At 64.6% G+C, this 54174-nt stretch carries 59 protein-coding genes and 1 tRNA gene (2 of these 60 only partly in view); 41 read left to right on the forward strand and 19 right to left on the reverse strand.

Going from position 1 to position 54174, the window contains the following annotated elements; all coding sequences use genetic code 11:
• The 9 genes from dxs to AC6CIE_RS12515 all read left to right on the forward strand — a co-directional run.
• On the forward strand, positions 1-1108 hold the 3' portion of the coding sequence (gene dxs, locus AC6CIE_RS12475; RefSeq protein ID WP_218345111.1) for a 1-deoxy-D-xylulose-5-phosphate synthase. The gene continues 755 nt to the left of window position 1, outside the view; 1108 of the gene's 1863 nt are visible here — the last part of the coding sequence; its start codon lies off the left edge, out of view; the stop codon is at positions 1106-1108.
• A 209-nt stretch (positions 1109-1317) separates the two neighbouring features.
• Positions 1318-2115, forward strand: a complete 798-nt coding sequence (gene folE2 / locus AC6CIE_RS12480; protein ID WP_175124663.1) for a GTP cyclohydrolase FolE2 — start codon at positions 1318-1320, stop codon at positions 2113-2115.
• 6 nt (positions 2116-2121) lie between these two features.
• Positions 2122-3045 (forward strand): DUF817 domain-containing protein, encoded by a 924-nt coding sequence (locus AC6CIE_RS12485; protein WP_498092320.1) that lies wholly within the window; start codon positions 2122-2124, stop codon positions 3043-3045.
• 186 nt (positions 3046-3231) lie between these two features.
• Complete coding sequence (gene rpsF, locus AC6CIE_RS12490; RefSeq protein WP_056322467.1) at positions 3232-3606, forward strand: 30S ribosomal protein S6; 375 nt, start codon at positions 3232-3234, stop codon at positions 3604-3606.
• A 50-nt stretch (positions 3607-3656) separates the two neighbouring features.
• A complete protein-coding gene (gene priB / locus AC6CIE_RS12495; RefSeq protein ID WP_175124661.1) occupies positions 3657-3980 on the forward strand; it encodes a primosomal replication protein N in 324 nt (107 codons plus the stop codon).
• A gap of 99 nt (positions 3981-4079) precedes the next feature.
• Positions 4080-4352, forward strand: coding sequence for a 30S ribosomal protein S18 (gene rpsR / locus AC6CIE_RS12500; RefSeq protein WP_006218308.1), 273 nt, complete (start codon positions 4080-4082; stop codon positions 4350-4352).
• 14 nt (positions 4353-4366) lie between these two features.
• The gene (gene rplI / locus AC6CIE_RS12505) at positions 4367-4822 is read left to right on the forward strand and encodes a 50S ribosomal protein L9 (protein WP_175124660.1); all 456 of its coding nucleotides are present in this window, start codon (positions 4367-4369) and stop codon (positions 4820-4822) included.
• Positions 4823-4953: 131 nt separating this feature from the next.
• Entirely contained in the window at positions 4954-5793 is an 840-nt protein-coding gene (locus AC6CIE_RS12510) for an RIO1 family regulatory kinase/ATPase domain-containing protein (RefSeq protein WP_175124659.1), read from the forward strand.
• Positions 5790-7172 (forward strand): replicative DNA helicase, encoded by a 1383-nt coding sequence (locus AC6CIE_RS12515; protein ID WP_056322477.1) that lies wholly within the window; start codon positions 5790-5792, stop codon positions 7170-7172. Before AC6CIE_RS12510 ends, AC6CIE_RS12515 begins: the two co-directional genes overlap by 4 nt.
• A gap of 65 nt (positions 7173-7237) precedes the next feature.
• Here AC6CIE_RS12515 and AC6CIE_RS12520 read toward each other — a convergent pair whose 3' ends face one another.
• The 5 genes from AC6CIE_RS12520 to AC6CIE_RS12540 all read right to left on the reverse strand — a co-directional run bounded on the left by AC6CIE_RS12520 (position 7238) and on the right by AC6CIE_RS12540 (position 10887).
• Positions 7238-8215 (reverse strand): bile acid:sodium symporter family protein, encoded by a 978-nt coding sequence (locus AC6CIE_RS12520; protein ID WP_175124658.1) that lies wholly within the window; start codon positions 8213-8215, stop codon positions 7238-7240.
• Between the two features lie 138 nt (positions 8216-8353).
• Positions 8354-9334 (reverse strand): 4-hydroxythreonine-4-phosphate dehydrogenase PdxA, encoded by a 981-nt coding sequence (gene pdxA, locus AC6CIE_RS12525; RefSeq protein ID WP_498092321.1) that lies wholly within the window; start codon positions 9332-9334, stop codon positions 8354-8356.
• Between the two features lie 18 nt (positions 9335-9352).
• Positions 9353-9661 carry a hypothetical protein gene (locus AC6CIE_RS12530; RefSeq protein ID WP_175138789.1) on the reverse strand — a complete coding sequence of 103 codons (309 nt, stop codon included), beginning with the start codon at positions 9659-9661 and terminating at the stop codon, positions 9353-9355.
• An 82-nt stretch (positions 9662-9743) separates the two neighbouring features.
• Entirely contained in the window at positions 9744-10202 is a 459-nt protein-coding gene (locus AC6CIE_RS12535; RefSeq protein ID WP_498092322.1) for an Lrp/AsnC family transcriptional regulator, read from the reverse strand.
• 79 nt (positions 10203-10281) lie between these two features.
• On the reverse strand, positions 10282-10887 hold the full coding sequence (locus AC6CIE_RS12540; RefSeq protein ID WP_498092323.1) for a hypothetical protein: 606 nt from the start codon (positions 10885-10887) through the stop codon (positions 10282-10284).
• Between the two features lie 205 nt (positions 10888-11092).
• Here AC6CIE_RS12540 and AC6CIE_RS12545 point away from each other — a divergent pair, with 205 nt between their 5' ends.
• Positions 11093-11338: a hypothetical protein gene (locus tag AC6CIE_RS12545; RefSeq protein WP_056567399.1), complete on the forward strand. Its 246-nt coding sequence runs from the start codon at positions 11093-11095 to the stop codon at positions 11336-11338.
• A 226-nt stretch (positions 11339-11564) separates the two neighbouring features.
• Complete coding sequence (locus AC6CIE_RS12550; protein WP_498092324.1) at positions 11565-11795, forward strand: hypothetical protein; 231 nt, start codon at positions 11565-11567, stop codon at positions 11793-11795.
• A 12-nt stretch (positions 11796-11807) separates the two neighbouring features.
• Here AC6CIE_RS12550 and AC6CIE_RS12555 read toward each other — a convergent pair whose 3' ends face one another.
• Both AC6CIE_RS12555 and AC6CIE_RS12560 read right to left on the reverse strand, forming a co-directional pair.
• Positions 11808-12371 (reverse strand): DedA family protein, encoded by a 564-nt coding sequence (locus AC6CIE_RS12555; protein ID WP_175138786.1) that lies wholly within the window; start codon positions 12369-12371, stop codon positions 11808-11810.
• Positions 12368-13807, reverse strand: a complete 1440-nt coding sequence (locus tag AC6CIE_RS12560; protein ID WP_175124650.1) for an aminotransferase-like domain-containing protein — start codon at positions 13805-13807, stop codon at positions 12368-12370. The genes AC6CIE_RS12555 and AC6CIE_RS12560 overlap by 4 nt, the downstream gene beginning before the upstream one ends.
• Positions 13808-13964: 157 nt before the next feature.
• Here AC6CIE_RS12560 and AC6CIE_RS12565 point away from each other — a divergent pair, with 157 nt between their 5' ends.
• The 4 genes from AC6CIE_RS12565 to AC6CIE_RS12580 all read left to right on the forward strand — a co-directional run bounded on the left by AC6CIE_RS12565 (position 13965) and on the right by AC6CIE_RS12580 (position 16565).
• Positions 13965-14357 carry a hypothetical protein gene (locus AC6CIE_RS12565; RefSeq protein ID WP_498092325.1) on the forward strand — a complete coding sequence of 131 codons (393 nt, stop codon included), beginning with the start codon at positions 13965-13967 and terminating at the stop codon, positions 14355-14357.
• Between the two features lie 20 nt (positions 14358-14377).
• Positions 14378-14454 (forward strand) — tRNA-Met (locus AC6CIE_RS12570).
• 225 nt (positions 14455-14679) lie between these two features.
• Positions 14680-15024: a hypothetical protein gene (locus AC6CIE_RS12575; RefSeq protein WP_175124648.1), complete on the forward strand. Its 345-nt coding sequence runs from the start codon at positions 14680-14682 to the stop codon at positions 15022-15024.
• A gap of 305 nt (positions 15025-15329) precedes the next feature.
• Positions 15330-16565, forward strand: coding sequence for a TIGR03862 family flavoprotein (locus AC6CIE_RS12580; protein ID WP_498092326.1), 1236 nt, complete (start codon positions 15330-15332; stop codon positions 16563-16565).
• 50 nt (positions 16566-16615) lie between these two features.
• Here the strand turns inward: AC6CIE_RS12580 and AC6CIE_RS12585 are convergent, their stop codons facing one another.
• On the reverse strand, positions 16616-17020 hold the full coding sequence (locus AC6CIE_RS12585) for a hypothetical protein (protein WP_175124646.1): 405 nt from the start codon (positions 17018-17020) through the stop codon (positions 16616-16618).
• A gap of 64 nt (positions 17021-17084) precedes the next feature.
• Positions 17085-17444, reverse strand: coding sequence for a hypothetical protein (locus tag AC6CIE_RS12590; protein WP_175124645.1), 360 nt, complete (start codon positions 17442-17444; stop codon positions 17085-17087).
• Positions 17445-17628: 184 nt separating this feature from the next.
• Here AC6CIE_RS12590 and AC6CIE_RS12595 point away from each other — a divergent pair, with 184 nt between their 5' ends.
• From AC6CIE_RS12595 to AC6CIE_RS12615, 5 genes are all read left to right on the forward strand, one after another.
• Positions 17629-17763, forward strand: coding sequence for an entericidin A/B family lipoprotein (locus AC6CIE_RS12595; RefSeq protein WP_105241420.1), 135 nt, complete (start codon positions 17629-17631; stop codon positions 17761-17763).
• Positions 17764-17895: 132 nt separating this feature from the next.
• The gene (locus AC6CIE_RS12600; protein WP_175124644.1) at positions 17896-18327 is read left to right on the forward strand and encodes a BPTD_2524 family lipoprotein; all 432 of its coding nucleotides are present in this window, start codon (positions 17896-17898) and stop codon (positions 18325-18327) included.
• Positions 18328-18330: 3 nt separating this feature from the next.
• On the forward strand, positions 18331-18741 hold the full coding sequence (locus AC6CIE_RS12605; protein ID WP_175124643.1) for a hypothetical protein: 411 nt from the start codon (positions 18331-18333) through the stop codon (positions 18739-18741).
• Positions 18742-18840: 99 nt separating this feature from the next.
• Positions 18841-20133, forward strand: a complete 1293-nt coding sequence (locus AC6CIE_RS12610) for an aspartate carbamoyltransferase (RefSeq protein ID WP_056322519.1) — start codon at positions 18841-18843, stop codon at positions 20131-20133.
• A gap of 125 nt (positions 20134-20258) precedes the next feature.
• Positions 20259-21704, forward strand: coding sequence for a diguanylate cyclase (locus tag AC6CIE_RS12615; protein WP_343737687.1), 1446 nt, complete (start codon positions 20259-20261; stop codon positions 21702-21704).
• Positions 21705-21755: 51 nt separating this feature from the next.
• Here the strand turns inward: AC6CIE_RS12615 and AC6CIE_RS12620 are convergent, their stop codons facing one another.
• Positions 21756-22655 (reverse strand): recombination-associated protein RdgC, encoded by a 900-nt coding sequence (locus AC6CIE_RS12620; protein WP_056567374.1) that lies wholly within the window; start codon positions 22653-22655, stop codon positions 21756-21758.
• Positions 22656-22805: 150 nt separating this feature from the next.
• Here AC6CIE_RS12620 and AC6CIE_RS12625 point away from each other — a divergent pair, with 150 nt between their 5' ends.
• Positions 22806-23015 (forward strand): hypothetical protein, encoded by a 210-nt coding sequence (locus AC6CIE_RS12625; protein WP_056322527.1) that lies wholly within the window; start codon positions 22806-22808, stop codon positions 23013-23015.
• A 399-nt stretch (positions 23016-23414) separates the two neighbouring features.
• On the opposite strand, the gene AC6CIE_RS12630 is transcribed toward AC6CIE_RS12625, so the two are convergent.
• From AC6CIE_RS12630 to AC6CIE_RS12640, 3 genes are all read right to left on the reverse strand, one after another.
• On the reverse strand, positions 23415-25076 hold the full coding sequence (locus AC6CIE_RS12630; protein ID WP_370633080.1) for an MFS transporter: 1662 nt from the start codon (positions 25074-25076) through the stop codon (positions 23415-23417).
• Between the two features lie 195 nt (positions 25077-25271).
• Positions 25272-26648: a sensor histidine kinase gene (locus AC6CIE_RS12635; RefSeq protein WP_498092409.1), complete on the reverse strand. Its 1377-nt coding sequence runs from the start codon at positions 26646-26648 to the stop codon at positions 25272-25274.
• A 112-nt stretch (positions 26649-26760) separates the two neighbouring features.
• Positions 26761-27450: a response regulator transcription factor gene (locus AC6CIE_RS12640; RefSeq protein WP_175124640.1), complete on the reverse strand. Its 690-nt coding sequence runs from the start codon at positions 27448-27450 to the stop codon at positions 26761-26763.
• 225 nt (positions 27451-27675) lie between these two features.
• Here AC6CIE_RS12640 and recA point away from each other — a divergent pair, with 225 nt between their 5' ends.
• Positions 27676-28737, forward strand: coding sequence for a recombinase RecA (recA, locus tag AC6CIE_RS12645; RefSeq protein ID WP_175124639.1), 1062 nt, complete (start codon positions 27676-27678; stop codon positions 28735-28737).
• Positions 28738-28898: 161 nt separating this feature from the next.
• Positions 28899-29627, forward strand: a complete 729-nt coding sequence (gene recX / locus AC6CIE_RS12650; RefSeq protein ID WP_286939025.1) for a recombination regulator RecX — start codon at positions 28899-28901, stop codon at positions 29625-29627.
• A 78-nt stretch (positions 29628-29705) separates the two neighbouring features.
• On the opposite strand, the gene AC6CIE_RS12655 is transcribed toward recX, so the two are convergent.
• Complete coding sequence (locus AC6CIE_RS12655; RefSeq protein ID WP_175138779.1) at positions 29706-30623, reverse strand: LysR family transcriptional regulator; 918 nt, start codon at positions 30621-30623, stop codon at positions 29706-29708.
• A gap of 184 nt (positions 30624-30807) precedes the next feature.
• Here AC6CIE_RS12655 and metE point away from each other — a divergent pair, with 184 nt between their 5' ends.
• The 14 genes from metE (at position 30808) to AC6CIE_RS12725 (ending at position 44329) form a co-directional block, all read left to right on the forward strand.
• Positions 30808-33105, forward strand: a complete 2298-nt coding sequence (gene metE / locus AC6CIE_RS12660) for a 5-methyltetrahydropteroyltriglutamate--homocysteine S-methyltransferase (RefSeq protein ID WP_498092327.1) — start codon at positions 30808-30810, stop codon at positions 33103-33105.
• 286 nt (positions 33106-33391) lie between these two features.
• The gene (locus AC6CIE_RS12665; RefSeq protein ID WP_175124635.1) at positions 33392-33994 is read left to right on the forward strand and encodes a DUF2889 domain-containing protein; all 603 of its coding nucleotides are present in this window, start codon (positions 33392-33394) and stop codon (positions 33992-33994) included.
• Between the two features lie 10 nt (positions 33995-34004).
• On the forward strand, positions 34005-35165 hold the full coding sequence (gene sucC, locus AC6CIE_RS12670; protein WP_056567354.1) for an ADP-forming succinate--CoA ligase subunit beta: 1161 nt from the start codon (positions 34005-34007) through the stop codon (positions 35163-35165).
• Positions 35166-35186: 21 nt separating this feature from the next.
• Complete coding sequence (gene sucD, locus AC6CIE_RS12675; RefSeq protein WP_056567350.1) at positions 35187-36068, forward strand: succinate--CoA ligase subunit alpha; 882 nt, start codon at positions 35187-35189, stop codon at positions 36066-36068.
• A gap of 264 nt (positions 36069-36332) precedes the next feature.
• Complete coding sequence (locus tag AC6CIE_RS12680; RefSeq protein ID WP_498092328.1) at positions 36333-37031, forward strand: TerC family protein; 699 nt, start codon at positions 36333-36335, stop codon at positions 37029-37031.
• A 114-nt stretch (positions 37032-37145) separates the two neighbouring features.
• Complete coding sequence (locus AC6CIE_RS12685) at positions 37146-37865, forward strand: TerC family protein (protein ID WP_056322555.1); 720 nt, start codon at positions 37146-37148, stop codon at positions 37863-37865.
• The gene (locus AC6CIE_RS12690; RefSeq protein ID WP_255357201.1) at positions 37852-37974 is read left to right on the forward strand and encodes a hypothetical protein; all 123 of its coding nucleotides are present in this window, start codon (positions 37852-37854) and stop codon (positions 37972-37974) included. Before AC6CIE_RS12685 ends, AC6CIE_RS12690 begins: the two co-directional genes overlap by 14 nt.
• A 9-nt stretch (positions 37975-37983) precedes the next feature.
• The gene (gene hemC / locus AC6CIE_RS12695; RefSeq protein WP_239212383.1) at positions 37984-38925 is read left to right on the forward strand and encodes a hydroxymethylbilane synthase; all 942 of its coding nucleotides are present in this window, start codon (positions 37984-37986) and stop codon (positions 38923-38925) included.
• Positions 38925-39743 (forward strand): uroporphyrinogen-III synthase, encoded by an 819-nt coding sequence (locus AC6CIE_RS12700; protein WP_175124633.1) that lies wholly within the window; start codon positions 38925-38927, stop codon positions 39741-39743. The genes hemC and AC6CIE_RS12700 overlap by 1 nt, the downstream gene beginning before the upstream one ends.
• A 37-nt stretch (positions 39744-39780) precedes the next feature.
• Complete coding sequence (locus AC6CIE_RS12705; RefSeq protein WP_175124632.1) at positions 39781-40971, forward strand: uroporphyrinogen-III C-methyltransferase; 1191 nt, start codon at positions 39781-39783, stop codon at positions 40969-40971.
• Positions 40972-40975: 4 nt separating this feature from the next.
• Positions 40976-42613: a heme biosynthesis HemY N-terminal domain-containing protein gene (locus AC6CIE_RS12710; protein WP_175124631.1), complete on the forward strand. Its 1638-nt coding sequence runs from the start codon at positions 40976-40978 to the stop codon at positions 42611-42613.
• Between the two features lie 29 nt (positions 42614-42642).
• Positions 42643-43173: an inorganic diphosphatase gene (gene ppa, locus AC6CIE_RS12715; protein WP_175124630.1), complete on the forward strand. Its 531-nt coding sequence runs from the start codon at positions 42643-42645 to the stop codon at positions 43171-43173.
• A 290-nt stretch (positions 43174-43463) separates the two neighbouring features.
• Complete coding sequence (locus AC6CIE_RS12720) at positions 43464-44159, forward strand: fumarylacetoacetate hydrolase family protein (protein ID WP_128827800.1); 696 nt, start codon at positions 43464-43466, stop codon at positions 44157-44159.
• 38 nt (positions 44160-44197) lie between these two features.
• The gene (locus AC6CIE_RS12725; protein WP_056567326.1) at positions 44198-44329 is read left to right on the forward strand and encodes an entericidin A/B family lipoprotein; all 132 of its coding nucleotides are present in this window, start codon (positions 44198-44200) and stop codon (positions 44327-44329) included.
• Between the two features lie 68 nt (positions 44330-44397).
• Here AC6CIE_RS12725 and AC6CIE_RS12730 read toward each other — a convergent pair whose 3' ends face one another.
• The 3 genes from AC6CIE_RS12730 to AC6CIE_RS12740 are packed head-to-tail and all read right to left on the reverse strand — an operon-like array spanning position 44398 to position 47079.
• Positions 44398-46101, reverse strand: a complete 1704-nt coding sequence (locus AC6CIE_RS12730) for a PhoH family protein (protein WP_175124629.1) — start codon at positions 46099-46101, stop codon at positions 44398-44400.
• 55 nt (positions 46102-46156) lie between these two features.
• Positions 46157-46621, reverse strand: coding sequence for a peroxiredoxin (locus AC6CIE_RS12735; protein WP_056567320.1), 465 nt, complete (start codon positions 46619-46621; stop codon positions 46157-46159).
• The gene (locus AC6CIE_RS12740; protein ID WP_218345095.1) at positions 46618-47079 is read right to left on the reverse strand and encodes an Mth938-like domain-containing protein; all 462 of its coding nucleotides are present in this window, start codon (positions 47077-47079) and stop codon (positions 46618-46620) included. Before AC6CIE_RS12740 ends, AC6CIE_RS12735 begins: the two co-directional genes overlap by 4 nt.
• A gap of 235 nt (positions 47080-47314) precedes the next feature.
• On the opposite strand from AC6CIE_RS12740, the gene alaC reads away from it, so the two are divergent.
• The 4 genes from alaC (at position 47315) to AC6CIE_RS12760 (ending at position 51836) form a co-directional block, all read left to right on the forward strand.
• The gene (alaC, locus tag AC6CIE_RS12745) at positions 47315-48502 is read left to right on the forward strand and encodes an alanine transaminase (RefSeq protein ID WP_056567313.1); all 1188 of its coding nucleotides are present in this window, start codon (positions 47315-47317) and stop codon (positions 48500-48502) included.
• Positions 48503-48671: 169 nt separating this feature from the next.
• Positions 48672-49976: a homoserine dehydrogenase gene (locus tag AC6CIE_RS12750; protein ID WP_175138809.1), complete on the forward strand. Its 1305-nt coding sequence runs from the start codon at positions 48672-48674 to the stop codon at positions 49974-49976.
• Positions 49977-50027: 51 nt separating this feature from the next.
• The gene (thrC, locus tag AC6CIE_RS12755) at positions 50028-51437 is read left to right on the forward strand and encodes a threonine synthase (RefSeq protein ID WP_218345094.1); all 1410 of its coding nucleotides are present in this window, start codon (positions 50028-50030) and stop codon (positions 51435-51437) included.
• 177 nt (positions 51438-51614) lie between these two features.
• Positions 51615-51836, forward strand: a complete 222-nt coding sequence (locus tag AC6CIE_RS12760) for a YgdI/YgdR family lipoprotein (RefSeq protein WP_056567306.1) — start codon at positions 51615-51617, stop codon at positions 51834-51836.
• Positions 51837-51927: 91 nt separating this feature from the next.
• On the opposite strand, the gene AC6CIE_RS12765 is transcribed toward AC6CIE_RS12760, so the two are convergent.
• Positions 51928-52947: a class 1 fructose-bisphosphatase gene (locus AC6CIE_RS12765; protein WP_175124626.1), complete on the reverse strand. Its 1020-nt coding sequence runs from the start codon at positions 52945-52947 to the stop codon at positions 51928-51930.
• A gap of 10 nt (positions 52948-52957) precedes the next feature.
• Positions 52958-54174, reverse strand: partial view of an aminopeptidase N gene (pepN, locus tag AC6CIE_RS12770; protein ID WP_498092329.1) — the end only. The gene runs 1489 nt beyond the window's last position; the window shows 1217 of its 2706 coding nt (coding positions 1490-2706); its start codon lies beyond the right edge, outside the window; its stop codon occupies positions 52958-52960.

Below are 54174 nucleotides of genomic sequence, written 5' to 3' on the forward strand. Positions count from 1 at the left end.
CCATGACCTGGACGCGCTGGTTCCCACGCTGCAGAACCTGAAAGCCCTCGAAGGCCTGCAGTTCCTGCACGTCGTCACGCGCAAGGGCCAGGGCTACAAGCTGGCCGAAGCCGATCCCGTGCTTTATCACGGTCCCGGCAAGTTCGATCCGGCGGTCGGCATCCAGCAATCGAAGGCGCCGGGCAAGCGCACCTTCACGCAGGTGTTCGGCACGTGGCTGTGCGACACGGCGCAGCAGGATGCGCGCCTTGTGGCCGTCACGCCCGCCATGCGCGAAGGCAGCGGCCTGGTCGAATTCGAACAGCGCTTCCCGCAGCGGTATTTCGACGTGGGCATTGCCGAACAGCATGCCGTCACGTTCGCCGCGGGCGTGGCCTGCGAAGGCCAGAAGCCGGTCGTCGCCATCTATTCCACCTTCATGCAACGCGGCTACGATCAGTTCATCCATGACGTCGCCCTGCAGAACCTGGACGTCACGTTTGCGCTGGACCGCGCCGGCATCGTGGGCGCCGACGGCGCCACGCACGCCGGCAATTACGACATCGCCTTCCTGCGCTGCGTGCCGAACATGGTGGTGGCCACGCCTTCCGACGAAAACGAAACCCGCCTGCTTCTGTCGACCTGTTATCAGCACCCCGGGCCGGCATCGGTGCGTTACCCGCGCGGCGCGGGCTGCGGCGCGGCTGAAAGTCAGAGCCTCGATACCGTTGAACTGGGCAAGGGCGTCGTCCGCCGCGAAGGCAAGAAGATCGCCATCCTGGGCTTTGGCACGCTGGTGCAGGCTGCGCTGGGCGCCGCCGGCAAGCTGGATGCCACCGTCGCCGACATGCGCTTTGCCAAGCCGATCGACCGCGACCTGATCCTGGATCTGGCCAGCCGCCACGACGCGCTCGTCACCCTGGAAGACGCCTGCATCATGGGCGGCGCAGGCAGCGCGGTACTCGAGGTGCTGAGCGCCGCCGGCGTCCTGATTCCGGTGCTGCAGCTTGGCCTGCCGGATGAATTCATCGACCACGGCGAGCAATCGGCCCTGCTGGTGGGGCTGGGTCTGGATGCCGCGGGCATCGAGCAGTCGATCCGCACGCGCTACGCCGACCTGTTGAAGTGATCCGGCCGACCTGATTCCGGCTGGTCCTTGCGGCCGAGGACATGCGTCTTCGGACGCAAGGATGAAACACACTGTTCCGGCCCCGCCCGCATGGCGCCGTGGGGTTACCCCTTCTCATTGCGCGTGGCTGGGCGATAATTAGCCCCTTCTCAAGACAACTGGGCCAGCACGTTGCGCCATGGCGGGCCGGCCCGGACAGGTAAGCCGAAATGAATTCTCCGATCGACCCCGCCATCGTGATGCCCGACGTCCAGAGCGCCACCGACACGCGGCATATTCCGATCCAGCGCGTTGGCATCCGCGGCGTGCGTCATCCCATGCTGGTCCAGAGCGGCGACGGCTCGGCGCAAGGCACGGTGGCCAGCTGGACGCTGACCGTGGCCCTGCCGCCCGAAGAAAAGGGCACGCACATGTCCCGTTTCGTGGCCCTGCTCGAAAAATACCGCACTACGGCCATGACGCCGGCGCTGTTCCGCACCATGGCAGCCGACATGCTGCCGCTGCTGCATGCCGAGCGCGGCGACATCACGGCATCGTTCCCGTACTTCATCAACAAGTCCGCGCCGATCTCCGGCGTGCAGAGCCTGCTGGATTACGAGGTCCAGTGGATCGCGCGCGCGCAGGCCGACCGCGTCGAATTCGAGCTCGTGGTCCAGGTGCCGGTCACCAGCCTGTGCCCGTGTTCGAAGGCCATCTCCGAATACGGCGCGCACAACCAGCGTTCGCACGTCACGGTGTCGGCCATCCTGAATGAAGACATCTCGATGGACGGCGTGATCCGTCTGATCGAAGACGAAGGCTCTTGCGAACTGTGGGGCCTGCTCAAGCGCCCCGACGAAAAGTTCGTCACTGAACGCGCCTACGACAATCCCAAGTTCGTCGAGGACCTGGTGCGCGACGTGGCGGCCCGCCTGAACGCGCATCCCGGCATCGCGCGCTATCGCGTCGAGGCCGAAAACTTCGAGTCCATTCACAACCACTCGGCCTACGCCGTCGTCGAAGGCTGAACGCCCGTGCGCCACCCGGCGGCCAGCGACTGGCCGCTCATCGCCGATCTGCAGCAATGGGAAGCGCGGCTGGCCAGCAATCTGGCGAGCCGCGGCCGCTTTGGCGTGGCGCTTTACGAGTTCTTCCGCTTCGGCGTGAAGCAGGCGTGGGCGTGCCTGTTCGGCGGCCTGATGTGCGCGCTGCTGCTGGGCACGCACTGGTGGTATCCCAAGGATGCCGCGCTGGCGCGCTACGACTTCCTGACGCTCGCCGCGCTCGGCATCCAGGCCGCGCTGCTCGCGCTGCGCATGGAAACCTGGAGCGAAGCGCGCGTGATCCTGATGTTTCATGTGGTCGGCACCTGCATGGAAATCTTCAAGACCGCCGCCGGCTCGTGGATCTATCCCGAAGCCAGCGTGCTGCGCATCGGCGGTGTGCCGCTTTTCACGGGCTTCATGTACGCCGCGGTGGGCAGCTACCTGGCACGCGTGTGGCGGCTATTCGATTTCCGCTTTCGTGCGCATCCGCCGCTGGCCGCGACCGCCGTGTTGTCGGTGCTGATCTACGTGAACTTCTTCGCGCACCATTACGTGATGGACTTCCGATGGGCGCTGTTCGCCATGACCGCCGTCCTGTTCGCGCGCACGTGGGTGTATTTCCGGATCTGGCGGGTCTACCGGCGCATGCCGCTGCTGCTGGGCTTCGTGCTGGTGGCGCTGTTCATCTGGTTTGCCGAAAACATCGGCACCTTCGCCAATGCGTGGCGCTATCCCAACCAGGCGCAGGTCTGGCAGGCCGTTTCCATCGCCAAGCTGGGTTCCTGGTTCCTGCTCATGATCATCAGCTACGTCATGGTCAGCGCCGTGAACCGGCCGCGGGCGATCACCGCCGCCGACCTGCCTGCAACTGGCGGGCAGGAACCTGCCCGAAACGCGTCCCTTATTTCTTAAGCCTACGCCGGCTTGCAAGCGACCGCCCAATCGGTGATAATCGAGAGCTTTCTTGCTCGACCACCCATGGTTTTTGGGTAGCGGGCTGCCCCTTGCGGCGAAACGTCAACGATGTTGATCCACCCATGATGGAAAGCGCGGGTGCAAGACGTTTGGCCAGCAAGACATCCTCAAGGAGTTTTACTCATGCGTCACTACGAAGTAGTGTTTATTGTTCACCCCGACCAAAGCGAGCAAGTGCCCGCCATGGTCGAGCGTTACCAAGCGCTGGTCACGGGCCAAGGCGGCTCGATCCATCGCCTGGAAGACTGGGGCCGCCGTCAACTGGCCTACCCGATCCAGAAGCTCGTCAAGGCTCACTACGTCTGCCTGAACATCGAGTGCGGCCAAGCCACGCTGGATGAGCTGGAACACTCGTTCCGCTACAACGACGCCGTGCTGCGCCACCTGGTCATCAAGACCAAGAAGGCCCAGACCACCCCGTCGATCATGATGAAGTCGGTCGAGCGCGAAGAAGCCCGCAAGGCTTCGGCGGAAGCTGCTCCGGCTCAGGCCGAGTAAGCAGGCTCACGCAGAGCTCATTGCATCAAGTCCCCTCGGTACCAGGCAGGATGAACAAGCTGGAACTCAGCGCCCGCGTTCTCGAATGCGAGCCTTTGCGCCACACACCCGCCGGTTTGCCAGCGCTGGAAATGCTGCTGGCGCACGAGTCGGAAGTCATCGAAGCCGGCCACCCGCGCCGTGTCGAACTGACGATTTCCGCCGTGGCACTGGGAGATCTGGCGCTGCTCTTGAGAAACACCGCTTTAGGGTCTGAATTGCTGGTGCAGGGGTTTTTGGCTCCCGCCCGCAAGGACTCGGTGAAGATCAAGCTGCATCTGCAGCAGGCGCGCAAGATCAGCGGAAGCGCTGGACGCGATCCGCAGGTGGCCTGAAGGCAATGAGACACAGGGTGCGAGAGCGCCTTCTGAATTCGGATAGGTTATGGGGAAGTGGGCATTGACCCCGTCCCCTCAAACATAAAGGCACATATCATGGCTTTCTTCGGAAAACGCAAAGAAAAACGCAAATTCACGCAGCAGAACCCGCTCTTCAAGCGTCGTAAGTTCTGCCGCTTCACCGCAGCCGGCGTCGAAGAGATCGACTACAAGGATCTGGACACCCTGCGCGACTTCGTGCAAGAAAACGGCAAGATCATCCCGGCTCGCCTGACCGGCACCAAGGCAATCTACCAGCGCCAGCTGGACACCGCCATCAAGCGCGCGCGCTTCCTGGCTCTGTTGCCTTACACCGACAACCACAACTAATCCGGGGCACTGAAATGCAAGTTATTCTGCTCGAAAAAGTCGTCAACCTGGGCAACCTGGGTGAAGTCGTGCGTGTGCGTGATGGCTACGCCCGCAACTTCCTGATTCCCCAGAAGAAGGCCCGTCGCGCAACCGACGCCGCCCTGAAGGAATTCGAAGCCCGCCGCGCCGAGCTGGAAAAGGTCCAGGCTGAAAAGCTGGCCGCTTCCCAAGCCCTGGGCGAGCGCCTGAACGGCTACCAGCTCAAGATCGTTCAGAAGGCCGGCGTTGACGGTCGTCTGTTCGGTTCGGTCACCAACGCCGACATCGCCGAAGGTCTGAAGAAGGCTTCGTTCGAAGCCGTCGAAAAGGCCCAAGTGCGTCTGCCCAATGGCCAACTGAAGGCCATCGGCGAGTACCCGGTCCAGGTCGCCCTGCACGCCGACGTCGTGGTCGACATCACGGTTCTGGTCGAAGGCGAACTGTCCTGATCCGGCAGTCGCGGTAAAAAGAAGCCGGCCCGCGTGCCGGCTTTTTTTCTTTTTTCAGCCATGTGCCGATGTCGTGCTGAATGGTGCGCGGCGACGCACCCTCGTTTTACGCTGTCATTCCAGAGGACCTCTTGACTCATCCGCCTGTCCATCACAACGCGCCGCCCGGCCTGCGAGCCTGGCTCGACAGCGTGGATGCGTCGCGTGAACCTTCGGTGCGGGATGTGACGATAGATGGCGTGCGCTGCATCATCAAGCGGCGCCGGCCCGGCATCCTGCAGAGCGTGAGCTATGTGCTGCGCTACGTGCGCGCCTTGTTCCTCGCCGTGGGCTGCAAGGTCTTCCTGGGCGAGTTTCCGCGTCCCAGCGTGCTGTTGCGCAACGGTCTGGCCCACGAAGGGCAGCGCCTGGCGCAGTTGCTGGAAGCAGGGTCGCGCGTCCCCGAGGTGTGGTGGCGGGAGCAGAACCTGCTGGTGCTGGAGTTCGTGGGCGAAGACCTGGCGGACCTCATCCGCAACGAAGACTCCACCTCGCGCATGTGGCTCGCGCGCGCCGCGGCGGCCGATCTGGCCGCTTTCCATGCCCGCGGCATGTGGCATGGCGGGGCGCAGATCCGCAACGTTACGCTGCGCGATGGCGAGATCTGGCGCATCGACTTCGAGGAAAACATCGGCGCGACGCTGTCGCGGCCGCTGGCGCAGGCCTATGACCTGTTCCAGATGCTGGCCTCGCTGGTGTCGCTGCGCAAGTTGGGCGATGCAGATGCGCGCACGCTGGGCAAGCTGGCGCTCGATGTCTACCTGGACTGCAATCCCGACCCCGAGGTCAGGGCCCGCTTGAAGCGCCTGGCGCGCGTGCTGTGCGGCATCGCCATGCCGCTGCGCCCCATCCTTGCCCGATTCCCCTCGCGCGACATCCAAGGGTTTTTCCGCGTCGCGGATATCCTGCAGCCGTTACTATTGAAGCCATGAACACACCCGCCGATTCCCAGCTCGAGTACCTGCGCGTCCCCCCGCATTCCATCGAGGCGGAGCAGTCAGTCCTGGGCGGACTGCTGCTGGACAACGCTGCCTGGGACCGTATCGCGGATGTGCTTCTCGAAGAAGACTTCTACCGTCACGACCACCGGCTGATCTGGCACCACATTGCGCGCCTGATTGGTCTGGCGCGCCCGGCCGACGTCATCACCGTGCACGAGTCCCTCGTCAGCGCGGGCAAGGCCGAAGAGTCCGGCGGGCTGGCTTACCTGAATGCCCTGGCGCACAACACGCCGTCGGCCGCCAACATCCGCCGGTACGGCGAGATCGTGCGCGAGCGCGCGATGCTGCGCAAGCTGGTGTCGATCGCGGACGAAATCTCGTCGGCCGCCATGAACCCGCAGGGCAAGGAAGCGCGCCAGCTGCTGGACGAGGCCGAATCCAAGGTGTTCAAGATCGCCCAGGAAGGCGCGCGCGGCGCGGCCGGCTTCCAGGAGATCCAACCGCTTCTGACGCAGGTGGTCGAGCGCATTGACGAGCTCTACCACCGCGAGAGCACGTCCGACGTGACGGGCGTGCCCACGGGCTTCACCGATCTGGACAAGATGACGTCGGGCATGCAGGGTGGCGACCTGATCATCGTGGCCGGCCGCCCGTCCATGGGCAAGACGTCGTTCTCCATGAACATCGGAGAGCACGTCGCCATCGAAGAGGGCCTGCCCGTGGCGGTGTTCTCCATGGAAATGGGCGCGGTGCAGCTCGCCATGCGTATGCTGGGTTCCGTGGGACTCCTGGACCAGCACCGCATGCGTACGGGCAAGCTGATCGCCGAAGACTGGCCGCGCGTCACGCACGCCGTGCAGCTCATGCAGGATGCGCAGGTCTACATCGACGAATCGCCGGCGCTCAGTCCCATGGAAGTGCGCGCCCGCGCGCGTCGTCTGGCGCGCCAGTGCGGCCAGCTTGGCCTCATCATCATCGACTACCTGCAGCTCATGTCCGGCAACGGTTCCGGCGAAAACCGGGCCACCGAAGTGTCGGAAATCAGCCGCTCGCTCAAGGGTCTGGCCAAAGAACTGAATTGCCCGCTGATCGCACTGTCGCAGCTCAACCGAAGCCTGGAACAGCGTCCCAACAAGCGCCCCGTCATGAGCGACCTGCGCGAATCGGGCGCAATTGAACAGGACGCGGACGTGATCCTGTTCATCTACCGCGACGAGGTCTACAACCCCGATTCGCCGGACAAGGGCACGGCCGAGATCATCATCGGCAAGCAGCGTAACGGCCCGATCGGCACGGTGCGTCTGACGTTCCAGGGTTCCAGCACGCGCTTTTTGAACTTCTCCGGCGCGCAGCCGCGGGACATGTACTGATTCCGCACATCGCCACATCAAAAAAAACCGCGCAGCCGCGCGGTTTTTTTTGTACGAGACGGCGATCAGTGCGTGGCGTCGGGGCGCTTGCCGTAGCGCGCCGCCAGTACGCCGCAGACCATGAGCTGGATCTGGTGGAACAGCATCAGCGGCAGCACCACAGCACCCACGGCGTGACCGGCGAACAGCACCTGGGCCATCGGAATACCGCTGGCCAGGCTTTTCTTCGAGCCGCAGAAGAGCAGCGTGATGCGGTCTTCGATGCTGAAGCCGAACATCCGGCCGGCCAGTGCGGACAGGCCCAGCGCCAGCGCCAGAATCACGCCGCAGCTCACGACCAGGCCGACCAGCGCGGGAATCGGGGTGCTGCTCCACAGGCCTTCATTGATGGCCTCGGAGAACGCCGTGTAGACCACCAGCAGGATCGAGCCCTGGTCCACGAACTTCAGCATGGCCTTGCGCTTGTGCACCCACGCGCCGATCCAGCGCCGCGCGAACTGGCCCAGCACGAACGGCAGGAGCAGTTGCAGCATGATCTTGCCGACGGCGTCGAACGAGATCGGCGCGCTGCCGGCGTTGGCGACGACCGTGCCGACCAGCAGGGGCGTGAGGAAGATGCCCAGCAGACTGGAGGCCGACGCGCTGCACACCGCGGCGGGCACGTTGCCGCGCGCCATGGAGGTGAACGCGATGGCCGATTGCACGGTGGCAGGCAGGCAGCACAGGAACAGGATGCCCAGGTAAAGCTCCGGGGTGACCAGCGGCTCCAGCACGGGCTGCAGCGCCAGCCCCAGCAGCGGGAACATCAGGAACGTGGCCGAGAAGATGGTCAGGTGCAGCTTCCAGTGCGTGAGGCCGGCGATGATGGCCTCGCGCGAAAGGCGCGCCCCGTGCAGGAAGAACAGCAGGCCGACGGCCACGTTGGTGATCCAGCCGAACACCACCACGCCTTGCCCATGGGCGGGCAGGAAGCTGGCGATGATGACGGTGCAGATCAGGTAGAGGGTGAAGCGGTCGGGCAGAAGTCGAACGAGGCGGGACATGGGAAGGGAGGAAGAACGGAAAAGCGGCGGCGCGGGGCGCCGGAAACGGGGCGTATTGTAGACCCGCACCGTCGCGGACCCGTCGCGAGAAGGCCGCAAGCGTCCGCGCGCTGAGGCAGTCTGCGGATCTTTACGCGCTCAAGGCGTCATCGCCAGCGCCAGATCGAACGCTTCCACCAGCGACGCGTGGTCGGCCACGCCCTGGCCGGCGATGTCGAATGCGGTGCCGTGGTCCACGCTGGTGCGCACGAACGGCAGGCCGACGGTGACGTTCACGCCGTGGTCCAGGCCCAGATACTTCACCGGGATGAGGCCCTGGTCATGGTACTGCGCCACCACGATGTCGAACTCTCCGCGGCGGGCGCGCATGAAGACGGTATCGCCCGGCCAGGGGCCGCTGGCATCGATGCCTTCCGCGCGGGCGGCAGCGATGGCCGGTTCGATGATGTCCATGTCTTCGCGGCCGAACTTGCCGCCTTCGCCCGCATGCGGATTCAGACCCGCGACGGCGACGCGCGGCTGCGCGATGCCCATCTGGCGGCAGGCGCGATCCGCAAGCCGCATCGCGGTCAATTCGGCCTGCGGCGTGATGCGCGCCATGACGTCGGCCAATGCGACGTGGATGGTCACGAGCAGCACGCGCAGCTCATTGTTGGCCAGCATCATCGCAAAGTCCTGCGTGCCGGAGCGGTCCGCCAGGATTTCGGTGTGGCCCGGATAGTCGATGCCGGCCTCGTGCATGGACTTCTTGTTCAACGGGGCGGTCACGACGGCGCGGATGTGTCCGGCAAGCGCATCGTCGATGGCCGCGCACACATAATCGTAGGCGCCGCGGCCCGCCAGGGCGCTGACCTTACCCAGCGGCAGGTCGGCGGGCAGGGTGGGGCTGCAAGCCACCACCTGGATTCCAGCGGCGTCCGGCCGGGCCTGGCTGATGTCCGCGATCTCGGTGATATCCAGGCGGGCGCCCAATTGCGTCGCCGCGCGGCGCAGCGCGCCAGCATCGCCATACACCACACAGGGCGCGCCCAATCCCTGCGCACAGGCCTTGACGACGATTTCGGGACCGATGCCGGCGGCATCGCCCATGGTGATGCCCACAGGCAGGAGAGTGTTCACAATGGTGGCCGTGGGCGCTTACTGAGCGGTGTTCTTGGGAGGATCGATGGGCGCGCATTCGAACGTGACCGTGGCGCGCTTGGAACCCAGGCCGGTGGCGTGGTTGGACGTCACGCTGGGCTTGACCAGCTTGCGGCCGAGCGACTGGCAGTGCTGGTCGGCACGCTGCAATGCCTGGTTCTTGATCTCGACCCAGCTCAGCAGTTGCGTGCCGGAACTATAGGTGACGCTGTATTGGTCCTTGTTGACGGACGTGACCTCGCTCATGCTGGAACACGCGGTCAACAGGACGAGGAGGGCGGCGGCAGGGGCAAGGCGAGCAAGCATGAAAAATCCAGGATTCGCGACAGGCCCCATTACACCACCATGTGGCGCCCGCCGGAAAGACGCGCGAGGGGCGCGAGGCGGCTCAGGGAGCGGCAACCGCGCTGCGCCGATCAATCTTGCGGCTGAGCACGATCGAGGTCTGCGTCTGATTCACGCCGTCGATGAGCCCGATACGGTCCAGCAGCGCGTCCAGTTGTTCGTGGGTCTCGCAGCGCAGGAAGATCAGGTAGTCGTAGGGACCGCTGACCGAGGACACTTCCTCGACCTCCGGCATCCGCTCCAGTTCACGGATCACGGCGGCCGGCGTCTTGGGCTGCACGCTGATGAAGCAATAGGCGCGCACCGCCGCCTCTTCGAGCAGCCGGCCCAGGCGCACGCCGTAGCCGGAAACGATGCTTTCACGTTCCAGCCGCGCGATGCGCGCCACCACGGTGGTGCGCGCCAGCCCGAGCTTGCGCGCGAGGATGGCGGCGGGTTCGCGCGCATTGGCCTGCAGAAGGCTCAGCAGTTGCCGGTCGATGGCGTCAAGTCGTTCGTTCATGCGATGAGCGATGGCGTTGAGCGGGAAGGCGAAGTGGCGACGGTACAGGCGCCTGCCTGCCCGCGTCAATGCGTTGCCGCTAGCCGTCGGACTCGGGCGGAATGCCGCCGTGATAGATGCGGCCGTCGAACTCGAAGCGCGTGATGGTCTTGTGCGCGGCATCGAAGATGCGGTCCCGGCTGGCGGCGTCCAGGCCGTCGTGGTCCGCAAAGCTGAAACGGCACAGGTCGATGTCGCTGTCATAGAACGCGCTGTGCACGAAGCGGCTGACATCCGATTCGTGCGCAAAATGGGCGAACTCGCGCAGTTGCTCCATTTCGTGGAACGAGCCGTTGCGGCTGACCAGCAGCATGCCGAACTTGCGCTCTTCGTCCGCCATCGGTTCGGGCGGCGGCGCCGCGCCATCGCCGTGCGGATCCTGGCAATCGAAATGCGCGCCGGCCTCACGCATGGCGGCCAGCACGCGTTGCCATTCCGGTTCTTCCAGCGTCAGACGGGCCATCATGTAGAACAGCCGCTGCCGGCCCAGCGTGCGAGGTTCCGGCCCGCCCACATAACTGGGCCATGGCGTCGAAGCGTCCAGTCCGGCCAGCTCGGCCATTCTGCTGTCAGAATAGCCCAGCCTGTCTTGCAGCCGTTGCAGCGACTGGGCGCTTGGCGGGACATAGTTCTGGATCGTTTTCATGTGCGCGCTCCGGTTGAGCCGGGCGCCCGGAGACAGCGCCGGCGGCGTGCGCCGCGGTGCCTCTTGCGGCTACGCTTCATGCTAGCGCCGCGTCCGGTGCTTGCCTAGCCGCGGCAGGGGAGGCGCGCCGCTTGCTGTCAGCCCTGGCGCGCCCGGCCGCCATGCTAGGATTCGCGCCAGATTTCATCGCCAGGAGGCTTACATCATGGACATCCAGGAACAGATCGCCGTTGTCGTGCACACCATCTCGCATCAGGGTGGGCGCATCGACGCGCTCAATACCACGCTGCTCTCGATGCTGCATCTGGCGAAGAATTCGCCGGGCCTGCGCGAGGCCATCGAGGCGCAACTGGAGCAGAATTACTCCGGCCTGCTGGCGCGTTCCGAGAATCCGCAATACGTCGCGGGTTTCGAAAGCGTGCGTGACATGGTCCTGACCGCCCTGAAGTGATGCGCCCGGCGGCAGTTACCCACAGGTTCTGTGGACAAGCCTTGGGATAGCGCGGGCATAGATTCACAAACTCCTTCAATTACAACGGCTTGCGCGAGGCGGTCAAAAGCGGCGCCATTGCGCCGAAGCAACGCGCAACCGGCCCGCCGCCACGGCAGGCCAAGCCCGGGTAATATGCGGCCCCATGCGGAATCAGTATTCATTGGAAGGCCGGAACCGCGCCCTCGTGGCGCGCGTTTCGGAAGCGGCAAAGCTGGCGGCATTTGACCCCGGCAAGCTTTCCCCCCAGGCGAGGGAGAGCTGGGAGCGCATGGGCCATGGCTTCAAGGCCTGGCACGACTTCGACCAGCGTCACCCGATCCTGCGCCGCCTTGCAAAGCTGCCCATCATCGGCATGCTGTACCGCAATGCGCGCCGCCGCCATGTGCAGCGCGCAAACGGCAAACTGGTGTTCTGAACGCGCCCGCCGCTATTTGCGGCGGCGTGCGTAGACCTGATAGGCCAGCCACACCAGCACGCCGAGCGCCACTGCCACGGCCAGCTTGGTTTCCACGCCGTGCAGGCGTCCCAGCAGCGCTTCGATAGTCCGGCCGAAGACAAAACCCAGCAGGCTGAAGCAGAGCGCCCAGATCATGGCGGCGATGGCGTTCAGCACCAGGTAACGCAAGGCCGGCACTTTGGACACGCCCACGGCAACCGGCCCCACCGTACGCAACCCATACAGAAAGCGCAGCGCCAGTATGAATCCGTTGGGATATCGGTCGATGGCCGCCAGCGCCTTGCCGAACGCCGGCTTGGCGCGGATGCGCTGCACGTAGCGATGGTCGCGGTAGCGGCGGCCCAGCAGGAACAGCAGTTGATCCGCCATGAACGAGCCGGCAAACGCGCAGAGCATGACGTAGGGCAGATGGAACAATCCCTGGTGCGCCAGAAATCCCGCAAACACCACCACGCTTTCGCCTTCCAGGAAGGTCCCGCCCAGCACGGCCCACAGGCCATAGTCCGCGATGAATTGATGCAGTTCCGCGTTCATGCTGTCCTTTCTTCCACGATGCGCGCGAGCGTCACCAGTGCGTGCGAGATCTCCGGCGTGATGCGTTGTCCGCAACTGATGCGCAGGAAGTGGTTGTAGCGGGCGCCATTGGAGAACATCGCGCCGGGCGCCACGCGTATCCCTTGCCGTAGCCCGGCCTCGAAGACGTCCATGCCCGACACGCCCTCGGGCATTTCCACCCAGAGCAGCATCCCGCCTTGCGGCACGCTCAGCCGCGTGCCCCGCGGAAAATGCGCGGCGATCGCCTCGGCGGTCAGGTCGCGCTGCGTCTTCAGTTCTCGCCGCAGCCGGGCCAGATGTCGATCGTAGGCGCGCGAGCCCATGTACTCCGCCACGGCGATCTGCGCCAGTGGTTCGTTGGGCCGGCTTTGCGCGAACTTCAGCATGGCGATCCGGGCTTTCCACCGGCCGCCCAGCAGCCAGCCCAGCCGCATGCCGGGGGCCAGCGTCTTGTGCATCGACGAACAATAGATGACGTTGCCCGTGGCGTCCCAGGATTTCGCCGCGGCCAGCGGGGTGTCGTCGTCGGTCAGTGCGCCGTATGTGTCGTCTTCAATGAGCGGCACCTGCTGGCGCTCGCACAGCGCCACCAGCCGCGCCTTGTGCGCGTCGGGCATGACGCAACCGAGCGGATTCTGGAAATTCGGCACAACGACGACCGCGCGGATATTGCCGTGCGTCTGGAAGGCCAGGTCCAGCGCTTCGATCGACAGCCCGTGCTGGGGGCTGGTGGGAATCTCGAGCGCGCGCATGCCGAGGCTTTCCAGGATCTGCAGCAGACCGAAGTAGGCGGGCGATTCCACGGCGATGGTGTCGCCCGGCCGGGCTACGGCACGCAGCGCCAGATTCAGGGCCTCGATACAGCCATGCGTGACGATGACGTCGTCCGGCGTGGCATTGATGCCGTTGGCCAGCGCGCGACGGGCCAGCACGCCGCGCAGGTCAGGATGCCCTTGCGGCGGCACCGGGCTGACCAGCACCTCGGGCGACTGCCGCAGCGCGCGCGTCATCGCCTGCTTGAGCGCCTCCATGGGATAGGCCTGGGGCACCGCCGCGGCCAGCGCAAAGTTGGCGCTGACCCGGTGCGCTTCACATTTGGCGATGAAGTCCGAAACCCGGTCGTGGATGCCGACATACTGCGCCGCGCCCAGGGTCTGGCGGATGTCCGGCTCGGCCACGGGCGGAATGCTGTTGCGGCGAGGTTTCAGCACGAAGTAGCCGGAGCGGGGACGGGCCTCGATCAGGCCATCGTCCTCGAGCTGGCGGCAGGCCTGCAGCGCCGTGGACAGGCTGACGTGATGGGTGCGCACCAGCGTGCGAACCGAGGGCATGCGCTGGGCGGGGGCCAGCACGCCCGTCTGGATGGCGCGCCGGTAGTGATTGGCCAGGCGTAGGTACAGCGGTTGAGGTTCCATGCGCCGATCTTGCTCCCCGGGGTTGGACGGTGGGTAGGCACAGATGCAGGCAAAGTACACCATAACAGCCACAAAATCGACCCTCTGCATCGGTACAGAAAGCCGATTTTTGTGGCTGTTGCGCAAAGCAGGGCGCGCGTAGCCTGTGATGGTCCATTTGGAGATCATCATGACCCCGCATTCCGACCCCGCCTCGCCAGGCCTTCGCCTGGAACTACCCGCCGGCGCCAGCCGGAGTTTCGTCCTGCGCGCAGGCGCTGCCGTTGTCTGCGTCGAAGGCAGCGTGCGCGTCGAGGAAGCGGCAAGCGGCCTGGAAGCCGCAGGCGGCCTGCATCGCGTCGTACCGGCCCGGCTCAACGCGGGCGAGGTTCACGGGGTGTCCTACGGCGGCGCGGTGCGCCTCACCGCGCTGGATAGTGCGCAGGTGATCTGCCTGAATTGCACCGGGCGCCTTGGCACTGTCCTGCGCCACGTCGCCAACGTTTTTCGCGGTTTTCTGTCGAAAAGCGGAAACATTCGCGTGGGTGCGCTGCACAAGATTTCAAAATGATGTATGATTCACACATCAGACGCGGGGTGGAGCAGTCTGGCAGCTCGTCGGGCTCATAACCCGAAGGTCGTAGGTTCAAATCCTGCCCCCGCAACCAGTTTCAAGCAGTACCCGGTCTCCCGGCGGCGCATTTCAAGTGCACCCGCCAAGACCGCAGTAAAAAAGGCCGCGACATTGTCGCGGCTTTTTTTTCGCCTGGCGATTGCGCTGGGTCATGCCCGGTTCGCGTCCGGAGTTTCCCGGGTGTCCGCGGCCGCACACGGCCGCAACCCTGCGCTACCATGGGCCACGCGCGCTACATTGCCGCACAGAAGGAGTGTCCATGGGAACCGCAAAATACGATCATCCCGGCTACGTTGCTGATACGGGCGCTGAGGGCAAGTACCACGTGGGCATCTGGTGCCCGCACGGGTATCCCGCCCACATCCATATCGGCCGTCCGGCCGACCGCGGCGATCCCTCTGCCTTGCTGAGGCTGCGCATCCCCGACGGCGTGTTCCAGTCGCTGCCGGACGATCCCGAAACTCTGTGCCGCCGCGCACTGGGTCAGGCGCTAGATGCCGGCCTGCTGCGCAGCGTCGCGGTCGACGGCGAGTACCAGGAACTGCGTTTTCAGCTCGATGCCGAGCCCTGGTCCGGCCCCATGCATGCGGCCGAGCGCGCCTGACACGATCCCCAGAACGCGGCAGTTACCCACAGGGATTGTGGAAAACCCTTGGGATAGCTGCTGCGTATATCGGATTTTTCCAGCAAAAACATAGGCTTGGCGCCTGCGGTCAAGAAATGGCCGCTGCGAGCCATTCGGGATAATGGAACGCGCAGATGCGACGCGCGCTCGTGGGAAGCGCCCTGACGCCGTGAGACAATCTGCGTCCCGTGGCTGCACCGTCCTTTCGTCCCTTTTCCTTCCGACTTCTCCCGCATGCTTTCCGCCTTTTCCCGCTCGCGTCCCGTCATGAAGGCGACGACGCCATGAGCCTGTCCGCCAAACGCGTTGCCGTCATCGGGGGCGGCCCCGCCGGTCTCATGACGGCGGAAAGGCTGAGCGAAGCCGGGGCGCAGGTGGACGTCTTCGACGCCATGCCCTCGGTGGGACGCAAATTCCTGATGGCGGGACGGGGCGGCCTGAACTTGACGCACAGCGAGCCCGCCGAGCCTTTCCTTGCCCGCTTTGGCGACGGCGCCCCGTTCGTGCAGCCATGGCTGCAGACGATGGACGGCGCCGGTCTGCGCGATTGGGCGCATGCGTTGGGCATCCAGACATTCGTGGGCTCGTCGGGGCGGGTGTTTCCGCAGGAGATGAAGGCGGCGCCGCTGTTGCGGGCCTGGCTTGCCCGGCTGCGCGGACAGGGCGTGCGCTTTCATATGCGGCATCGCTGGCTTGGCTGGCGTGGCGACAATCCCGGTGTGGACTTGCTGCGCTTTGCGACGCCCGACGGTGAAGCGCGCCATTCAGCGGATGCGGTCGTGCTGGCGCTGGGCGGCGGCAGTTGGGCCAAACTGGGATCCGATGGCGCCTGGGTGCCGGATCTGCAGGCGCACGGCGTGCCGGTTGCGCCATTGCGGCCCGCCAACTGCGGGTTCGACGTTGACTGGTCCGATCATTTTCGCAGCCGCTTTGCCGGCCAGCCGGTCAAGTCTGTGGCCATGTCCTGCGGCGGGCCTGGCCGTCAGGGCGAATTCGTCGTGTCCGAGACAGGCATAGAAGGCAGTCTCGTCTATGCACTGTCCGCAAGCCTGCGCGACCGGATCGAGGCCGATGGCAGCGCCGTGGCCATGCTGGATCTTGCACCGGACTGGCCGCACGCAAAGGTGATGGCGGCGGTGACGCATCCGCGCGGCGCCCGCTCGATGTCAAGCCATCTGCAAAGCCGGCTGGGACTGACGGGGGTGAAGGCGGGCTTGCTGCGGGAATGCGCCAGCGCCGAAGACTTCAAGGACCCCGAGCGCCTCGGTCAGCGGATCAAGGCCTTGCCGTTGACGCTGCGGCGAGCTCGCCCGATCGACGAAGCGATCAGCACGGCGGGCGGGGTGGCGTTCCAGGGACTGACGGCCGGGCTGATGCTCAAAGCCGTGCCCGGCGTTTTCTGTGTGGGGGAAATGCTGGATTGGGAGGCGCCGACGGGCGGCTACCTGCTGACCGCCTGCATGGCCAGCGGCGCATGCGGCGCGGCCGGCGTGATTGATTTTTTGAAGGGACAGGCTTGAAAGGTCTGTCCTGAACTCGCAGCGCTGAGTGGGCTGCGAGCCCCGGAAGATCAGGAACCCGTCGGGTGCGGCGCCATGCTCATCGGGGCGCGGGGCGCCAGATCGCTGACGACGTGACCAACCACCGGCGGCTCGCCTTCGGGCTGCGAGATGATGCCGATCACACGGGTGATGGCGCTGGCGGGAATGGTGGTGCCGTGGGCGGGATCCTGCACCAGCTGCCAGATCGTGGCGTTCGCCATGCCCGTGTCGCCCTCGGTCAGGTCGAGGTTGTCCAGGCAGTTGCGTGCAAAGGAAGACCAATCCGAAGCGTTGCACGGCAGACCGTGTGAGGTTGCCAAGCGGGCCAGGGCCAGCGGCGCGTCTGCCTGGCTTGCGGCGTGCTGGGCAGCGGTGCCCAGCGTGACGTCCAGGGACAGCAGGCGGAGAAACTCAACAACGTTGTCCGTGCTCATCTTGTAGTCTCCTTCCTTTGGGGGCTGTACTCTGCGATCGCCAGCCGGGCCGCTTGCCGGGGCGTCATCCCGGACCTTGTCCCAGCATCGACACCAGCGACTGTTTCAGGCGCGGCGAAAAAATCGGCACCGTATGCGCTACGCCGCTGCGGTCGATGCCTTCTTTGAGTTCGACTGACTGCCCCAGAAAAATTTCCGGAGCGGCAGAAATTTCGTTGTACCGCGCCAGCAATTCATTGACCTGGGCCTGCGCGTCCGCCAGCGTGCTGCTATCCGCCAGCTTGCCGGCGGCATGGGTCTGCAAGATGCGATGCAGGTCGTCGATGAACAGCGCCAGGGCGGCCTGTCCGCGGCACTGGGGCTGTTCCCAGCCCCAGCCTTGCGGGCTGGCGCCAGCGGATTGTGATGCTTGTTTCTTCGTCATGTGCGCATCCTAATCCATTGGCGGCAAATACGCGACAGGCGAGAATGCGTCGCAAGTGTCACCGGCGCGTAAGGGTGGTGACGGTTTTTTGTCGGTGTTGTTACACGTGACCGGCTTGTGTCACCGACGCGGCCTTTGAGGTATGCTGGGTTCGGTTTTTTCCATGCCCAGACAGGAGATGTTTATGAAGAACAAAGTCTTTCTCGTCATGATGCTTTCTATTGCTGCGCTGACGGCGGGGTGCAATACCGTCGCCGGGGCCGGTAAAGATATTCAGCGGGGCGGGGAAAAGATCGAAGGGGCCGCGGAAAAGCGGTAGGGCATCAGGCCCTTTGCCGTCATGACGGCGCAAGGCCACGCAGGAAGTGCCGCACTTGGGCACTTTCGGCGTGGCCTTTTTGCAGCCGCTGGCATAATCGCGAAAGTCCGAATAGCAATGGCGGGAAGAATCATGCGCAAGTCTGTATGGGTGGCTGTCACGTTGGCGGCCACGTTGGCCGGATGCGCCAGCACCGGGGTCTACGAGTCGGAAACCGCAAAGAAGGAAACCTTCAGCGTCGACACCAATTATCAGGCGGCATTCCGCCGAGCCGGCGAATACGTGCGCGCGTGCCATACGCAGGTCAGCCATCCTTATGGCGTCTCTTATGCCTGGCGCCATAGCCTTGGCGAGAAGGGCGCGCCGGACGAAATCCAGCTTTACAAGGTCGGCCAGCCGGCAACCGTGCTCGAACTGATTTCCGCGGAGGCCGATGGTCCCGCCACCTCCAAGGTGACCGTGACGGTGCTGGGCGAAGGGCGCTGGGACGAGGCCGAGATCGCGGCGGCGCGCAAGTCGATACAGAGCGCGACGCCGACGTGCCGTAGCGCGACCGGCGGCTAATCCATGGACGCCCGCGCCCAGCAGCTCCGCGCAAACGGCACGTCGTTCGCGCTGCTGGCCGGCGCGTTTCGTTTTCTGGGGTGGTTGAATGGCGGTGCCGCCCTGATCCTGGTCGGATTCACATTGGGCATCGTGGGGCCGGACATCGCCGCGCCCGATCTGCAGATTCCCCTGCTGTTTTTCCTGGCCGGTCTGGTGCTGGCCGGCCTGGGGGTGGCGTTTGCGTACCTGGCGCAGGTCAGCCTGTTGCGGCAAGGCTACAGCGGCCACCTGACGCGAGGCCACTGGCCCGCGCAATTGTTGGCGCTGATTTGCTTCGTGGCAAGCATGCTGGCCTTCTGCGCGGCTTGCTGGTTCGCGGCCGGACAGGCCGTGACGGCGACACCACAGGCGGCGGCCTACGCTCAGCGGTAAAAGCGCGGGTAAACCCGTATGCGCAAAAATATTGGACTTGTGTAGATGGTCGGAATAATATGCGCACTGCGTATATAAATCCTCTTTTTGGGGCCCGTCATGAGCATCTCCCAGCAAGCCTTCCTGCGCGACGCCATGCGCCGCCTCAACCTCACCCGCGACGTGTTTGCCACGCGCATTGGCGTCAAGCGCCGGGCGCTTGATACCTGGCTTCTGCCTGAAGGTTCGCAGGAATTCCGCGCGATGCCGGAAGTCGTGCAGCGCTTCGTCAGCGAAATCGTGCAAAACGGTGTGCTGCTGGAAAAATATACGCAAAGCGTACAAGATGGTCCCCTGCGTGATCGCATCGCCGTTGAAGGCAAGAACCAGCTTCTGTCGGTAGACCAGTTCACCCGCGACTCCGTCGAAGACCTGTTCCGCGTGGCCGACATGATGCAGCCCATCGCGCGCCGTCAGAAGGTCTCGCGCGTGCTGGAAGGCGCCGTGCTGGGCAACCTGTTCTTCGAGGCCAGCACCCGCACCCGTGTCAGCTTCGGTTCCGCCTTCTGCCGCCTGGGCGGCTCGGTGTGCGACACCACCGGCTTCACGTTCTCGTCGATGGCCAAGGGCGAGTCCATCTACGACACCAGCCGCGTCATGAGCGGCTATGTGGACGCGATGGTCATCCGCCACCCCGATCAAGGCTCGGTGGCGGAATTTGCGCGCGCCACGAACATTCCCGTGGTCAACGGCGGCGACGGCCCGGGCGAACACCCCAGCCAGGCGCTGCTGGACCTGTACACCATCCTGACCGAGTTCTCGCGCCTGGGTAAGTTGCTGGACGGCGCGCACATCGCGATGGTCGGCGACCTGAAATACGGCCGCACCGTGCATTCGCTCATCAAGCTGATGGCGCTGTACAAGAACGTGAAGTTCTCGCTGATCTCGCCCAAGGGCCTGGAGATGCCGACCTACATCGTCGAGCAGGCCAGCCGCAACGGCAACATCATCGAACAGAAGTCTTCGCTGGCCGAAGGCCTGGCCGGCGCCGACGTCATCTACGCGACGCGCGTTCAGAAGGAGCGCTTCGCCAACGAAGAGAACGAAGGCTACACGCCGGACTTCCAGGTCAACCGCGCCATCATCGACGCCTATTGCAGCCCCGAGACCATCGTGATGCACCCGCTGCCGCGCGACAGCCGCCCGGGCGCCAACGACCTCAGCGTGGACCTGAACCACGATCCGCGTCTGGCCATCTTCCGCCAGACCGATAACGGCATTCCCATCCGCATGGCGATCTTCGCCGTGCTGCTGGGGGTGGAAGGGCTGGTGCAGCATTCGCTGCGTGACGTGACGTGGCAGCATCCGTCGCATGTCGGTCCCGACGATTCGGTCTTCCACGGCCTGGATTGACGTCAACGGTTCTTGGCGGCGCCGCAAGCGCGGCCCCGCCGCGGTGAATTCAAGCATAATCCGCGCTGGTTTTTCGGGCGCGCGCCGCTGCCAGGCGCGCACGCCGTTCTTGGGCGGATGAGCTTATGTCTTCGAGCAGTACCGGTGTTCCTCCTGCAGCCACCGCAAACGCGGCCCCCGCAAACGCGGCCGGCGGCCACGATTGCTACCTGAGCGCATCCAACGCGCAGGCCTGGGAGGCGGTCTATCAATCGGTCGACGGCGATACGCGCGGCCAGGTTGCGGCGGTGGTGTCGGACCACGCCACGCAGCTCGTCGACGCCTTCTATTCCACCTTGCTCGCCGATGCCGAGGCCGGCCCGCGGCTCTCGCATGAAATCGTGTCGACCCGCCTGCATCGCGGCATGACGCATTGGTTGAAGGGCCTGCTGTGTGTGCGCGACCAGGGCGACATCGACGTGCTGCTGGCCACCCAGAAAAAGGTTGGCGAGGTCCATGCGCGCGTCCACATTCCGATCCATCTGGTGATGGCAGGCGCCCGCATCCTGAAGAACGAGATTGCGCAGCGTCTGCGCGCAAGCGGTCTGGATGGCATGGCGACATCGGTGGCCACGCAATACGTCTGCAACCTGTTCGATCTGGCGATCGAGCAGATGAGCCGCGCGTTCATGCGCGACATCAACCGCGGCGCGCGCAATGACGAGGCCTATCGCCTCTTCGCGCTGGGGCAGAACATCTCGACCGAACGGGAGCGCCAACGCGCCGCGTTGCTGGAGTGGAGTCAGGCGGTGCTGATCGGCCTGCATTACCGGACGCCAGAGCAGGCGCTGCCGCGTCTGGCAGCCTCGGAGTTCGGTCTGTGGCTGCAGCACAAGGGCGCGGTGCTCTTTGAAAGCGCGCCGGCGCTACGCCAGATCACGGAGGCCGTGGCGCGCCTGGATGACACGGTGCTGCCGCGGATGATGCAAGGCAGCGGCCACGAACAGGAATCGCTGCCCGACCAGGTTCGTGAACTGCAAGAGCTGGTGGCGCGTATCAAGCATCTGCTCAACGGCCTGTTCGACATGGTGGCCGAGATCGAAAGCGGCAGCGATCCGCTCACCAACGTGCTGAACCGGCGCTTCCTGCCGTCCGTCATCGGCCGTGAGATTTCGCTGGCCCAGCGTCAGCGGTCAAGCTTTTCGGTGCTGCTGCTGGACATCGATCACTTCAAGGCCATCAACGATGCGCATGGCCACGCGGGCGGTGACCAGATCCTGCGCCAGTTCGCCGAGGTCGTCCATCAGACCTGTCGTTCCAGCGACTTCGTGTTCCGTTATGGCGGCGAGGAATTTCTGGTCGTGCTGGTGGACACGGGACCCGGCGCCGCGCTGGCCGCCGCTGAAAAACTCAATGCCGAAATCCGCCGGCATCGCTTCATGCTTGCCGAGGCGGGCGCGCTGCAGGTGACGGCCAGCATCGGCGTGGCGACCTTCGATGGCCATCCCGACTACGCGTATCTTATCGATCGCGCCGACAAGGCGTTGTACAAGGCCAAGCAGGCCGGCCGCGACCGCAGCGTCGAGGCATGAAAAAGGGCTGCTCCGTCAGGGGCAGCCCTTGTTGCCGATGCCGGTAAAGGCTTAGATCTTCTTTTCGCCGCCCAGCGCCTCGACCAGCTCGGCCATCATCTTGGCCAGTTCGCCGGTCATCAGCATCATGTCGGAATCGAACTTTTCGTCGTCATTCGCGGCGACGCCTTCGTTGCCTTCCTTCAGTACGTCCAGGGGCGCCACGCGCTTGACGTCCAGGCCTTCGGTCAGCACGAACGACACGCGGTCGGCCCAGGTCATGGCCAGGCGCGTGCACTGCTTGCCGGACTGGATGTGGCGGCGCACGTCGTCGGCGTCAATGGAGTGCTTGACGTAGCGGATGGCCGCGCCGCTTTCGCCGGACGAGCGCAGCTCGGTGTCCTGGTCGATGGTGAAGTTGCTGGGCGCTTCGTCCTCTGCCAGCCAGCCGGTCATGGCCGACGCTGGCGATTGGGCGACGTACAGATTTTCCAGCGGGAAGGGATCGACGCACTTGGCCAGCAGGCCGATGACTTCGTCGGCCTTGGCCGACGCAGCCGCGTCAATGACGAGCCAGTTGTTCTTCGGGTCGATCCACACGCGCGTGTCGCGATAGACGCTGAAGGCGCGCGGCAGAAGCTCGTCGGTGACGCGCTCCTTGATTTCCTTCATCTGCTTGCGGCCCGGCTTGTAGCCTTGCTGCTCTTCGATTTCCTGGGCGCGCGCCTTGGCGACCTGGTTGATCACGGTGCCCGGCAGAAGCTTCTTTTCGGCGCGCAGGCTGAGCAGGATCTGGCCATTGACTTCGTGGGCCAGACCGCCGTTCTCGCGCGGGGGCACCCAGCCCAGGCTTTGCATTTCGAGGTTGTTGCCGGACTGGTACGCATGCTTTGCCAGCGTGTCTTCAAGCTGATCGCCGGTCAGGGTCCAGGGCGAGGAGAGGCGGTAAATCTTGAGGTTCTTGAACCACATGAGCGTCGGCCAAAAGGGTTGATTCTATACGACACGGCGGCTTTGCCGAAGGGGCTGAGTACGCCCGCAACAGGCGACACGTTCTGTCACTGACAGCGATCAGCCTATCCGGTAATGTCCCGCGCACCAACGTGAGATTGGAGTAAATACATGAAAATCATTGGCGCGATCCTGATTGTCCTGGGCGTGGTTGCCTTGGCCTACAAGGGCTTCAGCTACAAGTCCGAGGAAACGGTCCTGCAGATCGGATCCGTGAAGGCCACCGCGGAAACCGAGAAGTCGGTTCCCATCCCGACGTGGGCAGGCATTGCCGCGATCGTGGCGGGTGTGGTCGCGATCGGCGTGGGCATGCGTCGTTGATCCGCGCCGGCCGCAAGGCCGGCCGTGTGCCATCGAAAGGCATGAAGAGGGCGGTCGCATTGCGGCCGCCCTTTGTCTTGGCACGAGCGGTCGCACGATCCGCGGCCACAAAAAAAAGCGGCCCGGCTCAATAAAGAGTCGGGCCGGTACGGGAGCACACAATGCCGCGTCATAAAAGGCTCGCGGGGAACGCGGCATCGGTGTCAGAAGAGCAACCCTGCAATCGTCTGACAGGGGGATCAATCGTCAGGCAATCTTGCGCAAGGCCGTAATCTGAGCGCTCAGTCTACTGGCGCCGGTCTGACATGGTCCTGAAAGTGCGAATAAAAAAAAGCTCCCATAAGGAGCTTTTGAAAGGCCGGGCAGGCGCAGCAGTCCCGCCCGGCGGGGGATGGTCTATCAGGCGTTGATGTCGTTGTCCTTGGATTCGCGCACGAACAGCGTGCCGATGACCAGGGTCATGACCGCGATGATGATCGGATACCAGAGGCCGTCGTAGATGTTGCCGGTGGCAGCCACCACTGCGAACGCGACGGGAGGCAGGAAGCCGCCGAACCAGCCGTTGCCGATGTGGTAGGGCAGGCTCATCGACGTGTAGCGGATGCGCGTCGGGAACATTTCCACCAGCATGGCGGCGATCGGGCCGTACACCATGGTCACGTACAGCACCAGGATCGTCAGCAGCACCACGACCATCACGTTGTTGGTCTGGGCCGGATCGGCCTTGGCCGGGTAGCCGTGGCTGCGGATGGAGGCGGTCAGCGTCTTGTCGAGTTCAGCAACCTTGGCCTTGAACTCGGCGGGCGCCAGCGAGCGGCCGTCGAACGAGGTGAACTCTTCGTTGCCGATCTTGACGCGGGCCACCGAACCGGCCGGAGCTGCTTCGTTGCGGTAGTTCACCGAGTTGCGGGCCATGAACGACTTGATCACGTCGCAAGAGCTGGTGAACGACGCGGTGCCCACGGGGTTGAACTGGAACGAGCAAGTGCTGGGGTCCGCGATCACGGTGACCGGAGCGGACGCCTGCGCCTTTTCCAGCGCCGGGTTGGCGAAGTGCGTGAGGCCCTGGAAGATCGGGAAGTAGGTCGCGGCAGCGATCAGGCAGCCCGCCATGATGATGGGCTTGCGGCCGATCTTGTCCGACAGCGCGCCGAAGATCACGAAGAACGGCGTGCCCAGCAGCAGCGCGATGGCGATCAGGATGTTCGCGGTGTTGGCGTCGACCTTCAGCGTCTGCGTCAGGAAGAACAGGGCGTAGAACTGACCCGTGTACCAGACCACGGCCTGGCCGGCGGTCAGGCCCAGCAGCGCCAGGAGCACGACCTTCAGGTTCTTCCATTGGCCGAACGATTCGGCGATCGGCGCCTTCGAACCCTTGCCTTCTTCCTTCATGCGCTTGAAGGTGGGGGATTCGTTCAGCTGCAGCCGGATCCAGACCGAGATGCCCAAAAGCACGACCGAGATCAGGAACGGAATGCGCCAGCCCCAGGCCTTGAAGTCGTCTTCGCCCATGAACGTGCGGATGCCCAGGATGACCAGCAGCGACAGGAACAGACCCAGCGTCGCGGTGGTTTGAATCCAGGATGTATAGAAGCCGCGGCGGCCGTGCGGGGCGTGTTCGGCAACATAGGTTGCCGCGCCGCCGTACTCGCCGCCGAGCGCCAGGCCTTGCAAGAGGCGCAGGACGATCAGGATGGCGGGAGCGGCCAGGCCGATGCTCGCGTAGCTGGGCAGGATGCCGACGAGGAACGTGGACAGGCCCATGATCACGATCGTGACCAGGAAGGTGTATTTACGTCCGACCAGGTCGCCCAGCCGGCCAAACACCAGCGCGCCGAACGGCCGCACCGCGAAACCGGCCGCGAAGGCCAGCAGCGCGAAGATGAAGCCCGCGGTCGGGTTCACGCCGGAGAAAAAGTGTTGGGCAATGATGGCTGCGAGCGAGCCGTACAGATAGAAGTCATACCACTCGAACACCGTGCCGAGTGAAGACGCGAAGATGACCTTGCGCTCCTCCTTGGTCATCGGACGCGGATCCGCGGATGGACCGCGGCCTGCCATGGTAGTTGTGCTCATGATGTCTCCTCGTTTTTTAGGCCGGCGGTTTTCCGCCGTGCTTGACCCTCCGCCGGCGAGACCGACATCGAGCTATCGCCACATTGGGGGCCGAGGCTGACGAGGTTCTGACGTGACCCTTACTTGAATCTTAAAATTGAAACAAACAGTAAACGCGCCTGGGAAGGCTAGGGATAGTCCTTAGCTGTCGGACGTCTCGGGTGGCGGCGTGTAGAGGGGAAAAACGACACGGATGCGGGTGCCTGGCAAGTCGGAGTGTTCGGTGGGATGGTCGCCGATTTCGACGCTCGCCTGATGCTTCTGCGTGATTTCGCGCACGATGGCCAGGCCCAGGCCGCTGCCGTCGGATGACGTGCCCAGCACGCGGTAGAAGCGGTCGAACACGCGCTCGCGTTCGTCGGGCGCAATGCCCGGTCCGGAGTCCTCGACTTCCAGGATGCCTTGGCCGTCCGCTTGCAGCACGCGCACGGTGATATGGCCGCCGCGCGGGGTGTAGCGCAGCGCGTTGTCGACCAGGTTGTTCAGGAGCTCGGCCAGCAGCAGCGGATTGCCATTGATCTCGACAGGCGTGTCCGAGCCTTCGAACCCCAGATCCGTGCTGAGCGACAGCGCCAGCGGCACCCAGTGCATGGTCTGCTCGTAAGCGATGGCGTTGATGTCCGTGCGTGTCAGGCCGATCGCGCTGGGATTTTCAGCCCGGGCCAGCAGCAGCAGCTGATTGACGAGCCGGGTCGCGCGCTCAGAACCGGTCACGAGCTGGCGCAGGCTGGATTGCATTTCCTCGGGACTGGCGTCCCGCAGCGCCAATTCAGCCTGTGTGCGCAATCCCGCCAGGGGCGTCTTCAACTGGTGCGCCGCGTCGGCCACGAAACGGCGCTGCGCCTGCACGTTGGCGGACAGGCGGTCCAGCAGGTCGTTCATGGCCGCGACCAGCGGGGCAATCTCGGAAGGCGCGGCGCGTTCGTCGATGGGCGAGAGGTCGTCGGGCCGGCGTGCGCGCAGCCGCTGCTGCAGCGCGTTCAACGGCGCCACGCCGCGCGACAGGCCGAACCAGACGAGCAGCACGGCGATGGGCAGCACCACGAACTGCGGAATGATCACGCCCTTGATGATGTCGTTGGCGAGCTGCGTGCGCTTTTCCACGGTCTCGGCCACGATGAACAGCGCGGGCTGCGTGCCGGGCAGGTGCAGGTCCACCCAGGTGAAGGCCAGGCGGATGCCAAAGCCGCGCAGCGTGTCGTCTTCGTACTGGACTTCGCCGGGGCGGGGCTGGCCCACGGTGGTCGGCAACGGCAGCGCGCGGTCGCCGCCCAGGTATTCGCCGCGGCTGCCCAGCGCCAGCCAGAACACGCTGTCGGTCTCGTCGGCGCGCAGCACGTCGCGGGCGGCATCGGTCATCTTCAGCACCGCGCGGCCATCCTGCGCGTGAACCTGGCGCGTCAGCACGTGCAGGTTGTTGGCCAGCGCGCGATCGTAGGGAACGTTGGCGATGTTCTGCGCCACCACGTAGGTGATGGCGACACTCATGGGCCACAAAAGGAACAGCGGCGCCAGCATCCAGTCCAGGATCTCGCCCAGCAGCGACCGTTGCGGCGGCGCGAAACTCGGGCCCTTGGACCCGGCTTGCATGATGTCCAGGGCTTCCTGGTTGAGCGGCTCTGGGGCGGGCTCAGCTTGCGAGGTACGCCGCACCCTGGTCCCGCTCAAGACAGTAGCCCAGGCCGCGCACGGTGACGATCTTCACGCCGCTGGGCTCGAGCTTTTTGCGCAGGCGATGCACGTAGACCTCGATGGCGTTGGTGCTGACTTCCTCGCCCCATTCGCACAGGTGGTCCACGAGCTGGGTCTTGCTGACCATGCGGCCGCTGCGCGTCAGCAGGATCTCGAGCAGGCTGACCTCACGCGCCGACAGATCCAGCGTCTGGTCGTCGACGATGGCGACGCGGCCGGTCTGATCAAAGAGCAGCTTGCCATGCTTGAGCATGGTGCCGCCGCCTCCCGCGCCGCGTCGCGTCAACGCCCGCACGCGGGCCTCGAGCTCGGACAGCGCGAATGGCTTGGCCATATAGTCGTCGGCGCCCAGGTCCAGGCCCTTGACGCGCTGCTCGATGCTGTCGGCGGCGGTCAGGATGAGGACGGGCAGGGCGGAATTGCGGGCGCGCAGGCGGCGCAGCACTTCAAGTCCGGCCAGTTGCGGCAGGCCGAGGTCCAGGATGAGCAGGTCGAAAGCCTGGGCGGCCAGCGCGGAATCGGCGGAAAGACCATCGCGCACGGCATCCACGGCATAGCCGTTGTGGCGCAACGAGCGGGACAGGCCGTCGGCCAGGATGCTGTCGTCTTCGGCGATCAGGATACGCATGGGCTGCTGCTAGGAAGAAACACCGCGGCCCGGGGGCGGAAAAAGGGCAAAATACCGGGATCGCTCCGGATTCTGTCACACGCCGCCGGGCTTGCCACTCAGGGTATACGTGCAAAGAACTGGCACACTGGTTATTTGTCCAGTACAATCCGATGCCATAATCTGAACCTCATTGCCAGACCCGCAGTTTTCCGACTTCCAGATACGTTACAGACAGGACTCCTCATGGACGACAAAACCACCAAGGCCGCCGCTTCGGAAAAAGCCAAGGCGCTTGCCGCCGCACTTTCGCAGATCGAAAAGCAGTTCGGCAAGGGCTCGATCATGCGCTACGGCGACAACGAGGTCTCGCACGACATCCAGGTGGTTTCCACGGGCTCGCTCGGTCTGGACATCGCGCTGGGCGTCGGCGGCTTGCCGCGCGGCCGCGTCGTTGAAATCTACGGTCCGGAATCGTCGGGCAAGACCACGCTCACGCTGCAGGTCGTCGCCGAAATGCAAAAGCTGGGCGGCACCTGCGCCTTCGTCGACGCCGAACACGCCCTGGATGTCCAGTACGCCTCCAAGCTGGGCGTCAATCTGTCCGACCTGCTGATCTCGCAGCCGGACACGGGCGAACAGGCACTGGAAATCACCGACGCGCTGGTGCGCTCGGGCTCGGTCGACCTGATCGTCGTCGACTCGGTGGCCGCGCTGGTTCCCAAGGCTGAAATCGAAGGCGAAATGGGCGATTCGCTGCCCGGCCTGCAGGCCCGCCTGATGAGCCAGGCCCTGCGCAAGCTGACCGCCACCATCAAGAAGACCAACTGCATGGTCATCTTCATCAACCAGATCCGCATGAAGATCGGCGTCATGTTCGGCAACCCCGAAACCACCACCGGCGGCAATGCGCTCAAGTTCTACGCATCCGTGCGTCTGGACATCCGCCGCATCGGCTCCATCAAGAAGGGCGACGAGGTCGTCGGCAACGAAACCCGCGTCAAGGTTGTCAAGAACAAGGTGGCGCCGCCGTTCAAGCAGGCTGAGTTCGACATCATGTACGGCGCGGGCATCTCGCGCGAAGGCGAAATCATCGACCTGGGCGTGGCCGCCAACGTCGTCGACAAGTCGGGCGCCTGGTACAGCTACAACGGCAACCGCATTGGCCAGGGCAAGGACAACGTCCGCGAATACCTGAAAGAACACAAGGACATGGCCATCGAGATCGAAAACCGCGTCCGCGAAAACCAGGGCATTGTCAGCCGCGCCGCTGAATTCGTGCCCACGGCGGAAGACACCGCCGAGTAATCTCGGGCATCCGACTGGGCTCGCCGCGGTTCGGGCTAGCCCCTTCGCCGGCCCGTCTGGGCTGGGAAACGCGGCAGGCGCCACTTGGGCCTGCCGTTTTTTTCTTGGGCCTGCCGTTTTTCCCTTGGGCCTGCCGTTTTGTTTAGCAAGCAGGAAAGCGCATGAGCTGGAAATCGACTCCCGCATCTGCCGAGCGCCAACGCGCCAGGTTGGACGACGAATTCGAAACGGTCGCCAAGCCGCAAGGCTTGCGGCGCACGTCCGATGCGCGGGTGGCCCGCGAGGCCGCGGCGCCTGACGATTCGGCCGATGGCGTCGAACCCGCCGGCCTGTGGCAGCGCAGTTCCGAGCAACGTAGTTCCGCTCAACGCGGCGCCGCGCGCGGCCGGCGCGCCGACCCTGCCGACAGCGCTGGCGAGGCAACCACGTCTGATGGCAAGCCGGCCCGCAAGGGGCCGTCGCTGAAGATGCGGGCAGTGGGGTATCTATCGCGGCGCGAACACGCGCGCGAAGAACTGGCGCGCAAGCTGGCCGCTTATGCCGAAGACGCAGCCGAAGTCGAATCCGTGCTCGACGCGCTCGAGAAAGAGGGCTGGCTGTCCACCGAGCGCTTCGCCCAAAGCCTGGTCCATCGACGCGCCTCACGGCAGGGTGCGGCGCGCATCGTGCAGGAACTGCGCCAGCACGGCGTGGACGACAATCAGGTGGCGGAATTGCGCGACCAGCTTCGCGCCACCGAATACGACCGGGCGCTTGAGGTCTGGAAAAAGCGCTTCAGCGCCAAGCCCGAAGATCGCACCGTCTATGCAAAGCAGGCGCGCTTTCTGGCCAGCCGCGGTTTCGCGCACGACGTCATCCGGCGCATCCTGGGCGAGGGCGACGAAGACTGACGCGGGGAGCGGCGGGCGTTGTTCCCGCGGGCGTCGGCCCAGCCGGCGCCGCTGCAGTCGCCGCTGTCCCTTACGTGATCACTTCGCCGACTTGATGCCCGACAGCGTCTTGAAGCAGACGTCGCGGGTAATGGTCAGAAATTCATCGATGTAAGAGGCGTCCGTGTCTTCGCTGCGCACCGTCGCATACAGCGTGCGCCACACGCCTTGCGGGCCCAGGCGGCAAAGCCGCAGCCATCCCTGATTCATGTATTCCGTCAGCGCCCAATTGGGCAGGGCTGCCACGCCGCGATTGCTCGCCACCAGTTGCGCAATGATCGGCGTCAGCTCGGCCTTGCGGATGGCGGCCGGCTCCACGTCCGCCGGGTCCAGGAAGGCGGTAAAGACGTCCAGGCGCTGCTTGTCCACCGGATAGGTGATCAGCGTCTGGTCCGCCAACTGCTCCGGCATGACGAATTTGTTGCCGGCAAGCGGGTTGGATTCGGACACGGCCAGCACCAGTTCATATTTGAATAGCGGCAGGTAGTCCACTGCGTCCAGCGGCTGCGGGTCCGACGTGATGACCAGGTCCAGGTCGCCGCGCACCAGCGCGGGCAGGGGGGCGAAGGAGAACGCCGCGGACAGGTCCAGCGCCACATCCGGCCATTGCACGCGGAAGGCGTCCAGCGCCGGCATCAGCCACTGAAAGCAGGAATGGCAGTCGATCGCCAGGTGCAGCCGGCCGGTGCGTCCTGCAGCCAGGCGCTGCAAATCGCGCTCCGTGGCGCGGATGCGCGGCAAGACCTCGTCGGCCAGCGCCAGTACCCGCAAGCCCGCCGTCGTCAGCCGGGCCGGCCGCGTGCGGCGATTCAACAGGGGCGTACCCAGCCGGGTTTCCAGGTCCCGCAATTGATGCGACAGCGCCGATTGAGTCAGGTGCAGGCGCTCTGCAGCTTCCTGCAGGCTGCCGCCGTCACGGATGGCGGTCAGTGTTTCAAGGTGGCGAATTTCCAGCATCGGGGCGGCTTCATACAAGACGAAACTACAAGGGCATCCCGGCGACGAATCTAGCTTCCCGGGACCAAGCCGACATTCTATGAGGTTTCTTCATCTTATGAATGTAGACATTGATTTTGATTCATTTTGATTTGGCGTCAGAATGCTCGTCACTTGAACAAATTTTGTGGGATGGCGAGTTCACATGACTACGATTCATAATTTGGGATTCCCCCGCATTGGCGCCCAACGCGAGCTCAAGCGGGCCGTTGAAGGCTATTGGGCCGGCAAGCAAACCGCCGCAGCATTGGAGGAAACGGGCCGCGAACTGCGCGCCCGCCATTGGCGCCTTCAGGCGGCGGCGGGCGTCAAGCTTGTGCCCGTGGGCGATTTCGCGTGGTACGACCAGATCCTCGAATGGACGACCCTGCTCGGCGCGGTGCCCGCGCGCTTCGGTCAGAAGGACAATGAGCCGGTCTCGCTGGACACGCTCTTTCGCATGGGCCGCGGACGCGCGCCGTCGGGCAAGCCCGCCGCCGCCTGCGAAATGACGAAGTGGTTCGATACCAACTACCACTACATCGTCCCCGAGCTGGTGCCCGGCCAGACCTTCCGCGTTGCCCGCGACACCCTGTTTGAACAGGTCAAGGAAGCGCAGGCGCAGGGTCTGCAGGTCAAGCCGGTCATTCCCGGCCCGCTGACCTGGCTGTTCCTGGGCAAGGGCGACGCATTCGCCGACGGTCCCGCCGATGCCGGCAAGCTGCAGCTTCTGACGGCGCTGCTGCCGGTCTATCAGGACGTGTTGACGCGCTTTGCCAAGCTGGGCGTCGAGTGGGTGCAGATCGACGAGCCCATCCTGGCGCTCGATCTGCCGCAAGCCTGGCGCGACGCGTTCAAACAGGTTTACGAAACGCTGTCCGCCAACCCGGTCAAGCTGCTCGTCGCGACCTACTTCGACGGTCTGAAGGACAACCTGCCGACGGCGCAGGCCTTGCCGGTGGCCGGTTTGCACGTGGATCTGGTGCGCGCGCCGGAGCAGCTGGCCGCGGTGGTCGCCGGCCTGAATGACGGGCAGGTGCTGTCCGCGGGCATCATCAATGGCCGCAACATCTGGCGCACCGACCTGGACGCCGCCATCGCCACGCTGGCTCCGGTCGCGCGTCAATTGGGCGACCGCCTGTGGCTGGCGCCGTCTTGCTCGTTGCTGCACGTGCCGGTCGACCTGGAAAACGAAACGGATCTGGACGCCGAACTCAAGAGCTGGCTGTCCTTTGCCGCCCAGAAGCTGGATGAGCTGAGCCTGCTGGGCCGCGCGCTCGACAGCGCCACGGACCCGACCGTGCAGGACGGGCTGGCCACGCAACGCGCTGCACTGGCCGCGCGACGCGCTTCGGTGCGCATTCACAATCCGGCCGTGGCCCAGCGCATGGCTGCCGCCCCGGGCGTGTCGCGCGACCGCGCGCCGTTCGCCGGCCGCATCGCGCGCCAACAGCAGCAGCTGGGGCTGCCCGCCTATCCCACCACGACCATCGGCTCGTTCCCGCAAACCGCCGAAATCCGCGCGCTGCGCCGCGACTGGAAGGCCGGCGCCCTGACGGATTCCGCGTACGAAGCCGCCATCCGCAAGGAGATCGAGGAAGTCATCCGCTTCCAGGAAAAAGTGGGCCTGGACGTACTGGTGCACGGCGAGCCCGAGCGCAACGACATGGTGGAGTATTTCGGCGAGCTGCTGGCCGGCTTTGCCTTCACGAAGAACGGCTGGGTGCAGAGCTACGGCTCGCGCTGCGTGAAACCGCCGATCATCTTCGGCGACGTGGCGCGCCCCGCGCCCATGACGGTCGGCTGGTCGTCCTACGCGCAGTCGCTGACCGATAAGCCGGTCAAGGGCATGCTGACGGGCCCGGTCACCATCCTGCAATGGTCGTTCGTGCGCGATGACCAGCCGCGCGAACAGACCTGCCGCCAGCTTGCGCTGGCCCTGCGCGACGAGGTCGTGGACCTGGAAGCGGCCGGCATCAACGTCATCCAGATCGACGAGCCCGCCATCCGCGAAGGCCTGCCGCTGCGCCGCGCCGACTGGCAGGCGTACCTGGACTGGGCCGTGGACTGCTTCCGCCTGTCGACCGCCGGCGTGCGCGACGAGACGCAGATCCACACCCATATGTGCTATTCGGAGTTCAACGACATCATCGAATCCATCGCGGCCATGGACGCTGACGTGATCACGATCGAAACGTCGCGGTCCAATATGGAACTGCTCAAGGCGTTCGAGGATTTCCGTTACCCGAACGACATCGGCCCCGGTGTGTACGACATCCACTCGCCCAACGTGCCCGAGGTGGACTGGATGGTGGACCTGATGAACAAGGCTGCCGCGCGCCTGCCCAAGGAGCGCCTGTGGGTGAACCCCGATTGCGGCCTGAAGACGCGTGCCTGGCCGGAAACCGAGGCGGCACTGATCGGCATGGTCCAGGCGGCCCGCGCGCTGCGCGACGCGGCCTGAAGCCATGGTCCGTCCCCGGCGCGCGGGCGCCGGGGCGCCGCATCCGCCAACCCGGCCGTGCCCCTCCCGCGCGCCGGGTTTTTTGCCGTCCGCCGACAGCGAATCCAGGGCCGATCTGGCGCCAGCCCCGCGCGTGCCGGTGCCGCCGCGCATGCCAGCGTGTGGGATAGCGGGCCATCCCCCGGCCAATTAATACGATTGCGGCAAGCCGCCTGCGCTATACTTTGAAGGTTTTGTTGCCGCGCACCATTACGCGCTGGCCGTCTCTGCCCCGCAGGCCCCACGCATGCCCTTGCCACCGCCGGATTGTCCTCGTCAGCCGCTGCATACGCGTTCCATACGTGTGCAGTCGTACGCGCGCGACGACGGCAACTGGGACCTGGAAGCCGAGCTTATCGACGTCAAGGCGTACGATTTTCCCAAGCGCGACGGCGAGATGTTCAAGGCGGGGCAACCCATCCACCATATGCACCTGCGCATCACCATCGACGAACAATTCTCGATCGTGGCGGCTCAGGCCGTCTATGACGCGGCGCCTTACGGCGAGCATTGCAAGGCCATCGAGCCGGCGTACACTGACCTGATCGGCATGAACCTGCTCAAGGGGTTCCGTCGCCAGGTCAAAGAGCGGTTCGGGCATGTGGAAGGCTGTACGCACATGACCGAACTGTCGCAGGTGCTTCCCACCGCGGCGGTCCAGACGATGGCCAACCGCCGGCGGCAGGAACCCAACCCGAACCGGCGTCCATTCCAACTGGACGGCTGCCATGCGCTCAGCACTGGCGGCCCTGTGGTGGCTGAGCATTATCCCGAGTGGTACACCGGGGGTAGCGCTGAGGCATCGGCCGAGTCGTCCTCCGATTCACCTTCTTTTTCTCATACGTCCTGACAGGTAACACATGAAAATCCACGAGTATCAAGGCAAGGAACTGCTGAAGCAATTTGGCGTCCCCGTGCCGCGCGGGATCCCCGCTCTTTCCGTCGACGAGGCCGTGGCTGCCGCTGAAAAGCTGGGTGGACCGGTTTGGGTCGTCAAGGCACAAATCCACGCGGGTGGCCGCGGCAAGGGCGGCGGCGTCAAGCTGGCCCGCTCGCTGGACGACGTCCGCAAGCTGGCCTCCGAAATCCTGGGCATGCAGCTCATCACGCACCAGACCGGCCCCGAAGGCCAGAAGGTCCGCCGCCTGTACATCGAAGACGGCGCCGACATCCAGAAGGAATACTACGTGTCGCTGGTCACCGACCGCGCCACGCAGAATGTCGCTTTCATCGCTTCCAGCGAAGGCGGCATGGACATCGAGGAAGTGGCTCACTCCACGCCCGAAAAGATCATCACCGAATACATCGACCCGCTGACCGGCCTGTCCGCCGAGCAAGCCACCAAGATCGCCAACGCGATCGGCCTGCCCGCCGACTCGACCGCCCAGGCCGTTGACGTGTTCCAGAAGCTCTACAAGTGCTACATGGACACCGACGCCTCCCTGGTCGAAATCAACCCCCTGAACCGCGACAGCAAGGGCAACATCATCGCCCTGGACGCCAAGTTCAACTTCGACTCCAACGCCCTGTTCCGTCACCCGGAAATCGTCGCCTACCGCGACCTGGACGAAGAAGATCCCGCTGAAATCGAAGCCAGCAAGTTCGACCTGGCCTACATCCAGCTTGACGGCAACATCGGCTGCCTGGTGAACGGCGCCGGCCTGGCCATGGCCACGATGGACACCATCAAGCTGTTCGGCGGCGAGCCGGCCAACTTCCTGGACGTCGGTGGCGGCGCCACGGCCGAGAAGGTCACCGAAGCCTTCAAGATCATGCTGGCCAACAAGAGCGTCAAGGCCATCCTGGTCAACATCTTCGGCGGCATCATGCGCTGCGACGTCATCGCCGAAGGCGTGATCGCTGCTTGCAAGGCCGTCAACCTGAACGTGCCGCTGGTCGTCCGCATGAAGGGCACCAACGAAGAGCTCGGCAAGAAGATGCTGGCTGAATCGGGTCTGCCCATCATCAGCGCCGACACGATGGCCGAAGCTGCCACCCGCGTCGTAGCCGCCGTCAAGTAAAGAGAAAATCAAGGATTCACAATGTCGATTCTGATCAACAAGGACACCAAGGTCATCACCCAGGGCATCACGGGCAAGACGGGCCAGTTCCACACCCGCATGTGCCGTGAGTACGCCAATGGCAAGGCCGCCTTTGTGGCCGGCGTGAACCCCAAGAAGGCGGGTGAAGACTTCGAAGGCGTGCCGATCTTCGCATCGGTCAAGGACGCCAAGGCTGACACCGGCGCCACCGTGTCGGTCATCTACGTGCCGCCCGCCGGCGCCGCTGCCGCCATCTGGGAAGCCGTCGAAGCCGAGCTGGAACTGGTCATCTGCATCACCGAAGGCATCCCGGTCCGCGACATGCTCGAAGTCAAGAACCGCATGAAGGCCAAGGGCAGCAAGACGCTGCTGCTGGGCCCGAACTGCCCCGGCCTGATCACCCCGGACGAAATCAAGATCGGCATCATGCCCGGTCACATCCACCGCAAGGGCCGCATCGGCATCGTCAGCCGTTCGGGCACCCTGACGTACGAAGCCGTGGCGCAAGTCACCGAACTGGGCCTGGGCCAATCCAGCGCTGTCGGTATCGGTGGCGACCCCATCAACGGCCTGAAGCACGTCGACGTGCTCAAGCTGTTCAATGACGATCCCGACACCGACGCCGTCATCATGATCGGCGAAATCGGCGGTCCGGACGAAGTCAACGCCGCGCAGTGGGCCAAGGACAACATGAAGAAGCCGGTCGTCGGCTTCATCGCTGGCGTCACCGCCCCTCCCGGAAAGCGCATGGGCCACGCCGGCGCGCTGATCTCCGGCGGCGCCGACACGGCCGACGCCAAGCTGGAAGTCATGGAAGCCTGCGGCATCCGCACCACGCGCAACCCCTCCGAAATGGGCAAGCTGCTCAAGTCGGTGCTGTAAGTCTCAGCATTGCGCAATAAAAAGCCCGCTTCGGCGGGCTTTTTTTCGTCCATCTTTTTGGTGATTTCTTAGGGTAATCCCGCGTCCAGGAAGCGGTCGGGGCAATCATACGGAAAGCTGAACGAAACTATAATGAAAGAAATTTTGCGCGTACCAGCAAGAATGCCGTCGGGCTCGCACCAAGACGGTCAGTACGTTTCTCCGTTCAAATTCATCCATTAATTTGGTTTTCTCCTAGGGGGATCACACCTAGGAAAGAGAGGCATGGAACTCAGTTCAGCGGCATTCTGGATCGCGTTGCTCCAGATCATTTGGGTCAACATTCTGCTATCAGGCGACAACGCCGTGGTTATTGCGCTGGCGGCGCGTTCACTGCCTCCGGCACAACAGAAAAAAGCGATCGTGGTCGGTTCCGCCGCTGCGATCATCATGCGTATCGTGCTGACGCTCGTGGCGGCCAAGTTGCTGCTGCTGCCGTGGCTCAAGCTGATCGGCGCAGTGCTTCTGATCTACATCGGCGTGACGCTGCTGCTGCCGGAAGGCGAAGAAGACGGCGCCGGCAAGACGCAGGGCAATCTTTTCACCGCCATCCGCACCATCATGATCGCCGACCTGGTCATGAGCCTGGACAACGTGGTGGCCGTCGCTGCCGCGGCAATGGGCGATACGACGTTGCTGGTGCTCGGCCTGGCCATCAGTATTCCCCTGGTCATCTTTGGCAGCACGCTGCTCCTGAAGGTCATCGAACGTTTCCCGCTCATTGTCTGGGTCGGCGCGGCGTTGTTGGGCTTCATCGCGGGCGAACTGCTGGTGGGCGATCCGGCTTTGCAAGAGCCCGTTGCGCGTATTGACGCCGCGCTGGGTGTGACGCAGCATAGCTTCGCGCTGATGTCGGGCGCACTCGGTGCAGTGCTGGTGCTGCTGATTGGTAAAGTTTTACTGATGCGCCAGAAAGCTGACTGAAAGCTGAACTACAATAATATGTTTTTCTAAATAAACCTGCCGCGCGAAGGCGCGCGGCAGGGCGGCCGGGCCGGGACCGGCCATTCTTTTCATAAATGCCTTCGGGGGTTCAAAGTGCTTGAGTTTTTTCAGACGCTGAGTTGGGCAGCGGTATTTCAAATCATCCTTATCGACATCCTGCTTGGCGGCGATAACGCTGTCGTGATCGCGCTGGCGTGTCGCAACCTGGCGCCCAAGCAACGGATGCAAGGCATTTTGTGGGGCACCGCAGGGGCAATCATTCTGCGCGTCGTGCTGATCGCCTTCGCAATGCAGCTTCTGAACATCCCGTTCCTGAAGGTCGTGGGCGCGCTGCTGCTCGTCTGGATCGGCGTCAAGCTTCTGGTTCCCGAAGACGATGCGCATGGCGACATCAAGGGCGGCACATCCATCGTCGCGGCCATCAAGACCATCATCATCGCTGACTTCGTGATGAGCCTGGACAACGTGATCGCCATCGCCGGCGCCGCGCAGAATGCGCATGCCGACCATCAGCTGGGTCTGGTCATCTTCGGCCTGGTCGTCAGTGTGCCGATCATCATCTGGGGCAGCACGCTGGTGCTCAAGCTCATTGACCGCTATCCGCTGGTCGTCACCTTCGGCGCGGGCCTGTTGGGCTGGATCGCCGGCGGCATGCTGGTCACCGATGTTATTGTCGAGCGTCAATTTGGCGTTCAGCCGACTACGGTTAAAATCGCCGCTGAAATTATTGGCGCCTTGCTCGTTGTTGTCCTTGGACGGTGGCTTGCAAGCCGCAAGAACGCTTCCAAGGAATCAGCACATGAGTCTGCGTAGATCCACCGATCCCCAGCAATCCGAATCGGGCCTGAGCCTTCTTCAGGGTCTGTTCGTGCTGGCCATCCTCGGCGTAGTCGCGACGATCATCGTCTCCAACTTCGTTTGATGGCATCACGTGTCTCTGCCGCAACGTCTGGTCATTGCGACCCGCGCCAGCCGGCTTGCCCTGTGGCAAGCCGAGCATGTGCGCGATCGGCTGCGCACGCTGTACCCAGCGTGCGCAGTTGAACTTCTTACCCTGACGACCCGAGGCGACCAGATCCTCGACCGCACGCTGTCCAAGGTGGGCGGCAAGGGTCTGTTCGTCAAGGAACTCGAAAACGCGCTGCTCGACGGGCGCGCCGATCTCGCCGTCCACTCCCTCAAGGACGTGCCGGTGGATCTGCAAGCCCCGTTCGAGCTTTGCGCCGTCCTCGATCGCGCGGATCCGCGCGATGCCTTCGTGTCCAACCGGTATGCCTCGCTGGCGGACTTGCCCGCGGGCGCCGTGGTCGGCACGTCCAGTCTGCGCCGCGAATCCCAGATCCGTGCCCGGTTTCCCGCCCTGGTGGTCAAGCCCCTGCGCGGCAACCTGGATACGCGCCTCGGCAAGCTCGACAAAGGCGACTACGCCGCTATCGTGCTGGCGGCGGCGGGTCTGGAACGTCTTGGCATGGGCGAGCGCATTCGCAGCCTGCTCGACCCGGCCGACAGCCTGCCGGCCGCAGGGCAGGGCGCTCTTGGCATCGAAATCCGCGACGATCGCGACGACATGCGTGCGTGGCTCGCGCCGCTGGTCAGCGCAGATACCACCGCCTGCGTGCTCGCGGAGCGCGCTGTGTCTCGCAAGCTGGGCGGCTCCTGCCAGGTTCCTCTGGCCGCGTTTGCCCAGATCGCCGGCGACACACTGTCGCTGCGCGCGCTGGTCGCGTCGCCCGACGGCACCCGCATCGTTCACGCCACGCACACCGGTCCGGTGGATCAGGCCGAAGCCATCGGCGAAGCCGCCGCCTCCGAATTGCTGGACGCGGGCGCCGCGGCGATCCTCCGCGAACTCCTGCACAACGAGCCGCACTGATGGATCCGGCGTTTGCAGCCGCCGAAGGGCCGCGCATCGCCATCCTGACGCGGCCCGCGGGGCGCAACGAAGCGCTGGCTGGCCGCCTGCAGGGCGCCGGTTGGCAGCCTTGCATCCTGCCCGCGCTTGAAATCCATCCCATCTCCGTCGCATCCGAAGACCTGCCCCGGCCTTCGGCGTTCGACCTCGTCGTGTTCGTCAGCGGCAATGCGGCCCGCCAGTACCTGAACCAGCTTTCCCAGGCTGAAGGCGCCGCCGATTGGCCCGCGGGCGTGGCCGCGGCCACGGTCGGGCCCGCCAGCGCACAGGCGCTGCGCGAGACGGGCTTTTTTGGCGCGAATACAACAGTTCTGCATCCGGACGAGTCCGCACCCACCCACGATTCCGAGGCGCTGTGGCGAGTGCTCGAGGCCCAGCCTACGCTGCCCGCGCGCGTGCTGGTGGTGCGTGGCACCCAGGGACGCGATTGGCTCGGCGACAAACTCGAGGCCCATGGCGTCCACGTAACGCGTCACGCCGCCTACCAGCGGCGCGCGGCTGACTGGACCTCTGACCAGCTTGGCGCACTGCGGCGCTGGGCCGAAGCGGACGTCTCTGCCACTTGGCTGCTCACCAGCGGGGAGGGTGCAGACGCCGTCCAGAATCAGCTTCACGCAGCAGGTCTGACTGACTGGTGGCTGCGCTGCCGCTTTGTGATCACGCACCCCTCGCTGGTGCGCCGCCTGCCACCGTCCTGTCATGGCGCGTCCGGAGCGGCGATGGTAAAAATCTGCGTGCCGAACGACGAGTCGATATTCCAGGCTTTTGTTGCTGCTTGATTCGTTGGTTCGGACTGACACCGAATACAATCGCGTCATGACAGATAAGACTCCCGCTACCGATTCGGCCGTTCATCCGGCCGCCCCGGACGCAAGTGCGTCCGCATCGGCCCCGGCCGACTCCGTCAAGGCCCGTCCGGCCAAGCGCGGCAGTGGCCCCTTGGTCACCGCCCTGATAATCGTCATCCTGCTGGCCGTTGGCCTGGGTTATGCGCTGTGGAAGCAACGCACCCAGTTCGTCTCCGCCGGCCGCGAAGTCGCAACGCGCCTGGATACGCTCGGCGCCGACGTCGCGCAAGCCCGCAAGGACACCCGCGAAGCCCTCGCTCTGGCGCAGGCGCAGTCGGGCCGCGTCGCCGAACTCGAAGACACGCTGCGCGAGACGCAAAGCCAGTACAACGCCCTGCAGCAGGCTTGGCAGAACTTCAACGACAGCGCCAGCGATGAACTGCTGGCCAACGACGTCGAGCGTCTGCTGACGATCGCCAACCAGCAATTGCGTCTGGCGGGCAATGTCTCCAACGCGATCGTTGCGCTGGAAACCGCCCAATCGCGCCTTGCGCGCGCCGACCGTCCGCGTTTCTCCAGCCTGCAGCAATCGATCAACGGCGACCTGGACCGCCTGCGCGCCGTGTCCACCGTCGATATCCCCGCCCAGTCGGGCCGCATCGAGCGCCTGGTCGCGCTGATCGGCAAGGCGCCGCTGCTGGTGCCGGACACCGTGTCGCCCGGCGTGGCGCCGGTAGGCCAGGCCCAGCCTCCCGCGCCGGCCCCCGTCGTTGATCCGCAGGCAGGGCTCCCCGCCGACGCGCCCTGGTGGCAGCGCTGGCGCGCCGAAGTCGCCTCGTGGCCTGGCCGCGCGGGCTCCGCGCTGGCCCATGAACTTGGCGGACTCATCACCATCCAGCGCGTGGATGAACCCGCCGCGCTGTTGTTGTCGCCCGAGCAAGCCGATCAGGTGCGCGGCACGCTGCGCCAGCGGCTGCTGACGGCGCAATTGGCAATGCTGATGCGCCAGCCGTCCGTCTGGAAGAGCGAGCTCGATAACGTCGGTTCGACGCTGTCCAAATACTTCGATGGCCGTTCGCCCGACACCGTCGCCGCGCAAACCCTCGCGCGCGAGCTGGCCCAGACCGACATCGCCGTGCGCATGCCGGACGTGGCGGACAGCCTGAATGCCGTCGCGGCCTTGCGCGCCGCGGGCTTCAAGACCAGCGAGCAGGACTGAGCTCATGCGTACCTGGTTCTGGACCCTGCTGCTCGCCGTCGTCGCCGTCGCCTTGGCGGTGGTTCTGCGCTCGCATTCGGGCAACGTGCTGCTTCTGGTGTGGCCGTGGCGCATCGAGATGTCGCTGACGCTCGCCGTCCTGCTCATCGTCGCGACGTTCATCATCCTGTATGTCGGCCTGCGCCTGCTGGCATGGCTGCTCGCCATTCCCGATCGCGTCCGGGCCTGGCGCGGCAAGCGTGCCCAGGCGCGCGACCATGAATTGCTGGAACGTGGCTGGATTGGTCTTCTCGAAGGCCGCTATTCCCATGCCGAAAAAGACCTGACGAAGCTTCTGGACCAGACCAAGGTCCGTACGCGCCGCGTCCTGGCCGCGCTGTCGGCCGCCCGTGCCGCGCATGGCCTCGGTGAATTCGACCGGCGCGATCGCCTGCTTGCCAACGCGCAGGAACAGGCCGGCACGGATCCCGGCCTGCTTGAAGCCACGGCCACGGTTTCCGCCGATATGCTGCTGGATCAGGGCCGCGCCGAGCGGGCCTTGACCGTGCTGGGGCCACTGGCCGACGGTGGCGCGCGCCATCTGCACACCATGCGCCTGCTGCTGCGCGCACATACGGCCTTGAATCACCAGGAGCAGGTATTCACGCTGGCGCGCGGTCTTCTGCGCCGCAATGCATTGGGCCGCCCTGAAGCCGACGTGCTGATCGACGCGGCCGGCGCCGCGCGCCTGCGGGCTGCGGCAGGCCAGGATGCCTGGCGCCCCATCTGGAAAGACCTCAAGGCCGAAGAGCGCCTGCTGCCTGAAATCGCCCTGGCGGGCGCGGCGGCTTTCGAAGCCGCTGGCGAACCCAACGAAGCCGCCCGTGTGCTGGAGTCGGCCATCGCCGTCAAGTTCAATCCCGCCCTGGTGGCGGCCTACGCCCGCTGCGACGCCGAACACGTGTCGCGCCGCCTGGCCAAGGCCGAAACCTGGCTGCATCAACGTCCTACCGATCCCGACCTGCTGACTGCGCTGGGCATGCTGTGCCTGAACGGCCAGCTTTGGGGCCAGGCCGAACGCTATCTGCTGCGCAGCCTCGCGCGACGCAGCGATGCGCAAACGCATGCATTGCTGGGCAGTCTCTACGATCGCCTGGATCGCCCGGTCGACGCTGTGCGCCACTGGCGCCTGGCGACGGCCGCCAGCATGGCTCTGCCCGTGCTGGCCTCGGATGCAGCGCTTCCCGCCGCGGACACCGGTTCGGATCCCTACCGCGTGGACGCCGAAGGCGGCTATGCCGTCGGCCTGTCGGACACCGACAGCGACACGGACGTCGGCGGCGATTACCCGGCCTTGCCCGCCGGTGCCGCGGCAGCGCCCGTCGCCGCGTCGGCCTCGGACTACGTGCTGGACCCGGACGCGCGCGTCAGCAAGGCACAGCACGACCGCGCCCTCGCGCCCGAAGATGCGCCGCTGGCACGCGGCACGTCCGACATTGATGAATACTTCGACAGCGCGCCGATCCCGGCTGCCGCTTTCGACGAGCCGGTGCCCACCTACGCGCCAATGCCGGCGCCCGCTGCGCCCGCCGCCAAGCCGGCGCCGCCCGCGGCGCCCGTGCCGACCACCAAGCCGCCGTTCAAGGACGACGGCTCGATTTGAATATCTTTTCAGACAAACAAGGTTGAACCATGAGTCTTGATCGCGTCTCCCCTGGCAAGAAGCTGCCCGAAGACTTCAACGTCATCATCGAAATCCCCATGAACGCCGACCCGGTGAAGTACGAGGTCGACAAGGATTCCGGTGCGATCTTCGTTGACCGCTTCATGCTGACGGCCATGCACTACCCGTGCAACTACGGCTACATCCCCCAGACCCTGTCCGAAGACGGTGACCCCGCCGACGTGCTGGTCCTGACGCCGTTCCCGATCCAGATCGGCGCCGTCGTGCGCTGCCGCGCCATCGGCGTGCTGGAAATGGACGACGAGTCGGGCGGCGACGCCAAGCTGCTGGCCGTGCCGATCGAAAAGCTGTACCCCCCGTACCGCAATATCAAGTCCTACGAAGATCTGCCGACGGAAGACATCTCCCGCATCCAGCACTTCTTCGAGCACTACAAGGACCTGGAAAAGGGCAAGTGGGTCAAGGTCAAGGGCTGGAAGGGCGTGGACGCCGCACACGAGGAAATCGTGCGCAGCGCCGAGCGCTACACCAAGGGCTGATCGGGCTATCGGCCAGCCGGCATCATCGCGCTGGCTGGCACTTTCCTGCGGCGCGGCCGCGACGGCTGCGGCCAGTCGCAGCCGCGCCGTTGTCTTGTGGGCTTCCGATCCATCCGGCACTCGCTTTGGCCGCAGAAAGGGCTACACTCGCGAGTGCTTTTTCAAACGCCCGGCCGCCCAACAACAACACCGCCCCATCGCGGGGTCACAGGGCAAGCCAAGCGCGCGCGCGTCGGGGTAATATTTTTCCCGGTTTTTCCGGTCACGTATTTGTCATAGGTTGATAGCTCATGGACTACGTTTTGCCTCCCCAGCCGCCCGTCGCGGTTCCCGTTGCCGGCAGCGCCGCGCTGTTCCCCGTGCGCCGCGTGTATTGCGTCGGCCGCAATTACGCCGAACACGCCAAGGAAATGGGTTTCACCGGCCGTGAAGATCCGTTCTTCTTCTGCAAGCCCGCCGACGCGGTGCTGTTCGTGGCCGATGGCGAAACCGGCAAGATGCCGTACCCACCCAAGACGTCCAACCTGCACTACGAAATGGAGCTGGTCGTGGTGCTGGGCAAGGGCGGCCGCGACATCCCCGTCGATCAGGCCAACGAATGCGTGTGGGGCTATGCGCTGGGTCTGGACATGACCCGCCGTGACCTGCAAGGCGAAATGAAGAAGCAGGGCCGTCCCTGGGAAATCGGCAAGGCGTTCGACCAGTCCGCGCCGCTGGGTCCCATCCACCCGCGCAGCGTGGTCGGCACGCTCGACAAGGGCGCCATCTGGCTGGACGTCAACGGCGAGCGCAAGCAATCCAGCGACATTTCGCAGATGCTGTGGAACATTCCGGAAAGCATTTCTTATCTGTCGGGCCTGTTTGAACTGCAGCCCGGCGACATCATCTTCACCGGTACGCCTGAAGGCGTGGGCGCCGTGCGCCAAGGTGACGTGATCACTGGCGGCGTCGAAGGCCTGGGCGAACTGCGCGTGCAGATCGCCTGAGCATAGGCGCTTTCATCTTTTCATTTTGGAGTTAGAGCATGCGCGGCAAGTTTGTGCTGACTGCCTTTGTCGTATTCGGCTTCGTGCTGGCCGGTTGCAATACCGTTGCCGGCATGGGCAAGGATGTGTCCCGGGCGGGCAATGCCATCACCAACGCCGCCGACAAATAATCGGCGCGCGGCGGTAAAAAAAGCCCCTTGAGCAATCAAGGGGCTTTTTTGTTGCGCGCGAAGAAGAACTACAGCACGTCGCCCGCGTAGTCGGCCAGACGCGAACGTTCGCCGCGTTGCAACGTGACGTGGCCAGAGTGCGGCCAGCCCTTGAAGCGGTCGACCACGAACGTCAGGCCGGAGCTGCCTTCGGTCAGGTAGGGGGTGTCGATCTGGGCGACGTTGCCCAGGCAGATCACCTTGGTGCCGGGACCCGCGCGGGTGACCAGCGTCTTCATCTGCTTGGGCGTCAGGTTCTGCGCTTCGTCAATGATGAGGTACTTGTTCAGGAAGGTGCGGCCACGCATGAAGTTCAGGGACTTCACCTTGATGCGCGAGCGGATGAGGTCCATGGTAGCCGCGCGGCCCCAGTCCCCGTTGCCTTCGCCATCACCCATGTTCAGCACGTCGAGGTTGTCTTCCAGCGCGCCCATCCAGGGCAGCATCTTTTCCTCTTCGGTGCCAGGCAGGAAACCGATGTCTTCACCGACAGGCACCGTGACGCGCGTCATGATGATCTCGGTATAGCGCTTGGTTTCGAGCACCTGCGTGATGCCCGCCGCCAAGGCCAGCAGCGTCTTGCCGGTGCCCGCCTGGCCCAGCAGCGACACGAAGTCGCATTCCGGGTTCATCAGCAGGTTCATGGCGAAGTTCTGCTCGCGGTTGCGCGCCGTGATGCCCCAGACATTGTTCTTGCCGTGGGTGTAGTCGCGCAGGGTGGCCAGCACCGCCATCTTGCCGCTGACTTCGCGTACCTGCGCATACAGCGGCATCTGGCCTTCAAAGTAGACGAACTGATTGACGACGAACTGCGAACACAGCGGGCCGTGAATGCGGTAGAAGGTGGTGCCGCCCTGCTGCCAGGATTCGACGTCCTTGCCGTGCTTGTTCCAGAAGTCTTCAGGCAACTGCATCACGCCCGAATACATCAGGTCCGAGTCTTCAAGGACGTGGTCGTTGAAGTAGTCTTCGGCGGCCATGCCCAGCGCGCGCGCCTTCAGGCGCATGTTGATGTCCTTGGACACCAGCACGACCTCGCGCTGCGGGTACTTTTCCTGCAGGGCGCGCACCACGCCCAGGATCTGGTTGTCGGCCTTGCCCATCGGCAGGTCCGAGGGCAGGGTGCTGTGGATGGCGGTCGTCTGGAACATCAGACGGCCGGTGGCGTCCTTGTTGCCCAGCTTTGCCAGTTCCAGCCCTTCGTCAAGGTGTGTGGCGTCCTGCACCAGCGAGTCCAGCGAACGGCTGACCTGACGCGCATTGCGCGCCACCTCGGACATGCCCTTCTTCTGGTGATCCAGTTCTTCCAGCGTCATCATCGGCAGGAAGATGTCGTGTTCTTCAAAGCGGAACAGCGAGCTGGGGTCGTGCAGCAGCACGTTCGTGTCCAGCACGAACAACTTGCGCGGGGCGTTTTCGGCGCGCGCCTTGCTGCGCTTGGCCGGCGCGGGCGTGGCCTTGGCCTGGCGCGCTGGGGCGCGGGCGGCGGGCGCGGCCGGGGCGGGCGGTGGCGTTTCGTGGGCAGGGGACGGCGTGTGGGCCTTGCGCGCCGGCGCCGCCAGGCCATCAAGTTCTGGCTGGACCAGCAGCTCGTCCTCGTCGTCGGCGAGGGCAGCCTGGGTGTTGGACCGCGCAGCGGCAGTCTTGGTCGTGCGGGCCTGCGCCCGGGCGGATTCGCCCGAGGGGAAGGTCAGGATGGCTGCGGGGCGGGTAGGCAACTTCGGAAGCGGCATATGCGTCACTCTCCTGTTTGGGCCGGCTATAGCGCCTGACGGGTTTCCTGTGCGGCTAACCGATGCTCTTGGCGGCTTGCAGGACTTCCTTCGCGTGGTTCGGGACCTTCACCCCGCGCCACTCCTGCACCAGCACGCCATAGGCGTCGATCAAGAAGGTGCTGCGTTCGATGCCGCGCACCTGCTTTCCATACATGTTCTTCTGCTTGATGACGCCGAACAGGTTGCAGACGGTTTCGTCGGCGTCGGAGATGAGAGGGAAAGGAAGCTCGTACTTGGCCTTGAAATTCTCGTGCGACTTCAGGGAGTCGCGCGAGATGCCGATCACGATCGCACTGGCCGACAGGAAGTCGCCATGCAGATCGCGGAAATCCTGGCTTTCGGTGGTGCAGCCGGGCGTGTTGTCCTTGGGGTAGAAATACAGGATCACGGCCCGCCCCTGGCATTGTTCAAGGCTGATGGGGCCTATCGTGCTTTCGGCGGTGAACAGCGGGGCGGGTTTGCCTATGCTCGGCGTCATTGACTGGTAGCTCCATTGGGCGGGATGAGGGCGACGACCACGCGCCGTCCCTCAGCCATCAGGATGTTGTAGGTGCGCGAGGCGGCGTGGGTGTCCATCGTTTCCACGCCAATGCCCACGGCCAAAAGGGGACGCAATACTTCAGGGCGCAGGAACAGCTGCTTGCCGCCGGTGCCCACCAGCAGGACTTCGGGCGCGTTGGCCGGCCGGCTGGGCGCGGCTTCCGGGGCATCCAGAAAATCCAGGGGATTGCGGGCGGGCTCGGACAATCCGGCTGCCTGGAGCAAGAGGGAGGAGGTAATGTCGGCCGGCGACTCAACGGGCCAGATGGTCACTTCGCCTTCGGGGCCGAAAGCGACCGAGGAGGAAAAACGTACCTGGTTGACCTCGATATAGCCATCGCCGTAAGCGGTGACAGTGTTAAGAGCGGCCGTCGCAGGATCGGTATGCAGCTTCAATAAAAACTCCGGCTATACGTGCTTGATAATAGCGCATCGGACACGGCGCATGTTGCAACGTATCCACGAGGGAAAAGGGGCTTTTTTTTCCCATTTGCCCCTCAGGCGTCGTTGCGCTAGATTACAGGGTTTTGCTGCGCTGCAATCGTGTGCTGGCGCGGTTCTAAGCCCCCTTTCCCCTTCGCGCGACCGCGCCCTGGTCTTTTTGCCTTTTTCGCCCCTAAGGATTCCCATCATGAGGAAGTTCTCTCGCATCGAGCGTTTGCCCCCGTACGTTTTCAACATTACCGGCGAGCTCAAGATGGCGGCGCGTCGGCGTGGCGAAGACATCATCGACATGTCGATGGGCAATCCGGATGGGGCGACGCCCAAGCACATCGTCGACAAGATGGTCGAGGCGACCAGCCGTCCCACCACCCACGGCTACTCGGTGTCCAAGGGCATCCCGCGTCTGCGCAAGGCGATCTGTGACTGGTATCAGCGCCGCTACGCGGTCGAGTTCGATCCGGACTCCGAAGCCATCGTCACCATCGGTTCCAAGGAAGGCCTGGCCCACCTGATGCTGGCCACGCTGGACCGCGGCGACACCGTGCTGGTGCCCAATCCCAGCTACCCGATCCACATCTATGGCGCCGTCATCGCCGGCGCCAACATCCGTTCCGTGCGCATGACGCCGGGCGTGGACTTCTTCGAGGAACTGGAACGCGCCGTGCGCGAATCCATCCCGAAGCCCAAGATGATGGTGCTGGGCTTTCCCAGCAACCCGACCGCGCAGTGCGTCGACCTGTCGTTCTTCGAGCGCGTGGTCGCGCTGGCCAAGGAACACGACATCCTCGTCGTGCATGATCTGGCCTACGCCGACATCACGTTCGACGGCTACGTGGCCCCGTCCATCATGCAGGTGCCCGGCGCGCGCGACGTCGCCGTCGAGTTCTTCACGATGAGCAAGAGCTACAACATGGCAGGCTGGCGCATCGGCTACATGGTCGGCAACCGCGAGCTCGTGAACGCGCTCGCGCGCATCAAGAGCTATCACGACTACGGTACGTTCACGCCGATCCAGGTGGCGTCCATCGCCGCGCTGGACGGTCCGCAGGACTGCGTGAACGAAATCGTGGCGCAGTATCAAAGCCGCCGCGACGTGCTCGTGCGCGGCCTGCATGAAGCAGGTTGGAATGTGGAAATTCCCAAGGCGTCCATGTACATCTGGGCGCAGATCCCCGAACCCTACCGGGCGATGGGCTCTTTGGAATTTGCCAAGCGTGTCCTGTCGGATGCGAAAGTGGCCGTGTCCCCCGGGATCGGCTTCGGCGAGTATGGCGACGAATACGTGCGCTTCGCTCTTATCGAAAACGAGCAGCGTACCCGCCAGGCGGTGCGCGGCATCAAAGATATGTTCCGCAAGGACGGTCTGCTGAAGTGATGGGTGCCCACCCCCGCAGCGCTGCGCGCTTCCCCCTCTGAAGGGGCATGCCTGCGGACCGGCGGAGCCGGATCCGCGGCATCGCGATCGGGTGGCAACAGCTTCATGCACAGGATTATGGAGAAGTGAAATGAATTCCCCTCAACGCCCGCCCGCAGAGGGCGGCGCGATGAAACCCATGAAGGTGGGTCTGCTGGGTCTTGGCGTGGTTGGCGGCGGCACGTGGACCGTGCTGTCCCGCAACGCCGAGGAAATCGCGCGCCGCGCCGGCCGCCGCATTGAAGTCGTCCGCGCCGCCGTGCGCGACGTGGAAAAGGCCCGCGCCCGCGTGGGCGATTCCATCGTGGTTGATACGGACGGTCACGCGCTGGTGCGCGATCCTGAGATCGACATCGTCGTCGAGCTCATCGGCGGCGACACGCTGGCCCGCGAGCTGGTGCTGGAAGCCATCGCCAACGGCAAGCATGTGGTCACGGCCAACAAGGCGCTGCTGGCCAAGCATGGCAACGAGATCTTCGCCGCCGCCTCTGAGCGCGGCGTGATGGTGAACTTTGAAGCCGCCGTCGCCGGTGGCATCCCCATCATCAAGGCGATCCGCGAAGGCCTGACCGCCAACCGCATCCAGTGGGTGGCCGGCATCATCAACGGCACCACCAATTTCATCCTGTCCGAAATGCGTTCGCGCGGCCTGCCGTTCGCCGACGTGCTGGCCGAAGCCCAGCGCCTGGGTTACGCCGAAGCCGATCCCACGTTCGACGTGGAAGGCGTGGACGCCGCGCACAAGCTCACGCTGCTTGCCTCGCTGGCATTCGGCGTGCCCGTGCAGTTCGACCGCGCCCACATCGAAGGCATCTCGCAACTGGCAGCCGAAGACATCGAGCACGCCGAGCGTCTGGGTTACCGCATCAAACTGCTTGGCATCACCAAGCGCCGCCCCGACGGCATCGAACTGCGCGTGCACCCGGCGCTGGTGCCGTCCGAGCGTCTGCTGGCCAACGTCGAAGGCGCGATGAACGCGGTGCTGGTCAAGGGCGACGCCGTCGGCCCCACGCTGTATTACGGGCAGGGCGCGGGCGAAGAGCCCACCGCCTCGGCCGTCGTGGCCGACCTGGTCGACGTCACGCGCCTGCACACCGCCGATCCGGGCAACCGCGTGCCGCATCTGGCCTTCCAGCCGGACGCCATGTCGGACACGCCCATCCTGCCGATTGAACAGGTCAGCACGTCCTACTACTTGCGCCTGCGCGTCGACGATCAGCCGGGCGTGTTGGCGGACATCGCCCGCATCCTGGCCGACCGCGGCATTTCCATCGGTTCGATGATCCAGCAACCGTCGCACATCGGCGGCGCGGACATCATCTTCCTCACGCACGAGGCCATGGAAGGCAACGTCAACCAGGCCATCGAGCGCATCGAGTCGCTGCCGTTCGTGCGGTCCAAGGTGACGCGTCTGCGCGTGGAGAACCTGACCTGATGAAGCCTGGCTCCCTCGCCAGGGAGTCCGGCCCATCGAGGAGCCATTGATATGAAATACATCTCGACGCGCGGGGGCATGGCCCCGCTCGAATTCTCCGACATCCTGCTCGAAGGCCTGGCGCCCGACGGCGGGCTGGCCGTGCCGCAGACGCTGCCCCAGGTCTCCGCTGAAACGCTGGAATCCTGGCGCGGCCTGTCGTATGCCGACCTGGCATTCGAAGTGCTGTCGCTGTTCGCCACGGACATTCCTGCGGACGACCTGCGCCGTCTGACTCGCGCCGCCTACACGCCGCAAATCTTCAGCAGCGAGGACATCGTGCCGCTGCGTCCGCTCGACGGCGGGCTGTCGTTGCTGGGCTTGTCGGAAGGGCCGACGCTGGCGTTCAAGGACATGGCCATGCAGTTTCTTGGCCAGGTTTTCGAATACGTGCTGGAAAAGCGCGGCACCACGCTGAACATCGTGGGCGCCACCTCCGGCGACACGGGCTCGGCGGCGGAATACGCGCTTCGCGGCAAGAAGGGCGTGGCGGTGTTCATGCTGTCGCCGCACGGCCGCATGAGCGCCTTCCAGCGCGCGCAGATGTATTCGCTGCAAGACGAGAACATCCACAACATCGCCGTGCGCGGCGTGTTCGACCAGGCGCAAGACATCGTCAAGTCGCTGGCCGGCGACCTGGACTTCAAGAACCGGTATCGCCTGGGCGCCGTGAACTCGATCAACTGGGCGCGCATTGCCGCCCAGGTCGTCTACTACTTCCACGGCTGGCTGCGCGCCACCGAACGCGCCGGACAGCAAGTGTCCTTTGCCGTGCCGTCGGGCAACTTCGGCAACATCCTGTCGGGTCACATTGCCCGCCGCATGGGCTTGCCGATCCGCCGCCTCGTGCTCGCCACGAACGAGAACAACGTGCTGGAAGAGTTTTTCCGTACCGGCGTGTATCGTCCGCGTCCCGCCGAGCAGACGTACGCCACCTCCAGCCCGTCGATGGATATCTCGCGCGCCTCCAACTTCGAGCGCTTCGTGTTCGATCTGGTGGGCCGCGATACCGATCGCGTGAAGGCGCTGTGGACGGCGCTGCCGCGGGATGGCGCGTTCGATCTGTCCGACATGAAGGATCAGTTCGAGTCGCAGTATGGCTTCGTGTCGGGCGCCAGCTCGCATGTGGACCGTCTGGCGACGATTCGCGCCTTGTACGACGCTACTGGCGTGCTGGTTGACCCGCACACCGCGGATGGCGTGAAGGTCGCGCGCGAATTCGTCGAGCCGGGCATTCCCATGCTCGTGCTGGAAACCGCGCTGCCGGCCAAGTTCTCCGAGACCATCGAGGAAGCGCTTGGCCGTCCCGCGACGCCGCCCGGCAACCTCGCCGATCTTGAATCGCTGCCGCAGCGCGTCGAAGTGATGGACTGCGACGAAGCGTCCGTACGCCGTTTCATCGAGGCGCACGCCAAGGTGTAAGCACGCTTGCCGCTTGTATACGGTTGCAACCCCTCTCAGGCGCGCCCTTAGAGGGGTTTTTCTTTATTGGGGCCGGGTCCGATTACGTTCTTAAGCATTTTGCGCACAACCCGACACGATTTTAGGGGTCGATTCGGCTAGAGTGAAATCACTATTCAACACTCGGAGAACACGACCATGAACCTGAAGACCATGACGTTGGCCCTGGTGATGACCGGCGTTGGAGTACTGGCCGGATGCTCGTCGCCTTCGGTTATCAACCAACGCGACGGATCTTCGACCGTAGCGCCCGACGAGCCCGAATACGACAAGAAGTCGGGCATGTATGAATACGAACAGAACGGCAAGAAGGTTCAGATCAACAAGGACGACGTGAAGTCGATCGAAGAGGTCAAGTAAGCCAGCCTGACTCTTTAGTGTCTGCACCAAGCAAAAGCCCCGGCTGTCATGGCCGGGGCTTTTGTTTTGCTGCGCGACGAACGGACGCTGTTTACTTGCCCGCGTCCTCGGCGTGGTAGCGGCCCACGCGTTCGACTTCGTTCTTGGAACCCAGGATCACGCTCACGCGCTGGTGCAGCTTTTCAGGCTGGATGTCCATGATGCGCTGCGTGCCGTTGATGGCCGCGCCGCCCGCCTGTTCGATCAGGAAGCTCATGGGGTTGGCTTCGTACATCAGGCGCAGCTTGCCGGCCTTGCCGGGTTCGCGCGCGTCCCACGGGTACATGAAGATGCCGCCGCGGGTCAGGATGCGATGCACGTCCGCCACCATCGAGGCGATCCAGCGCATGTTGAAATCCTTGCCCAACGGGCCGGTGGAGCCAGCCAGGCAGTCGTCGATGTAGCGCTTGACCGGCGGGGCCCAGTGCCGCATGTTCGACATGTTGATGGCGAATTCCTTGGTGTCTTCCGGCACGCGGATGTTCTCGTGCGTCAGCACCCACGATCCCATTTCGCGATCCAGCGTGAAGCCCACGACGCCGTTGCCGATGGTCAGCACCAGCATCGTCTGGGGACCGTAGACGGCGTAGCCGGCCACCACCTGCTTGTTGCCCGGCTGCAGGAAGTCGTCTTCGCAGACGGGGGCGCCCGACACATCATGCGGCGCGTGCAGCACCGAAAAGATGGTGCCGATGGAGACGTTCACGTCGATGTTCGACGAGCCATCCAGGGGATCAAACAGCAGCAGGTATTCGCCCTTGGGGTAGCGGTTCGGGATCAGATGGATGGTTTCCATTTCTTCCGAGGCCATGGCCGCCAGGTGGCCGCCCCATTCGTTGGCTTCTAGCAGGATCTCGTTGGACAGCACGTCCAGCTTCTTCTGGACTTCGCCCTGGACGTTTTCGCTTTCCAGGCTGCCAAGCACGCCGCCCAGCGCGCCCTTGCTGACCGCATGGCTGATGGCCTTGCAGGCGCGCGCCACCACTTCGATGAGCAGCCGGACTTCCGGCGCCAGGGCTTGGGCGGAGCGTTGCTGCTCCACCAGGTATTGAGTCAGTGTTTTACGTTTCAAAAGGATCTCCCTATGCGGCGAATTCTAAAGCCTTGGATACGATTTCCTGCACGTTGCGCGACAGGCCGTCGTGCTGGCGCACTTGTTCAAGCGCGGCCTGCATGGGCACGCGCAGCGTGGGGACGAAGCGCGACCAGTTGTCCAGCGCACGTGCCAGGCGCGCGGCGATTTCCGGGTTCAGCGCGTCCAGCGCCAGCACCTGCTCGGCCCAGAAGGCATAGCCCGAGCCGTCCGGATGGTGCATGCCGCGGGCGTTGTTGAGGCAGAACTGGAAAATCAGCGCGCGGGCGCGATTGGGGTTGCGCAGCGTGAAGGCCGGGTGCTTCATCAGCTCGCGGGCGGTCTGCACGGTTGTCGAGCGGGCGGCCGCCTGCAACGCGAACCACTTGTCCACCACCAGCGGATTGGCGCTCCATTTCGTATAGAAAGCGGCCAGGGCCTGCTGCGGGAAGTCGCCTTGTCCGAAATTGATCAGGGCAGTCAGCGCGGCCATGCTGTCGGTCATGTTGCCCGCATTGGCGTACTGTTGTTCGGCCAGGCGCTGAGGTTCGGGCTCGCCGGCCGCCATCAGGTGGCTGAGCGCCAGATTCTTCAGGGCGCGCATGCCGGCGGGAATCGGGGCAGGGCTGTACTCGCCCGGCGTCTGGTTCTCGTCGAAGGCGCGGCGGAACTCGGCCCGGAGTTGACGGCCCAGTTCGGCGCGCAGGAAGTCGCGTGCCACGGCCAGAGCGGGCGGATCCACCTGCTGCATGCGTTCGGCCAGTGTCTTTTCCGACGGCAGCGCCAAGGCGCGCGCACGGTAGGCGGCATCCAGTGCGGGATCGGTGAGCAACGCGCGCCAGGCGTCGATGAAAGCCGCCTCGGCGTGCAGCGTACGGCCCGCCTGGCGGGCGTCCGCCAGCGCCAGAATCTGGCGGGTGGCCAGTTCCTGGCCGGCTTCCCACCGCGCGAACGGATTGCCATCGTGTGCGGACAGCAGCGCCAGTTCTTCGTTGGACCAGTCGTAATCCACGATGACCGGCGCGGAGAAGTCGCGCAGCAGCGAAGGCACGGGCCGTTCGGCGATATCTTCGAACACCCATTGCTGGCTTTGCGTGGTCAGTTCCAACAGTGCGGTGTCCACGACGGCGCCCTCGTGGCGCAGCGGCAGCGCGTTGCCATCGCGGTCCAGCAGGCCGATCGCAAAGGGAATGTGGAAGGGCGCTTTGACGTAGTCGGGGCCGGCCT

The organism is Achromobacter sp. GQ309 (genome assembly GCF_059759315.1).

Excerpts from the sequence above, each read along its gene's own strand:
- folE2 (WP_175124663.1), top strand. The coding sequence starts at position 1,318 with ATGAATTCTCCGATCGACCCCGCCATCGTGATGCCCGACGTCCAGAGC.
- rpsF (WP_056322467.1), top strand. The coding sequence starts at position 3,232 with ATGCGTCACTACGAAGTAGTGTTTATTGTTCACCCCGACCAAAGCGAG.
- priB (WP_175124661.1), top strand. The coding sequence starts at position 3,657 with ATGAACAAGCTGGAACTCAGCGCCCGCGTTCTCGAATGCGAGCCTTTG.
- rpsR (WP_006218308.1), top strand. The coding sequence starts at position 4,080 with ATGGCTTTCTTCGGAAAACGCAAAGAAAAACGCAAATTCACGCAGCAG.
- rplI (WP_175124660.1), top strand. The coding sequence starts at position 4,367 with ATGCAAGTTATTCTGCTCGAAAAAGTCGTCAACCTGGGCAACCTGGGT.
- AC6CIE_RS12515 (WP_056322477.1), top strand. The coding sequence starts at position 5,790 with ATGAACACACCCGCCGATTCCCAGCTCGAGTACCTGCGCGTCCCCCCG.
- AC6CIE_RS12520 (WP_175124658.1), bottom strand. The coding sequence starts at position 8,215 with ATGTCCCGCCTCGTTCGACTTCTGCCCGACCGCTTCACCCTCTACCTG.
- AC6CIE_RS12530 (WP_175138789.1), bottom strand. The coding sequence starts at position 9,661 with ATGCTTGCTCGCCTTGCCCCTGCCGCCGCCCTCCTCGTCCTGTTGACC.
- AC6CIE_RS12535 (WP_498092322.1), bottom strand. The coding sequence starts at position 10,202 with ATGAACGAACGACTTGACGCCATCGACCGGCAACTGCTGAGCCTTCTG.
- AC6CIE_RS12540 (WP_498092323.1), bottom strand. The coding sequence starts at position 10,887 with ATGAAAACGATCCAGAACTATGTCCCGCCAAGCGCCCAGTCGCTGCAA.
- AC6CIE_RS12545 (WP_056567399.1), top strand. The coding sequence starts at position 11,093 with ATGGACATCCAGGAACAGATCGCCGTTGTCGTGCACACCATCTCGCAT.
- AC6CIE_RS12555 (WP_175138786.1), bottom strand. The coding sequence starts at position 12,371 with ATGAACGCGGAACTGCATCAATTCATCGCGGACTATGGCCTGTGGGCC.
- AC6CIE_RS12560 (WP_175124650.1), bottom strand. The coding sequence starts at position 13,807 with ATGGAACCTCAACCGCTGTACCTACGCCTGGCCAATCACTACCGGCGC.
- AC6CIE_RS12575 (WP_175124648.1), top strand. The coding sequence starts at position 14,680 with ATGGGAACCGCAAAATACGATCATCCCGGCTACGTTGCTGATACGGGC.
- AC6CIE_RS12580 (WP_498092326.1), top strand. The coding sequence starts at position 15,330 with ATGAGCCTGTCCGCCAAACGCGTTGCCGTCATCGGGGGCGGCCCCGCC.
- AC6CIE_RS12585 (WP_175124646.1), bottom strand. The coding sequence starts at position 17,020 with ATGAGCACGGACAACGTTGTTGAGTTTCTCCGCCTGCTGTCCCTGGAC.
- AC6CIE_RS12590 (WP_175124645.1), bottom strand. The coding sequence starts at position 17,444 with ATGACGAAGAAACAAGCATCACAATCCGCTGGCGCCAGCCCGCAAGGC.
- AC6CIE_RS12595 (WP_105241420.1), top strand. The coding sequence starts at position 17,629 with ATGAAGAACAAAGTCTTTCTCGTCATGATGCTTTCTATTGCTGCGCTG.
- AC6CIE_RS12600 (WP_175124644.1), top strand. The coding sequence starts at position 17,896 with ATGCGCAAGTCTGTATGGGTGGCTGTCACGTTGGCGGCCACGTTGGCC.
- AC6CIE_RS12605 (WP_175124643.1), top strand. The coding sequence starts at position 18,331 with ATGGACGCCCGCGCCCAGCAGCTCCGCGCAAACGGCACGTCGTTCGCG.
- AC6CIE_RS12610 (WP_056322519.1), top strand. The coding sequence starts at position 18,841 with ATGAGCATCTCCCAGCAAGCCTTCCTGCGCGACGCCATGCGCCGCCTC.
- AC6CIE_RS12615 (WP_343737687.1), top strand. The coding sequence starts at position 20,259 with ATGTCTTCGAGCAGTACCGGTGTTCCTCCTGCAGCCACCGCAAACGCG.
- AC6CIE_RS12620 (WP_056567374.1), bottom strand. The coding sequence starts at position 22,655 with ATGTGGTTCAAGAACCTCAAGATTTACCGCCTCTCCTCGCCCTGGACC.
- AC6CIE_RS12625 (WP_056322527.1), top strand. The coding sequence starts at position 22,806 with ATGAAAATCATTGGCGCGATCCTGATTGTCCTGGGCGTGGTTGCCTTG.
- AC6CIE_RS12630 (WP_370633080.1), bottom strand. The coding sequence starts at position 25,076 with ATGGCAGGCCGCGGTCCATCCGCGGATCCGCGTCCGATGACCAAGGAG.
- AC6CIE_RS12635 (WP_498092409.1), bottom strand. The coding sequence starts at position 26,648 with ATGCTGGCGCCGCTGTTCCTTTTGTGGCCCATGAGTGTCGCCATCACC.
- AC6CIE_RS12640 (WP_175124640.1), bottom strand. The coding sequence starts at position 27,450 with ATGCGTATCCTGATCGCCGAAGACGACAGCATCCTGGCCGACGGCCTG.
- recA (WP_175124639.1), top strand. The coding sequence starts at position 27,676 with ATGGACGACAAAACCACCAAGGCCGCCGCTTCGGAAAAAGCCAAGGCG.
- recX (WP_286939025.1), top strand. The coding sequence starts at position 28,899 with ATGAGCTGGAAATCGACTCCCGCATCTGCCGAGCGCCAACGCGCCAGG.
- AC6CIE_RS12655 (WP_175138779.1), bottom strand. The coding sequence starts at position 30,623 with ATGCTGGAAATTCGCCACCTTGAAACACTGACCGCCATCCGTGACGGC.
- metE (WP_498092327.1), top strand. The coding sequence starts at position 30,808 with ATGACTACGATTCATAATTTGGGATTCCCCCGCATTGGCGCCCAACGC.
- AC6CIE_RS12665 (WP_175124635.1), top strand. The coding sequence starts at position 33,392 with ATGCCCTTGCCACCGCCGGATTGTCCTCGTCAGCCGCTGCATACGCGT.
- sucC (WP_056567354.1), top strand. The coding sequence starts at position 34,005 with ATGAAAATCCACGAGTATCAAGGCAAGGAACTGCTGAAGCAATTTGGC.
- sucD (WP_056567350.1), top strand. The coding sequence starts at position 35,187 with ATGTCGATTCTGATCAACAAGGACACCAAGGTCATCACCCAGGGCATC.
- AC6CIE_RS12680 (WP_498092328.1), top strand. The coding sequence starts at position 36,333 with ATGGAACTCAGTTCAGCGGCATTCTGGATCGCGTTGCTCCAGATCATT.
- AC6CIE_RS12690 (WP_255357201.1), top strand. The coding sequence starts at position 37,852 with ATGAGTCTGCGTAGATCCACCGATCCCCAGCAATCCGAATCGGGCCTG.
- AC6CIE_RS12700 (WP_175124633.1), top strand. The coding sequence starts at position 38,925 with ATGGATCCGGCGTTTGCAGCCGCCGAAGGGCCGCGCATCGCCATCCTG.
- AC6CIE_RS12705 (WP_175124632.1), top strand. The coding sequence starts at position 39,781 with ATGACAGATAAGACTCCCGCTACCGATTCGGCCGTTCATCCGGCCGCC.
- AC6CIE_RS12710 (WP_175124631.1), top strand. The coding sequence starts at position 40,976 with ATGCGTACCTGGTTCTGGACCCTGCTGCTCGCCGTCGTCGCCGTCGCC.
- ppa (WP_175124630.1), top strand. The coding sequence starts at position 42,643 with ATGAGTCTTGATCGCGTCTCCCCTGGCAAGAAGCTGCCCGAAGACTTC.
- AC6CIE_RS12720 (WP_128827800.1), top strand. The coding sequence starts at position 43,464 with ATGGACTACGTTTTGCCTCCCCAGCCGCCCGTCGCGGTTCCCGTTGCC.
- AC6CIE_RS12725 (WP_056567326.1), top strand. The coding sequence starts at position 44,198 with ATGCGCGGCAAGTTTGTGCTGACTGCCTTTGTCGTATTCGGCTTCGTG.
- AC6CIE_RS12730 (WP_175124629.1), bottom strand. The coding sequence starts at position 46,101 with ATGCCGCTTCCGAAGTTGCCTACCCGCCCCGCAGCCATCCTGACCTTC.
- AC6CIE_RS12735 (WP_056567320.1), bottom strand. The coding sequence starts at position 46,621 with ATGACGCCGAGCATAGGCAAACCCGCCCCGCTGTTCACCGCCGAAAGC.
- alaC (WP_056567313.1), top strand. The coding sequence starts at position 47,315 with ATGAGGAAGTTCTCTCGCATCGAGCGTTTGCCCCCGTACGTTTTCAAC.
- AC6CIE_RS12750 (WP_175138809.1), top strand. The coding sequence starts at position 48,672 with ATGAAACCCATGAAGGTGGGTCTGCTGGGTCTTGGCGTGGTTGGCGGC.
- thrC (WP_218345094.1), top strand. The coding sequence starts at position 50,028 with ATGAAATACATCTCGACGCGCGGGGGCATGGCCCCGCTCGAATTCTCC.
- AC6CIE_RS12760 (WP_056567306.1), top strand. The coding sequence starts at position 51,615 with ATGAACCTGAAGACCATGACGTTGGCCCTGGTGATGACCGGCGTTGGA.